The organism is Brevundimonas sp. Leaf280 (genome assembly GCF_001422455.1).
Lineage (GTDB): Bacteria > Pseudomonadota > Alphaproteobacteria > Caulobacterales > Caulobacteraceae > Brevundimonas.
Genome location: NZ_LMNC01000004.1, coordinates 113617 through 169050, shown reverse-complemented (window position 1 = coordinate 169050; position 55434 = coordinate 113617). Strand labels below are relative to the sequence as shown.

55 protein-coding genes and 1 tRNA gene (2 of these 56 cut by a window edge) are annotated in these 55434 nt (G+C 67.2%); 22 read left to right on the top strand and 34 right to left on the bottom strand.

The features are described from left to right. The 3 genes in view from ASF31_RS09010 to ASF31_RS09000 are tightly spaced (at most 24 nt apart) and all read right to left on the bottom strand, a layout consistent with a single transcriptional unit that may run on beyond the window. Positions 1 to 539, bottom strand: partial view of a Smr/MutS family protein gene (locus tag ASF31_RS09010; RefSeq protein WP_055754341.1) — the 5' portion only. 43 nt of this gene lie to the left of the window's left edge; 539 of the gene's 582 nt are visible here — the first part of the coding sequence; it begins with the start codon at positions 537 to 539; the stop codon falls past the left edge of the window. Further along, positions 536 to 775, bottom strand: a complete 240-nt coding sequence (locus ASF31_RS09005) for a helix-turn-helix transcriptional regulator (RefSeq protein WP_017504942.1) — start codon at positions 773 to 775, stop codon at positions 536 to 538. The genes ASF31_RS09010 and ASF31_RS09005 overlap by 4 nt, the downstream gene beginning before the upstream one ends. 24 nt (positions 776 to 799) lie before the next feature. Further along, positions 800 to 1405 carry a DUF2975 domain-containing protein gene (locus ASF31_RS09000; RefSeq protein WP_055754340.1) on the bottom strand — a complete coding sequence of 202 codons (606 nt, stop codon included), beginning with the start codon at positions 1403 to 1405 and terminating at the stop codon, positions 800 to 802. Between the two features lie 453 nt (positions 1406 to 1858). Between ASF31_RS09000 and rdgB the strand changes: the two genes are divergently transcribed. Both rdgB and hemW read left to right on the top strand, forming a co-directional pair. Then, complete coding sequence (gene rdgB, locus ASF31_RS08995; RefSeq protein WP_055754339.1) at positions 1859 to 2461, top strand: RdgB/HAM1 family non-canonical purine NTP pyrophosphatase; 603 nt, start codon at positions 1859 to 1861, stop codon at positions 2459 to 2461. Beyond that, a complete protein-coding gene (gene hemW / locus ASF31_RS08990; protein ID WP_055754338.1) occupies positions 2454 to 3614 on the top strand; it encodes a radical SAM family heme chaperone HemW in 1161 nt (386 codons plus the stop codon). The genes rdgB and hemW overlap by 8 nt, the downstream gene beginning before the upstream one ends. Here the strand turns inward: hemW and ASF31_RS08985 are convergent. Beyond that, positions 3611 to 5266: a GNAT family N-acetyltransferase gene (locus ASF31_RS08985; protein WP_055754337.1), complete on the bottom strand. Its 1656-nt coding sequence runs from the start codon at positions 5264 to 5266 to the stop codon at positions 3611 to 3613. The two genes, hemW and ASF31_RS08985, sit on opposite strands and share 4 nt — an antisense overlap. 153 nt (positions 5267 to 5419) lie before the next feature. Here ASF31_RS08985 and ASF31_RS08980 point away from each other — a divergent pair, with 153 nt between their 5' ends. Continuing rightward, positions 5420 to 5911 (top strand): hypothetical protein, encoded by a 492-nt coding sequence (locus ASF31_RS08980; protein ID WP_055754336.1) that lies wholly within the window; start codon positions 5420 to 5422, stop codon positions 5909 to 5911. Positions 5912 to 6054: 143 nt separating this feature from the next. Here the strand turns inward: ASF31_RS08980 and ASF31_RS08975 are convergent, their stop codons facing one another. Then, a complete protein-coding gene (locus tag ASF31_RS08975) occupies positions 6055 to 6309 on the bottom strand; it encodes a GlsB/YeaQ/YmgE family stress response membrane protein (RefSeq protein ID WP_055754335.1) in 255 nt (84 codons plus the stop codon). A 188-nt stretch (positions 6310 to 6497) separates the two neighbouring features. Here ASF31_RS08975 and ASF31_RS08970 point away from each other — a divergent pair, with 188 nt between their 5' ends. The 3 genes from ASF31_RS08970 to ASF31_RS08960 all read left to right on the top strand — a co-directional run bounded on the left by ASF31_RS08970 (position 6498) and on the right by ASF31_RS08960 (position 8379). After that, positions 6498 to 6878, top strand: a complete 381-nt coding sequence (locus ASF31_RS08970) for a helix-turn-helix domain-containing protein (protein ID WP_055754334.1) — start codon at positions 6498 to 6500, stop codon at positions 6876 to 6878. Positions 6879 to 6948: 70 nt separating this feature from the next. Then, positions 6949 to 7734, top strand: coding sequence for a histidinol-phosphatase (gene hisN / locus ASF31_RS08965; protein WP_055754333.1), 786 nt, complete (start codon positions 6949 to 6951; stop codon positions 7732 to 7734). 75 nt (positions 7735 to 7809) lie between these two features. Beyond that, positions 7810 to 8379, top strand: coding sequence for a hypothetical protein (locus ASF31_RS08960; RefSeq protein ID WP_055754332.1), 570 nt, complete (start codon positions 7810 to 7812; stop codon positions 8377 to 8379). A 4-nt stretch (positions 8380 to 8383) separates the two neighbouring features. Here ASF31_RS08960 and ASF31_RS08955 read toward each other — a convergent pair whose 3' ends face one another. From ASF31_RS08955 to ASF31_RS08945, 3 genes are all read right to left on the bottom strand, one after another. Then, positions 8384 to 9418: an alpha/beta fold hydrolase gene (locus ASF31_RS08955; RefSeq protein ID WP_055754331.1), complete on the bottom strand. Its 1035-nt coding sequence runs from the start codon at positions 9416 to 9418 to the stop codon at positions 8384 to 8386. Continuing rightward, a complete protein-coding gene (locus ASF31_RS08950; RefSeq protein ID WP_055754330.1) occupies positions 9415 to 10335 on the bottom strand; it encodes a class I SAM-dependent methyltransferase in 921 nt (306 codons plus the stop codon). Before ASF31_RS08950 ends, ASF31_RS08955 begins: the two co-directional genes overlap by 4 nt. Positions 10336 to 10430: 95 nt before the next feature. Further along, positions 10431 to 11237 carry a class I SAM-dependent methyltransferase gene (locus tag ASF31_RS08945; protein WP_055754470.1) on the bottom strand — a complete coding sequence of 269 codons (807 nt, stop codon included), beginning with the start codon at positions 11235 to 11237 and terminating at the stop codon, positions 10431 to 10433. Between the two features lie 271 nt (positions 11238 to 11508). Here ASF31_RS08945 and ASF31_RS08940 point away from each other — a divergent pair, with 271 nt between their 5' ends. Beyond that, positions 11509 to 11988, top strand: coding sequence for an Hsp20 family protein (locus ASF31_RS08940; protein WP_055754469.1), 480 nt, complete (start codon positions 11509 to 11511; stop codon positions 11986 to 11988). 48 nt (positions 11989 to 12036) lie between these two features. On the opposite strand, the gene ASF31_RS08935 is transcribed toward ASF31_RS08940, so the two are convergent. Together ASF31_RS08935 and ASF31_RS08930 are read right to left on the bottom strand one after the other, a co-directional pair. Further along, complete coding sequence (locus tag ASF31_RS08935; RefSeq protein WP_055754329.1) at positions 12037 to 12513, bottom strand: RNA pyrophosphohydrolase; 477 nt, start codon at positions 12511 to 12513, stop codon at positions 12037 to 12039. After that, positions 12513 to 13703, bottom strand: coding sequence for a divergent polysaccharide deacetylase family protein (locus tag ASF31_RS08930; RefSeq protein ID WP_055754328.1), 1191 nt, complete (start codon positions 13701 to 13703; stop codon positions 12513 to 12515). The genes ASF31_RS08935 and ASF31_RS08930 overlap by 1 nt, the downstream gene beginning before the upstream one ends. A gap of 202 nt (positions 13704 to 13905) precedes the next feature. On the opposite strand from ASF31_RS08930, the gene ppc reads away from it, so the two are divergent. Continuing rightward, entirely contained in the window at positions 13906 to 16605 is a 2700-nt protein-coding gene (gene ppc, locus ASF31_RS08925) for a phosphoenolpyruvate carboxylase (protein WP_082465095.1), read from the top strand. On the opposite strand, the gene ASF31_RS08920 is transcribed toward ppc, so the two are convergent. Continuing rightward, a complete protein-coding gene (locus tag ASF31_RS08920; RefSeq protein ID WP_055754327.1) occupies positions 16606 to 17571 on the bottom strand; it encodes a magnesium and cobalt transport protein CorA in 966 nt (321 codons plus the stop codon). It abuts the gene before it with no gap. Positions 17572 to 17785: 214 nt separating this feature from the next. On the opposite strand from ASF31_RS08920, the gene ASF31_RS08915 reads away from it, so the two are divergent. Further along, complete coding sequence (locus tag ASF31_RS08915; protein WP_055754326.1) at positions 17786 to 18073, top strand: UrcA family protein; 288 nt, start codon at positions 17786 to 17788, stop codon at positions 18071 to 18073. Between the two features lie 101 nt (positions 18074 to 18174). Here the strand turns inward: ASF31_RS08915 and ASF31_RS08910 are convergent, their stop codons facing one another. Continuing rightward, positions 18175 to 20361 (bottom strand): M3 family metallopeptidase, encoded by a 2187-nt coding sequence (locus tag ASF31_RS08910; RefSeq protein ID WP_055754325.1) that lies wholly within the window; start codon positions 20359 to 20361, stop codon positions 18175 to 18177. Positions 20362 to 20490: 129 nt separating this feature from the next. Between ASF31_RS08910 and ASF31_RS08905 the strand changes: the two genes are divergently transcribed. Then, complete coding sequence (locus ASF31_RS08905; protein ID WP_055754324.1) at positions 20491 to 21348, top strand: glutamate racemase; 858 nt, start codon at positions 20491 to 20493, stop codon at positions 21346 to 21348. A gap of 4 nt (positions 21349 to 21352) precedes the next feature. Here ASF31_RS08905 and ASF31_RS08900 read toward each other — a convergent pair whose 3' ends face one another. The 5 genes from ASF31_RS08900 to argH form a co-directional block, all read right to left on the bottom strand. Continuing rightward, a complete protein-coding gene (locus ASF31_RS08900) occupies positions 21353 to 22342 on the bottom strand; it encodes a cation diffusion facilitator family transporter (protein WP_055754323.1) in 990 nt (329 codons plus the stop codon). 78 nt (positions 22343 to 22420) lie between these two features. Next, positions 22421 to 23077, bottom strand: coding sequence for a hypothetical protein (locus ASF31_RS08895; RefSeq protein ID WP_055754322.1), 657 nt, complete (start codon positions 23075 to 23077; stop codon positions 22421 to 22423). A gap of 49 nt (positions 23078 to 23126) precedes the next feature. After that, entirely contained in the window at positions 23127 to 24401 is a 1275-nt protein-coding gene (lysA, locus tag ASF31_RS08890; RefSeq protein WP_055754321.1) for a diaminopimelate decarboxylase, read from the bottom strand. A 1-nt stretch (position 24402) separates the two neighbouring features. After that, entirely contained in the window at positions 24403 to 24633 is a 231-nt protein-coding gene (locus ASF31_RS08885) for a hypothetical protein (RefSeq protein ID WP_055754320.1), read from the bottom strand. Then, a complete protein-coding gene (gene argH, locus ASF31_RS08880; RefSeq protein WP_369814636.1) occupies positions 24630 to 26069 on the bottom strand; it encodes an argininosuccinate lyase in 1440 nt (479 codons plus the stop codon). Before argH ends, ASF31_RS08885 begins: the two co-directional genes overlap by 4 nt. On the opposite strand from argH, the gene ASF31_RS08875 reads away from it, so the two are divergent. Next, the gene (locus tag ASF31_RS08875; RefSeq protein ID WP_055754318.1) at positions 26068 to 26733 is read left to right on the top strand and encodes a TlpA disulfide reductase family protein; all 666 of its coding nucleotides are present in this window, start codon (positions 26068 to 26070) and stop codon (positions 26731 to 26733) included. The two genes, argH and ASF31_RS08875, sit on opposite strands and share 2 nt — an antisense overlap. 7 nt (positions 26734 to 26740) lie before the next feature. On the opposite strand, the gene ASF31_RS08870 is transcribed toward ASF31_RS08875, so the two are convergent. Both ASF31_RS08870 and ASF31_RS08865 read right to left on the bottom strand, forming a co-directional pair. Beyond that, positions 26741 to 27052 carry a hypothetical protein gene (locus ASF31_RS08870; RefSeq protein WP_055754317.1) on the bottom strand — a complete coding sequence of 104 codons (312 nt, stop codon included), beginning with the start codon at positions 27050 to 27052 and terminating at the stop codon, positions 26741 to 26743. 75 nt (positions 27053 to 27127) lie between these two features. After that, a tRNA-Met gene (locus ASF31_RS08865) sits at positions 27128 to 27204 on the bottom strand. Between the two features lie 188 nt (positions 27205 to 27392). Here ASF31_RS08865 and ASF31_RS08860 point away from each other — a divergent pair. The 4 genes from ASF31_RS08860 to ASF31_RS08845 all read left to right on the top strand — a co-directional run bounded on the left by ASF31_RS08860 (position 27393) and on the right by ASF31_RS08845 (position 32521). After that, positions 27393 to 28628: a PQQ-dependent sugar dehydrogenase gene (locus tag ASF31_RS08860; RefSeq protein WP_055754316.1), complete on the top strand. Its 1236-nt coding sequence runs from the start codon at positions 27393 to 27395 to the stop codon at positions 28626 to 28628. A gap of 57 nt (positions 28629 to 28685) precedes the next feature. Further along, positions 28686 to 28907 (top strand): hypothetical protein, encoded by a 222-nt coding sequence (locus tag ASF31_RS08855; RefSeq protein WP_055754315.1) that lies wholly within the window; start codon positions 28686 to 28688, stop codon positions 28905 to 28907. 204 nt (positions 28908 to 29111) lie between these two features. After that, complete coding sequence (locus ASF31_RS08850) at positions 29112 to 30317, top strand: acetyl-CoA C-acetyltransferase (RefSeq protein ID WP_055754314.1); 1206 nt, start codon at positions 29112 to 29114, stop codon at positions 30315 to 30317. 11 nt (positions 30318 to 30328) lie between these two features. Then, on the top strand, positions 30329 to 32521 hold the full coding sequence (locus ASF31_RS08845) for a 3-hydroxyacyl-CoA dehydrogenase NAD-binding domain-containing protein (RefSeq protein WP_055754313.1): 2193 nt from the start codon (positions 30329 to 30331) through the stop codon (positions 32519 to 32521). A gap of 408 nt (positions 32522 to 32929) precedes the next feature. Here ASF31_RS08845 and recA read toward each other — a convergent pair whose 3' ends face one another. The 7 genes from recA to ASF31_RS08810 form a co-directional block, all read right to left on the bottom strand. Continuing rightward, positions 32930 to 34012, bottom strand: a complete 1083-nt coding sequence (recA, locus tag ASF31_RS08840) for a recombinase RecA (protein ID WP_055754312.1) — start codon at positions 34010 to 34012, stop codon at positions 32930 to 32932. Positions 34013 to 34181: 169 nt separating this feature from the next. Beyond that, complete coding sequence (locus ASF31_RS08835) at positions 34182 to 35822, bottom strand: MHYT domain-containing protein (protein WP_055754311.1); 1641 nt, start codon at positions 35820 to 35822, stop codon at positions 34182 to 34184. A 79-nt stretch (positions 35823 to 35901) separates the two neighbouring features. Then, the gene (locus ASF31_RS08830; RefSeq protein ID WP_055754310.1) at positions 35902 to 37752 is read right to left on the bottom strand and encodes a M20/M25/M40 family metallo-hydrolase; all 1851 of its coding nucleotides are present in this window, start codon (positions 37750 to 37752) and stop codon (positions 35902 to 35904) included. A 67-nt stretch (positions 37753 to 37819) separates the two neighbouring features. Beyond that, entirely contained in the window at positions 37820 to 38770 is a 951-nt protein-coding gene (locus ASF31_RS08825; protein ID WP_055754309.1) for a right-handed parallel beta-helix repeat-containing protein, read from the bottom strand. Further along, positions 38770 to 39567: a PA-phosphatase gene (locus tag ASF31_RS08820; protein ID WP_055754308.1), complete on the bottom strand. Its 798-nt coding sequence runs from the start codon at positions 39565 to 39567 to the stop codon at positions 38770 to 38772. Before ASF31_RS08820 ends, ASF31_RS08825 begins: the two co-directional genes overlap by 1 nt. Continuing rightward, entirely contained in the window at positions 39564 to 40061 is a 498-nt protein-coding gene (locus tag ASF31_RS08815; RefSeq protein ID WP_055754307.1) for a hypothetical protein, read from the bottom strand. The genes ASF31_RS08820 and ASF31_RS08815 overlap by 4 nt, the downstream gene beginning before the upstream one ends. Positions 40062 to 40136: 75 nt before the next feature. Continuing rightward, positions 40137 to 40415: a hypothetical protein gene (locus tag ASF31_RS08810; RefSeq protein ID WP_055754306.1), complete on the bottom strand. Its 279-nt coding sequence runs from the start codon at positions 40413 to 40415 to the stop codon at positions 40137 to 40139. A gap of 102 nt (positions 40416 to 40517) precedes the next feature. Here ASF31_RS08810 and ASF31_RS08805 point away from each other — a divergent pair, with 102 nt between their 5' ends. Then, the gene (locus tag ASF31_RS08805; protein ID WP_055754305.1) at positions 40518 to 41504 is read left to right on the top strand and encodes an LLM class flavin-dependent oxidoreductase; all 987 of its coding nucleotides are present in this window, start codon (positions 40518 to 40520) and stop codon (positions 41502 to 41504) included. 4 nt (positions 41505 to 41508) lie between these two features. Here the strand turns inward: ASF31_RS08805 and ASF31_RS08800 are convergent, their stop codons facing one another. After that, entirely contained in the window at positions 41509 to 42852 is a 1344-nt protein-coding gene (locus tag ASF31_RS08800; protein WP_235551294.1) for an HlyD family type I secretion periplasmic adaptor subunit, read from the bottom strand. Further along, a complete protein-coding gene (locus tag ASF31_RS08795) occupies positions 42849 to 44600 on the bottom strand; it encodes a type I secretion system permease/ATPase (RefSeq protein WP_055754304.1) in 1752 nt (583 codons plus the stop codon). Before ASF31_RS08795 ends, ASF31_RS08800 begins: the two co-directional genes overlap by 4 nt. A 78-nt stretch (positions 44601 to 44678) precedes the next feature. On the opposite strand from ASF31_RS08795, the gene ASF31_RS08790 reads away from it, so the two are divergent. Continuing rightward, positions 44679 to 45143, top strand: coding sequence for an AprI/Inh family metalloprotease inhibitor (locus tag ASF31_RS08790; protein ID WP_082465093.1), 465 nt, complete (start codon positions 44679 to 44681; stop codon positions 45141 to 45143). On the opposite strand, the gene ASF31_RS08785 is transcribed toward ASF31_RS08790, so the two are convergent. Further along, on the bottom strand, positions 45113 to 46111 hold the full coding sequence (locus tag ASF31_RS08785; RefSeq protein ID WP_055754302.1) for an alpha/beta fold hydrolase: 999 nt from the start codon (positions 46109 to 46111) through the stop codon (positions 45113 to 45115). The genes ASF31_RS08790 and ASF31_RS08785 overlap by 31 nt on opposite strands. A 47-nt stretch (positions 46112 to 46158) precedes the next feature. On the opposite strand from ASF31_RS08785, the gene ASF31_RS08780 reads away from it, so the two are divergent. Further along, positions 46159 to 46995 carry an aldo/keto reductase gene (locus ASF31_RS08780; RefSeq protein WP_055754301.1) on the top strand — a complete coding sequence of 279 codons (837 nt, stop codon included), beginning with the start codon at positions 46159 to 46161 and terminating at the stop codon, positions 46993 to 46995. Here ASF31_RS08780 and ASF31_RS08775 read toward each other — a convergent pair. Then, positions 46992 to 47393: an HIT domain-containing protein gene (locus ASF31_RS08775; protein WP_369814637.1), complete on the bottom strand. Its 402-nt coding sequence runs from the start codon at positions 47391 to 47393 to the stop codon at positions 46992 to 46994. The two genes, ASF31_RS08780 and ASF31_RS08775, sit on opposite strands and share 4 nt — an antisense overlap. After that, a complete protein-coding gene (locus tag ASF31_RS08770; RefSeq protein ID WP_055754299.1) occupies positions 47390 to 48298 on the bottom strand; it encodes an SIMPL domain-containing protein in 909 nt (302 codons plus the stop codon). Before ASF31_RS08770 ends, ASF31_RS08775 begins: the two co-directional genes overlap by 4 nt. A 139-nt stretch (positions 48299 to 48437) precedes the next feature. Here ASF31_RS08770 and mdh point away from each other — a divergent pair, with 139 nt between their 5' ends. Further along, complete coding sequence (gene mdh, locus ASF31_RS08765; RefSeq protein ID WP_055754298.1) at positions 48438 to 49400, top strand: malate dehydrogenase; 963 nt, start codon at positions 48438 to 48440, stop codon at positions 49398 to 49400. An 85-nt stretch (positions 49401 to 49485) separates the two neighbouring features. Here the strand turns inward: mdh and ASF31_RS08760 are convergent, their stop codons facing one another. Continuing rightward, on the bottom strand, positions 49486 to 49998 hold the full coding sequence (locus tag ASF31_RS08760) for a YbjN domain-containing protein (RefSeq protein ID WP_082465092.1): 513 nt from the start codon (positions 49996 to 49998) through the stop codon (positions 49486 to 49488). 35 nt (positions 49999 to 50033) lie between these two features. Continuing rightward, positions 50034 to 51125, bottom strand: a complete 1092-nt coding sequence (gene zapE / locus ASF31_RS08755; protein ID WP_055754296.1) for a cell division protein ZapE — start codon at positions 51123 to 51125, stop codon at positions 50034 to 50036. A gap of 143 nt (positions 51126 to 51268) precedes the next feature. Between zapE and ASF31_RS08750 the strand changes: the two genes are divergently transcribed. From ASF31_RS08750 to ASF31_RS08740, 3 genes are read left to right on the top strand one after another with little or no spacing between them, the layout of a single operon-like run. Next, a complete protein-coding gene (locus ASF31_RS08750; RefSeq protein ID WP_055754295.1) occupies positions 51269 to 52315 on the top strand; it encodes an aspartate-semialdehyde dehydrogenase in 1047 nt (348 codons plus the stop codon). A gap of 15 nt (positions 52316 to 52330) precedes the next feature. Continuing rightward, on the top strand, positions 52331 to 53257 hold the full coding sequence (rarD, locus tag ASF31_RS08745; protein WP_055754294.1) for an EamA family transporter RarD: 927 nt from the start codon (positions 52331 to 52333) through the stop codon (positions 53255 to 53257). 25 nt (positions 53258 to 53282) lie between these two features. Beyond that, complete coding sequence (locus ASF31_RS08740) at positions 53283 to 54797, top strand: DHA2 family efflux MFS transporter permease subunit (RefSeq protein ID WP_055754293.1); 1515 nt, start codon at positions 53283 to 53285, stop codon at positions 54795 to 54797. On the opposite strand, the gene ASF31_RS08735 is transcribed toward ASF31_RS08740, so the two are convergent. Then, on the bottom strand, positions 54782 to 55434 hold the 3' portion of the coding sequence (locus ASF31_RS08735) for a serine hydrolase domain-containing protein (protein WP_055754292.1). Its footprint extends 481 nt past the window's final position; only the last 653 of its 1134 coding nucleotides appear in the window; its start codon lies beyond the right edge, outside the window; it ends in the stop codon at positions 54782 to 54784. The genes ASF31_RS08740 and ASF31_RS08735 overlap by 16 nt on opposite strands.

The following is a 55434-nucleotide window of genomic DNA, read 5'->3' as shown; positions in this document are numbered from 1 at the left end:
CCGTGCTTCTGGTGGGCGATGGTGAAGCCCGACACCACGCCGCGCAGTGCGGGCGAATGCATCCATTCCGCAAAGGCCGAGCGGATCACCCCGCCGCCCATCCGACCCTGTCCGGTGATGACCAGCACCGCCCGCATTCCGCGCGCCTGGCAGGATGTCAGGAAGCCTCGAAGCTGATCCTCAGCCTCGAACCGGCCAAAGCCATGCAGGTCGATGCGCGCCTCGATCGGATCGCGTTCGCGCGACAGCCGCTGTTTGCGGCGCGGCTCCAGATCCTCGGGCGCGGGCTTGGGCTTGTTCGGCGAGGGTCGCTTTTCCGCCGGTGGCGCGACAGCGGTGCGTTTGGGAGACGCCTTGACCAGGGGGCGCGGGCGCTCGATCGGCGTCACCACGATCTCGGGCGGCGTTTCGGCGCCGGGCGTAACGCGGGCGGCCTTGCGCGTCCTCGGCGTCACGACCGATCCGGCCACGCGGGTCCAGATGCGACGGTCTTCGGGCGTCAGTCCGTTTTCGTCACGGCTCGGGCCCTTTCGCCTCATGCCTCGCCGTCGTCCTCGATGGTGTCGCCGGGCCCTGGCTCGTGCGCCAGCAGATCGCCGGGCTGGCAGTCCAGCTCGCGGCACAGGGCGTCCAGGGTGGAGAACCGAACCGCGCGCGCCTTGCCCGTCTTCAGGATCGACAGGTTCGCCACCGTCACCCCGACCCGGTCGGCGAGTTCGGTCAACGACATGCGGCGTTCCACGAGGACGCGGTCGAGCTGGACGCGGATGGCCATGCGCAAATCCTACTTCGAAACGGCTCAGATCGTCAGTTCGGATTCGCGACGCAGGCGCGCGCCCTCGCGGAACACCTCCGCCAGCACGAAGACGATGAGCACGGAAAAGATGGGGGTCAGCAGTTCGCCGAAGCCCTGTGGATCCATGACGCCGGGCGCCAGCCGCTTGGCGACGAAGCCTTGAGCCACCCAGACGCCGCCGGTCACGACCGCCAGGGTCAGGCCGATCTGGCGCAGACGGCGCACGTTATCGGGCTGGAACGGGTCGCCCATGGTCAGGGTGCGGATGATGCGGCGCAGGCTGCGCAAGATCAGCATGAACCCGCCGAAGTAAGCGGTCGCGGCGCCCAAGCCGAACAGCAGCAGGGTGCGCGTCAGCGGCAGTTGCTTGCCGCCGGAATCCCCGCTGACGGTGATGTTCACATTGTCCAGGGGAATGAAGATCGCGGCGATGACCAGCAGCAGCAAAATGCCGGTGATCAGCCAGAGAAGGATATAGGCGACGTCCAGAACTACTTTCAGCACGCTGGACACCGAACCCGGACCGAGCGCCTTGATCGGCGCGCCCAGCCAGTTCGGAACGCTTGCCTCGCCTCGCTTCAGCGGATTTGGCGGCAGGGGCAGGCGCATGGTCTTTTTGATCTCAAGCCGGGCAAGGCGGGGCGATGGCCACGCGGGGTCCGGCGAACCCGCGCGCGGCTCTATACATCGCGGTCTTCATGCAGGTCGTCAAAGCTCCAGTGATCGAAAAGCGAGGGATCAAAGGGCTTGGAACAGGGTAACGACCAGGGCGGTGGGCAGGGCGGCGATCAGAACGGTGCTGACAAAAGCAGCGCCGACCTTGTCGAGCCACATCGAGGTGTTCATCGTATGCATTGTGGTTCTCCGTCTTTCGTGTTTGGGCGATTATCGCCGTTTGGATTTATTAGCCGCATGATCGTTCCCGGTTTTCCGGAAGTCCTGAACGCTGCGGCCTCGTTCCTGACGATCAATAGATAGGCCGTGCGGGCGGAAAAGGCACGTTACATATCGTTTAACGATATTAAACTTTGGCAATAGACTGTTTCAGGAGCGTGATCGACGATGAATCTCAAGCTTATCAAAGGGATGCGGATCGTCGTGGCGACGCATAACGCCGGCAAGGTTCCCGAAATCTCGGCGCTGCTCGGCGGAAATTACGAACTCGTCACCGCCGGCCAGCTGAACCTGCCCGAACCCGACGAAACGGAGAGCACCTTCACCGGCAACGCCATGCTGAAGGCGCGTCACGCGGCTGAGCTGTCAGGAGAGGTTTCGCTGGCCGACGATTCCGGCCTGTCGGTCGCGGCGCTGGATGGCGCGCCGGGCATCTTCTCTGCGCGCTGGGCCGGGCCGGGCAAGGATTTCGCCGTCGCCATGAAGAAGGTCGAGGAGCGGCTGGAAGAGATCGGCGCGACGGACCGCACCGCCTGGTTCACCTCGGCCCTGGCGATCGCCTGGCCGGACGGCCCGTGCGTCGTGGTCCAGGGCGAGGTTCACGGCCAGCTGACCTTCCCCCCACGCGGCGATCGCGGGTTCGGCTACGACCCGCTTTTCATTCCGAGTGGCGGCGATCAGACCTTTGGCGAGATGGAGCCGGCGGCCAAGGACGCCATCAGCCACCGCACCGTCGCCTTCGCCAAGCTGAGAGCCGCCCTGATTGACTGATCCGCTTGATCCGGGATCGGACGTCGGCCTCTACGTCCACTGGCCCTATTGCGCGCGCATCTGCCCCTACTGCGACTTCAACGTCGTGCGCGATCGCGGGCGCACCGAGGAACAGGCCGGGCTGGTCGAGGCGATCCTGGCGGATCTGCACGCCCAGAGAGATCTGACAGGCCCGCGACGGCTGGCCTCGATCTTCTTTGGAGGCGGCACGCCGTCGCTGATGGCGCCCGACGCCGTCGCGCGGATCGTGGCGGCGGCCCGCAACATGTTCCCGCCCACCGGTGACATCGAGATCACGCTGGAGGCCAATCCCACGGACGCCGAGGCCGGCCGGTTCGCGGCCCTGGCCGACGCCGGGATCAACCGCCTGTCGATGGGGGTTCAGGCGCTGGACGACGCCGCCCTGCGTTTTTTGGGTCGCGACCATTCGGCGGCCGAGGCCCTGCGCGCGGTCGATCTGGCCCGCCGCGCCTTCGACCGTCTGTCCATCGACCTGATCTACGCCCGACCGGACCAGACGCCGCAGGCCTGGGCCGCCGAACTGAAGGCGGCGCTGGCGCTCGGGTTCGAACACGTCTCGCCCTATCAACTGACCATAGAGCCGACGACCGCCTTTGGCCGGGCCTTCGTACGCGGAACCCTGACCCCACCCGACGAGGACCGGGCCGCCTCACTCTACGAAACCACCCAGGATGTCCTCTCGGCCACCGGCTTCGAAGCCTATGAGGTGTCCAACCACGCCCGCGGTCCCGCCGCCCGCTCGTCGCACAATCTGCATGTCTGGCGCGGCGGCGACTATCTGGGCCTTGGCCCCGGCGCCCACGGCCGGCTGACGCTGGACGGCGTCAGGACCGCCACCGTCGCCCACCGCCGCATCGCCGACTATGTGGCGGGCGTCTTAGGCCTCACGCCCTGGTCCGAGCGCGACGCCCAGACCCTGTCCGACGCCGCCGAAGAACGGCTGCTGCTGGCCCTTCGCACCACCGAAGGCGCGCCTGTCGCCCTGCTGTCGGCGCTCGGCCTGTCTCCCGAACTCGCGCCGGTCGCGGACCTGATCGCCGACGGGTTCCTGATGCTGAAGGCCGAGCGACTGATCGCCACCGAGCGCGGCCGCCCGGTGCTGGACGGCGTGCTGAAGGCGCTGCTGACCTAGGCCTTCTTCAGCCCCAGCATTCCCAGCCAGCCGCCGCTGGTCAGCAAAGCCACGTCCAGCAGGGCCAGCGGCAGCGGCGTCGAAACCGGCGCGGCGATGAAGCGCGAGCGCCAGTCCGGGCCGAACTTGGCCTTGTAGCTGCGCAGACCCTGGAAGCCGTAGAGCGCCCCGCCCTCTTCGAACACCAGGGCGCCGACACGGGCGAAGACCGGCGCGATGCGACGATCCTCCAGCCCAGCCAGCGGCGCCATGCCCAGGTCGAAGCTGGCCAGGCCTTCCGCCTTGGCCCACTGGGCGCAGCGAATGAACAGATAGTCCATCACCCCATGCGGCGCGTCCGGCCGATGGCGCATCAGATCCACCGCCGCTTCGTCCGGCGAGGTCAGCAGATTGGCGAAGGCGACGATGCGGCCGCCCTCCTTGACCACCGCCAGCGGCGTCAGGTCCAGATAGTCGACGTCGAAGCGCCCCAAGGAGAAGGATTTCTCCGAGCCCTCATGCATGGCCAGCCAGGCGTCCGAAATCTGGCGCAGCTCGTCCGCTATCGCTGCGGCCGAACCGGGCGGAAGAACCTCGAACGAGGAGCCCTCACGCTCGGCGCGATTGATGGCTGTGCGAAGGTTCTGCTTGCCCTTGCCCTCGATGGAGAAGCGGTGGGCGTCGATCACGGCCGTCTCGCCGACCTTGCGCACCGCCAGCCCCATGGTCGCAAGATCGCCCAGCACCTCTTCGCTGACCGAATAGAAGACCGCCGCCCCACCATAACTGTCGGCCATCTCGGCGAAGGACCACAGCAACTCCAGCCGTTCGCTCTTGAGCCCTGCCGGTTCGCCCATGGCGATCCAGCGCCGCCCCCGCACGCGATAGGCCAGGAAGCTGGAACCCGACGGGCTGAACATCAGCGCCTTGTCGCCCAGCATGGCCAGCCAGGCCTCGGGCGTGGCCGTATCAGCCGTCTGCAACGCCTGGAGCGCGCGATCGATGTCGGCCTTGTTGGCCGGTCCGTGACTGTGGGCGCCCGGCGAGCTCAGCAGCGAGCGCCCGGCCACCACCAGCGTCAGGATCGCCAGAACCAGCCCGGCCCGCAGGAAGCCGGACGCCTGGCGATCACTGAGGAAGCGCCACCACAGCTCGTCATTATAGGCCACGTCGCGATAGGCGAAGAAGCCCAGCCACAGCATGGCCGCCACCACCGCCGTCAACAGCAACAGCCAGCTCGGCCGCAGCGGCTCGCTGAGCCGCGAGCGTCGGTTGAAGGCCGTACGGCACGGCGCCAGGAGCGCGGCGACGACCAGCAGATCCGTCGCCTGTTCCCAATCCAGCCCCTTCAGCACCGAAAACACCGCCCCGGCCGCCAGGACCAGCAGGGCGGCCCAATAGGCGCCGCGCCGACGCCGCCATAGACCCGCCGACAAGAGCAGAAGCAGGAAACCGGCGATGCTGCCGACAAAGTGCGACAGGTCGATCAGGATCGGAGAGACGACGCCCGTCAGCTGGCGCAGTCGACTGTCGAACTCGGGCGTCACCGCAGAGGCCAGCATCAGCGCGCCTGCGCCGAAGGCCAGCACCGCAAAGATCTGGGGCGTCAGTTCGAAGGCCAGACCCGCCAGTCGGCGGATCAGACCGGATGTGTGCCGGGGGCGGCTGGACAAGCGTGGCCTCTCGAATCGCGGATCGCCCGAACATAGACCAAGAATCGTCCAACCGGGGCGCTGCCAAGGTCATTTCGGGGCATACGAAACAATCCGTAACAGAGCGAGTATATAGGGGTGCGGGCGTCGGGCCCGTGCAACTGGGGATGACCCATGACCATCAAGACCGCTCTTCTGGCTGGCGCCGCCGCCGCCTTCATGACCGCCGCGCCGGCTCTGGCGCAAGAAACGACGCCCGCTCCCGCCGCCGCGCCTGCCGCCGCTGCGTCCTCGCAGCAATCGCTGTCGCTGAATCCCGGATCGAGCGTTTCCGGTCCTGATGGCGAGCTGGGCAAGCTTGAGGGCGTTCAGAACAATGCCGAAGGCAAGCAGGAACTCACCGTTCGCGGCGCCGACGGCCAACTTCGCGCCGTGCCGCTGAGCGGCATCCGCCAGGAAGGAACCGGCGTCGTGGTGGCCTACACCAAGGCCGAGTTTGACGCCGCCGCTCCGATCGCCGGCGCCCCGGCGGCCCCCGCCGCTGATCCGGCCGCCGCCCCTGCGCCGACTGCGGAACCCGCCGCCGAGCCGACCGATCCGGCGACCACCGAACCGGCGACCCCGGCTCAGGACAGCGCCACGCCGGCTCCGACCGAGCCTCAATAAGACTGCCTTCCAAAGCTGAATGATAAAGGGCGGTCGGGTTTCCCGGCCGCCCTTTCGTCTGTCCGCACCCCAGCGGCGACAGTGGCGCAGCAAAAAGGGCGGCTCGTGAGAGCCGCCCTTTTCCTTGTAGACCTACTGTCGGATCAAGCGCGACGCTTGACCAGTCCCAGAAGGAACAGCAGCAGACAGGCGCCCAGGAACGCCACGATCAGGGTGACGAAGTTGAAGCCGCCAACCGGCGTGCCGAAGATGTTGTTCGAGATGAAGCCGCCGAGCAGAGCGCCGATGACGCCGACGATCAGGTTCGTCAGCAGGCCGTGATTGCGACCCATGACCTTTTCAGCCAGCCAGCCGGCGACGATGCCGATGACGAGCCAACCAATGATTCCGAGACCCATGCTGTGGTTCCTTCCTTTAAAAGCCAAGCTGTTGCAGTAAATGCGGCTCGGGCCATACGGTTGCGTCATCGTTCAAAGCTTGCCGCAATAAGGTCGAATTCGCCTCTGGCGCGATCCGGCACGGCGATTGCCGTGATCGACGTGTGTCGTCCCGCATCGGGACAGACGTTGAGACGAGGATCACCGTCATGGCCGACGACATCGACCTTCATCTGGGCCGCCGCCTGCGCCGCCGTCGCCGCCTGCTGGGCCTGACCCAGCAGCAGTTGGCCGTCCAGGTCGGCATCCGCTTTCAGCAGATCCAGAAGTACGAATGCGGCGCCAACCGCATCTCCGCCGCGCGCCTGTGGCAGTTGGCGGAGGCGCTGGAAACGCCCGTCGCCTATTTCTACGATGGCTTGGCCGAGGCGATGGAGGCCGACGCGCCGACGCCCAAGGGCGGCGAAGTCTTCTCGCGCAAGGAAACGCTGGATCTGATCCAGGCCTATTATCAGTTGGACGAACGGCCCCGCCGGCGTTTGCTGGACCTGGCCAAGTCCCTGCATGCGGGCGACGCAGCCGCCGCCTGATCTGCGCGTCTCCCCGATCTGCACGTCTCAAGGGGCGCCCATGCCGGCGAAAGCGCGGTAAGGGAACCCCATGACCGAACACGAAGCCTTCGCCATCGAACTGGCGCGCGAAGCCGCGCGCGTGACCCTGCCCTTCTTCCGCTCGGACATCGGGCATGAGGACAAGGGCGGCGCGGCCGGCTTCGATCCCGTCACAGAGGCCGACAAACAGGCCGAGGCCGCCATCCGCCGCCTGATCGCCGCCCGCTATCCCGACCACGGCGTCATCGGCGAGGAGTATGGCGAGGATCGGCCGGACGCCGAGCACGTCTGGGTGCTGGATCCCATCGACGGCACGCGCGCCTTCATCTCGGGCCTGCCGCTGTGGACCACGCTGATCGCCCTGCGCACGTGCGGAAAGCCGATCGTCGGTGTCATCGCCCAGCCCTATCTGGATGAAATCTTCATCGGCGGCCCGTCCGGCGCGCGCCTGTTGCGCGGCGATGTCGAGACGCCGCTAGCCGTGCGGTCCTGCGAGACGCTGACCGAAGCCGTCATCTCGACGACGGACCCCGACATCTTCAACGGCGCCGAACTGGGCGCCTGGACCCAGGTGCGTGCGACCGCCCGCTTGGCGCGCCTGGGCTGCGACGCCTACGCCTACGCCATGGTGGCGGCGGGCAAGATGGATCTGGTCGCCGAGACCAGCCTGAAGCCCTGGGACTGGTCCGCCCTTGTGCCCGTCATCGAGGCGGCGGGCGGCAAGGTCGTCAACTGGCGCGGCGCAGCGCCGGACGACAGGGGCCAGGTCCTCGCCGTCGGCGACGCGCGCCTGATCGACCAGGCGCTGGTGACGCTGAAACGTGCGGCCGCCTAACGCTCTCACCTGGCGCATATTGACGCAGGTCGAGAGACGGCGTCAGGGTGCGAACGGTTGAGGGGACGGATTTCGATGACTGGACAGTCCAAATTGGTTGTCGGCGTCGACGTGCCCTGGGTCACGAGCTGGAGCGGCGAAGAGATTACGGGCGCCGCGCCGTGCCGAACCGTCGGCGGCCGTCTCGCCCTGATGCAGGCCAGCGCACCCGGCGCCGGCAAGCCGCAATATTCGAAGAACCATCTGGTCCGACAGCGCCTCACCGTCGCGCGCATGCTGTGTCCGATGTGCGGCGAGCCGACCCAGGAGAGCGATCGCTGGACCCAGATCGCCGCGCGACGATGCGCCGGACAGCTCAGGGCGCGCGGCGGTCAGGTTCGCGCGGACATCGCCGACGACCGGGTCATGATCGACGCCGGCTCGATCGCGCCCCTGCACCGCCGCTGCGTCGACCGCTCGATGAAATACTGCCCGCACCTGCGCGCCAGCGACGACGTGATGGTCATGCGCTTCCCGCGCGAGTGGATCGTTCTGCCCCTGCTGATCAAGGCCGAGACCGGCCCCGGCGTCGCCGTCGCCTTCCTGCAGCTATGCGGCGTCACCCAGACGATCGACCGACGCTGGCGCGCCGAAACCGCCGCCTGAACGATCAGCCCGCCGTCACGTCCGCCGTCCTCGCCGACGGATCGGTGAGCGCGTCCGCCGCAGGCGCGACCAGATCGGCCATGGCGTCGAATTCGTTCAGGAAGACCGCGCGCAGGTCGTCGGCCTCCATGATGACCTCGTGCTTGGCGCCGGCGACCTCGACGTAGCGGCCGCGCGGGACGCGTTTGGCGGCCCATTGGTTGGTTTGTTTCCAGACCACGTCGTCGGCGCTGGCCTGGACGATCACGACCGGCGCCTTGACCGCCTTCAGGGCCTTGGGCTTTAGCGCGCGCTCGCCGGCGTCCAGCGCAAAGGCCAGCCAGCCATAGGTGGGACCCCCGATGGCCAGGTGCGGGCAGGCGTACAGCTGCTGACGCCACATCTCATAGCGGGTCTCGTCCGAGGTCAGGGCGTCTTCGGCGAAGTTGTGATCGAACGGATCGTCGGGGTCGCCCAGGATATAGTCGCCGGCCTGGCCATGGCGGATGTTCCAGCGCACCACCAGCTTGACCGACCACATCGACCGTTTGCCGGTCTTGATGCGCAGCATGGGGCTGGACAACACCGCGCCGGCGAACCGGTCCTCGCCGCTTTCCAGCGTCAGCAGGTTCAGGCACGCGCCCATCGAGTGACCGACCATGAGCCACGGCTTGGGGCACTGGTCCTCATAGGCGTTCAGCAGGCGGTTGTAGTCGTCCAGAAACTCCTCGACCGCACGGGCGTGACCCTTCAGCCGGTCGGGCAGCAGACGGGCCGACAGCCCCTGGCCGCGCCAGTCGTGGGTCAGCACGCACCAACCGCGCGCCAGGAAGTTGCCGATCACCTCATAGTATTTCTCGATCGGCTCGGTGCGGCCGGGGCTGAGCACCACGGTGCCGCGCACCTTGTCCGCAGCGAGATGCGACGGCTTCCACAGCCCCGCGCGCAGGCGCATTCCGCCTGCGCCGCGAAACCAGTCGCCCTTTCCGCCGGGCGGCGGGGCGGCGCCGGGAACCCCCATCAGCGGGGCGTTGGCGGCGAAGGCTTGAGCGCGGTTCACTCGGGCTTCCTGAACTTCAAGGTCATGCGATCGCTCTCCCCGATCGCGTCGTATCTGGATCGGTCGAAAGCGGGGTCCGCCGGTTCGCCGCGCGGCGCCGTCAGGCGCGTGGGCGCCAGGGTGTCGACGCCGAACGGGTGATCCTTGGTGTCTTCCGGATTGGCGTTGATCTCGGACGCCTCGACGAAGACGAAGCCCGCCTCAGCCGCCAACTGGCGCACAAAGGCTTCCTGCACATAACCGTTGGCCGCGACCGGGTCCTGATCCTGCGCAGGGGCTAGCCGGTGCTGTTCGATGCCCAGGATACCGCCGGGGCGCAGGGCGGCGAAGGCGTCGGCGAAGGCCTTTTCCGCAATGCCCGCCGCCATCCAGCCATGCAGGGTTCGCATGAACAGGCACATCTCTGCCGTACCCGCTGCGGTCACCGGGCCGGACCCCGCGCCGAAGACCGAAAACTGCGGCTCGCCATAAAGCTTCTTGTCGCTGGAGAACCGCGTGCGGAACGCGGTGTTCAGCACGGCTTGGGCCGGATCGGCGGTCGGTCCTTCTGGGAACAGGGCGGCGACATAGGTTCCCGCCCCCTTGGCCAGATAGGGGGCCAGGATTTCGGTGTACCAGCCGCTGCCGGGCCAGAACTCCACCACCGTCATCTTGGGTTGGAGCCCGAAGAACCGCAGCGTCTCCATCGGGTGACGGAAGGCGTCGCGCGCCTTGTCCTGGGCCGAGCGCCACGACCCCTCGACCGCCCATTCCAGCGAGCCTTCCGGCGGCCCTGCGGGTGTGGGCGGCGCGGCGGGCGCCTTTGCGGCCTCGTCCTTGCGCCCGCAAGCCGCCACGCCGGTCAGCCCCAGCGCCGCAGCGCCGCTCAGCAGAAACCGACGCGACAATCCGCTCGCGCTCGCCAGACGATCAGCCATTCAAAACCTCCGCAGGACGCCGGGACCCGCGTCCGACGCACCCTGACGCCTTGGGCTTAATCGGGTTCGCAGGTCCGGTCAAAACGCAAGACGGCCTATTCGGGCTTGCGGAAACGCAAGGTCATCCGATCGCTCTCGCCGATGGCGTCGAAGGCGGCGCGTTCCTCGGGCGTCAGGGTGCGGCCGGACGGATCGTTGCGCGCGGCCGACTGGCGGATGGGCGGCAGGGTCCAGACGCCGAATGGATGATCGTGATCGTCCTTGGGATTGGCGTTCAGCTCGCTGCGCGCCTCCAGCACGAAGCCGGCGTTTCGCGCCTCATGGATCACATAGCTTTCGGGCACATAGCCGGTGGAGGCGACATCGGCCACGTTCAGCCCTTCCGCGCTGCGGTGCTGCTCGACCGCCAGCACGCCGCCGGGCTTCAAGGCCTTGAAGAAGGCCTGCAGATACGGCTGGGTCCGGTCGTTACGCGACCAGTTGTGGAAGGCGCGAGCCACCAGAATGAAGTCGGCGGTTCCGTCCGCCACGCCCATGCTTTCCAGCGGGCGATTGACCGGCACATAACGCCCGCCGGTCGCCGCCGCATAGGGTTCAAGGATGTGCCGCCACCAGCTGGCGCCGCCCGGCTCGATCTCCACCACCGTCATGCCTGGCGTCAGACCCCAGAAGGTCAGGGATTCATACGGATGACGATAGACGTCGCGCGCCCGGTCGGCGGCGGGCCGGGTCTCGGCGGCGATGGCGGTCTGCAAGGCCGTGTCGTCGGAGAAGGTCGGCATGGCGCTGGACAGGGCCGAGCGCGGCGGTGTCCACGCGCCCTGGGTCTGGGGCGACTGTTGGGCCAGGGCGGGGGCGGCGGACAGCAGGACGGCGACGAGGCCGTAGACGGCAGGGCGCATGATCGAGGGCTCCAGGTTCAGGTCGTTCTCCATAGGCAGGCGGGCCGCCCGCGCAAATGAACTTCGCGAGACACAGGCGGATTTGACGCAAGCAAAATCGTCGCGGCGACGCCCTTGACGCCGTTTCGTCGGTTCCCATCTTTGCTCTCGAGGACGCCGATTTCGGGTTCTCCAGACTGACGGCGCCGGTTTCGGGTCGTCGATCTGATCTCCCACCGTCCGGGCCAAAACGCCGGGCGGCTCAACCTTGCTGATCCTCAGGAGGATGCTGATGCGTACCTATGATTTTACCCCGCTGTACCGTTCGGCCGTCGGCTTCGACCGTCTGGCCAGTCTGCTGGAAAACGCCTCGCGCGCGACCAGCCAGGACACGGGTTATCCCCCCTACAACATCGAAACCACGGGCGAGAACGCTTATCGCATCGAGATCGCCGTCGCCGGCTTCAGCCCCGACGAGCTGAACATCGAGGTGAAGGAAAACCTGCTCACCGTGACCGGCCGCAAGACCGCCAACGATGATACGGCGACGCAGAAAACCTATCTGCATCGCGGTCTGGCCGAGCGCGATTTCGAGCGCCGGTTCCAGCTGGCCGACTATGTCGTCGTTAACGACGCCAACCTGGTCAACGGCCTGCTCTCGATCTCGCTGAAGCGCGAACTGCCCGAGGCGCTGAAGCCCCGCCGTATCGAAATCGGCGCCGGCCAGCCGCTGATCGAAGGCCAGGCCGAGAAGAAGGCCGAAGCGGCCTAAGCCGTTTCACGGCGAACTATGAAAGGGCGGCGTTCGCGCCGCCCTTTTTTATGCCGCCAAGTGCGAAAAGGCGGCGACGACCCGTTCATAGGCCGGGCGTTTGAACGGCACGATCAGGTCGCAGGCGTCCGAGAGCGGCCCCCAACGCCAGGCGTCGAACTCGACCTCGTCGTCGGCCGCCAGATCGATCTCGGCTTCGTCGCCGGTGAAGCGGAAGGCGAACCACTGCTGCTTCTGACCCTTGAAACCGCGCCAGGCCTTGGCGTTGTTCATGGCTTCGGGCGGGAAGTCGTACAGGATCCAGTCGTCCGTCCGCGCCAGCAGTTCGATCGAGGTGACGCCGGTCTCCTCATGCAGTTCGCGGCGGGCGGCCGCTTCCAGATCCTCGCCCGCATCGACGCCGCCTTGCGGGAACTGCCAGTTATGCGGGCCGGGCGTAGCGTGCCGCTGGCCGTACCAGACCAGGCCCTCGCGGTTGAACAGCACGACCCCGACATTGGGCCGATAGGCGTCGAGATCGGACACTAGCGCCCCGGCCGCATCGACATGGACGAGGCCGGCGCCAGTTGCAGGCCGCGCTGTTCCAGGCCGGCGGTCCAGCGGGCGGCGGCCTCGACCGTCACCGGATAGCTGAAGCCGGCCCCCAGGGCCGAACCGCGCAGCTTGGCCTGGGCTTCCAGACCATTCAGGGCGGCGACGATGGCGGCGGGCGACTGGGTCCGGTCGATGACGCGATCCGCGCTGGCCCGCGCCCAAGCGCCCGGTCGACGCTGGAACGAGCCGTCGTCCAGGAAGGCGACGCCACGCTGGCGCAGGACGCTCAGGAAGGCGTTCATGCCCGTGTCCGAGCCGGCGAACCGGTCGCCCAGATAGTTGGTCACGCCGAAATAGCCGGTGGCGCGGCTCAGCAGCCAGTCCATCTTGGCGGTCACGTCGTCGGCGCCGCCGTCGGCCAGCAGCGTATAGGGGCCGGGGTCGTTGTCGGGATAGCCGGTCGGCTCCATCGGCATTTCCAGCATGACCTCATGGCCCTGCGCGCGCGCCTGGTCGATCCAGCCCTGCAGATTGTCGGCGTAGGGCACGAAGCTGAGCGTGACCTCCGGCGGCAGGCGTTCGATCGCCGCGCGGGTGGTGACGGCGTTCAGGCCGAGACCGCCGACGATCAGCGACACGCGCGGCTTGCCGTTCGGACGGAACGGGCGAGCATAGGCCTGGGCCGGCACGCGGCCGTCGGGCGCGATCATCGGCAGGGGACCGTTGGATCCGGGCTGCGACAGGCCGGCGATGGGGGCCTTGGCCAACGGAGAGGCGGCGTGGACCGGCGCCGTGATGGGTGCGCCCTGACCCGAGACGCTGCCGCCGTCCGGCAGGGTGATGACGGCGTCGCCGCCTGCGGCCGGATCAGCGCCGCCCGCCAGATTTTGATAAAGCCCCATCGCGCCCATGGAGAAGGCTTCGAAGCCCGTCGGCGCCGGCGCTGGCGCTGCGGCCGCCTCGCGTTCCAGCGCGACATGGGCCGAGGGTGTTCCCGCCTTGGGATCACCCAGCACCGTCAAAAATAGGGCGCTGGTGCTGAGCAGCAGCAAGCCTGCCAGACCCGCCGCGACCGGCGGCTTCTTCAGGGCGTCGACGACAGGTTTCAGGCTCGGGCCGTCCTTGGCGCGCGGGGCGGTCCCGGCGGTGGCGGCGAGTGCGGATTGGCGTTTGGCGAACATGGGCAAGAGTGGAACCGATCTGGAATCCTACGCCCGCATCATCGGGCGCCGTCGGTTAAGAAACCCTAACGGGCGGTTCACCATGATCGACGCGGTGATTTCTGGGAGCGGCTGTCACGGATCGTGCGTTGACGCGGGCGACTTCGCCCTTCCAGATGCCGACCTCCCCGCGCCGACCCCAAGCCGTCCCAGGATATTTGAGATGATGAGTCCCGCCGCCGACGACGCCCTGCGTGACGAGGTCCGACTGCTCGGCGGCATTCTGGGCGACATCATCCGCGACGAGGGCGGTCAGGCCCTGTTCGACCATGTCGAGGCGGTGCGACAGGCTTCGATCGCCTATCACCGCGACCCGGCCTCGCACCCCGCCAAGCGGCTGGAGAAGCTGCTGACCGCCATGTCGGTGGATCAGGCGGCCGGTCTGGCGCACGGCTTTGCCCTATTCTCTCTGCTGGCCAATATCGCCGAGGACCGCTCGACCCGCCGCCGCGCCCAGAGCCAGGCCGAGGCCGGCGCCCGGCCCGACACTCCGGAAGGCGCGCTGAAGCGTCTGGCCGATCAAGGCGTGGACCGCGAGGCCGTGCGCGCCCTGCTGGATCAGTCGCTGATCTCGCCCGTCCTGACCGCCCACCCGTCCGAGGTCCGGCGCAAGAGCGTCATCGACCGCATCGCCGCCATCACCGACCTGCTGGACGCCTGCGACAAGGCCGGCGACGCCTGCTCCCTAGACGCTATCGCCGAACCGCTGCGCCGCCAGATCGTCATCCTGTGGGCCACGCGTCTGGTCCGCACACAGGGCCTGGTGGTGCAGGACGAGATCGACACCGTCGTCTCCTTCCTGGACCGCATCTTCCTGCACGTCGCGCCCAAGCAGTTGTCGGCCTGGCGGCGTTTGCTGGAGGCGCCCGAGCTGAAGCCCTTCATGCGCGTCGGCACCTGGGTCGGCGGCGACCGCGACGGCAATCCGAACGTGGACGCCACTGTGATGGCCGCCGCCTTCCGCACCCAGGCGCGGGCCGTGCTGACCTTCTATCTGGACGAGGTGCACGCCTTGGGCGCCGAACTCAGCCTCGCCGCCGAACTGGCGCAGGTGTCGCCCGAGCTTCAGGCTCTGGCCGACGCCGCCCATGATCCGTCGCCCCACCGCGCGGACGAACCCTATCGCCGCGCCCTGACCGGCGTTTATGCCCGCCTCGCCGCCACGCACGAGAAGCTGGGCGACGCCCCCCCGCCCCGTCGCCCCGCGGTCAAGGCCGAACCCTATCCGGGGCCCGACGCCTTCGAAGCCGATCTGAAGACGCTTCACGACAGCCTGGTGTCGCACCACGGCGGCGTCTTCGCCGACGACCGGCTCAGCGATCTGATCACGGCGGTCGAGGTGTTTGGCTTCCACATGGCGACCTTGGACATGCGCCAGAACGCCGACGTCCATGAACGTGTTGTCGCCGACCTGCTGAAGGTCGCGGGCGTCGAACTCAACTATCTGGCGCTGGACGAAGAAGGCCGCCTGAAGGTGCTGGCCGCCGAACTGGCCTCGTCGCGCCTGCTGTTCAGCCCCTATGCCGACTATGAGCCGGAAACGCTGAAGGAACGCGCCATCCTTCAGGCCGCCGCGACAGCGCTCGCCGCCTTCGGCCCGCAGGCCATCCGCACCCATATCGTGTCCAAGACCGACGCGGCCTCGGACCTGCTGGAAGTCTATCTGCTGCTCAAGGAGGTCGGTCTCTACCGATCCGAAGACCCCGCCGCCTGCCCCATCCAGGCCGCGCCTCTGTTCGAGACTATCGAAGACCTTCGCGCCGCGCGCCCCACCCTGGAGCGGCTGCTGCAGGAGCCCTCCGCCCTCGCCGTCGCCAAGGCGCGAGGCGTGCAGGAGGTGATGATCGGCTATTCGGATTCGAACAAGGACGGCTCCTACCTGACCTCGGGCTGGGAGTTGCACGAGGCTTCGCGCGCCTTGGTCGAGGTGACGCAGAAGCACGGGCTGAAGCTGCAACTGTTCCATGGGCGCGGCGGCACGGTCGGGCGCGGCGGCGGTTCGTCCTTCGCCGGCGTCCTGGCCCAGCCCGAAGGCACGGTCCAGGGCCGCATCCGCACCACCGAACAGGGCGAGGTGATCGCCAACAAATACGGCGAGCCGGAGATCGCGCTTCGCAATCTGGACGCCCTGACTTGCGGCGCCATGCTGGCCTCACTGGGCAAGGGGACGGATCACGCCTTCACCGCCGAACACGGCGCGACCCTGTCGGACCTGTCGGCCCGGTCGATGGCCGCCTATCGCAAGCTGGTCTATGAAACCGACGGCTTCGTCGACTACTACCGCGCCGCCACCCCCATCGCCGAGATCGCCGATTTGAAGATCGGCTCGCGCCCGTCGTCGCGCACCGCCTCGACGCAGATCGAGGATTTGCGGGCCATTCCCTGGGTGTTCAGCTGGTCGCAGAGCCGGGTCATGCTGCCCGGCTGGTTCGGCTTTGGCTCGGCGGTCCAGGGCAAGGACATGGGCGAGCTGAAGGCGATGGCCGAGGCCTGGCCCTTCTTCAAGACCCTGATCCAGAACATGGAGATGGTCATGGCCAAGTCCGACATGACCATCGCCCGCCGGTACGCCACCCTGGTCCCCGATGCGTCACTGGCGTCGCGCATCTATGGCGAAATCCGCGAGGAGTGGCAGCGCACCCACGACGCCATCCTGGCCATCACCGGCCATGACGCCCTGCTGGGCGGCCAGCCCGAGCTGGACCGGCTCATCCGGCTGCGCATGCCCTATGTCGAGCCGCTGAACCACGTCCAGATCGAACTGATCCGCCGCCGCCGCGCAGGCGACGACGACCCCCGCGTCCGCGAGGGCATCCTTCTGGCCATCAACGGCGTGGCGGCAGGCCTGCGAAACAGCGGCTGACTACAGCCACTTCGTCCGTTTGAACGTCATATACAGCGCCGCGCAGATGGCCGCGATCACGCCCAAGACCGCATAGTATCCGTACTCCCAGTGCAGCTCGGGCATGTGCTCGAAGTTCATGCCGTAGATGCCGGCGATAGCGGTCGGCACGGCCAGGATGGCGGCCCACGCGGCCAGCTTGCGCGTGATCAGGCCCTGACGTTGCTGCTCCAGCAGATTGGCGACTTCGAAGACCGACGACAGGATGTCGTTCAAGCCCCCCAACCGGCTGTTCACCCGCCGCACGTGATCGCCGACGTCGCGGAAATAGGGCCGAACGTCCGGATCGATACAGGGCAGGTCCAGCGACTGGAGCCGTCCCAGCACCTCTTCCATTGGCCCCAGGATGCGCCGGAACTTCAGCAGCTCGCGGCGAAGGGTGAAGAGCCGGCGGATTTCCAGGCGCGACAGGAAGGCGTCCAGCGTCCGCTGCTCCATCTCCAGAACGCTGTCCTCGACATCGTCCACGATGGGGGCATAGGCGTCGACGATGAAGTCCAGAATGCCGTGCAGGACGAAGTCGGGACCCTTCTTAAGCTGCAGGGGCGAGGCTTCCAGCTGTGTGCGCAAATGGTTGTGGGCGCGGGCCGAGCCGTGACGGATGCTGACCACATGGTCGTCGCCGACGAAGACGTGCGTTTCGCCATAGGCCAGCCGGTCATCGATCTTCATGGCCGTGCGCGCCACTACGAACAGTTCGCGGCCATAGACCTCGACCTTGGGCATCTGGTGCGCCGCCAGGGCGTCCTCGACCGCCAGCGGATGCAGCTTGAACCGTTCCACCAAGACGTCGATCTCGGCGTCCGTCGGATCGTACAGCCCCACCCAGACGAACTCGCCCGGCTCCAGCGCCAACCCCTCGGGCGTAAGCGGCGCCTCTCGCACGCGCTGGCCGTCGCGATAAACGTAGGAGGCGACGACGGTCATGAAATCTCCAGCAGATGCCTGCCCTGACTTAGAGGGTGAGAAGTCTCAGTAGAAGCATCGGATGCGCAGACGGTTCGATCCTGACCGAAATGTCATGACGTCGAATTATTCAAGCGGCGCCATTCGGCCGTAGAAGCTTCGCCGTTTCGATCGGATCCAGCTTCACCGTTAGCCACCCCGGACAACAAGGGGTTGGAAAACGGAACTCAGGATCATGCTCAAAATCGTCTCTATCACGGCCGCCGCGGTCCTCTCGGCCGGTTCAGCAAACGCCGCGCAGTTCGAAGCCCACATCCCCTATGGCGATCTCGATCTGTCGACCCGACATGGAGCGGCTGCATTCGACGCACGCGTCAACGGCGCCGCAGATCGCTTTTGCCGTAGTGTCCGATCGATTGAGCGCCCGGTCTGTCGCAATAGTTTCCGGCAGGAAGCGTTGTCTCTGTTGCCCGACCATCGCCGAGCCGAATATGCGCGCGGGCGCTTCGCCTTCGACGCTTGAAACGCAAGACGCCGCCGGACAGATCGTCCGGCGGCGTCCGACTTATAGATAGGCGGCTTTGACCAAGGCCTTATCCGTCCCGAAGAACGGAATGCCCTTGATCAGGAAACCGGGAAGCCCCGGACCTTCAGCAGGGCCGCCACGTCCGGGTCGCGACCGCGGAAGGCGCGATAGGCTTCGGCGCGATCGGTGGTGTTGCCCGGCGCCAGCATGATCGACTTGAAGCGGCCGGCGATGTCTGGATTGAACACGTCGCCCGACTCTTCGAAATAGGCCCAGGTGTCGGCGTCCATCGTCTCGGACCACAGATAGCTGTAATAGCCCGCCGAATAGGCGTCTGACGTGAACAGGTGATTGAACTGCGGCAGGCGGTGCCGCATCACGATCTCCCTGGGCATGCCGATCCGCGCCAGGCTGGCCTTTTCGAACGCGTCGATGTCGGTCGGCGGCACGGCCTGGGTGTGCAGGTCCATGTCCACGATGGCCGAGGACAGATAGCTGACGGTCGCATAGCCCTGGTTGAACGTGGCGGCGGCCTCGATCTTGTTGACCAGTTCGGCCGGCATGGCCGCGCCCGTCTGATAGTGCTTCAGATAGCCGTCCAGGATCGGGCGGCTCAGCACCCAGTGCTCGTGCACCTGCGACGGATATTCGACGAAGTCGCGCGGCGTATTGCCGTACGACGGATAGGTCACCACCGACGACAGATAATGCAGGGCGTGGCCGAATTCGTGGAACAGGGTCTCGGCGTCGTCCAGCGAGATCAGCACGGGCTCGCCCGGCTCCGGCTTGGTGAAGTTGTTGTTGTTCGACGCCAGAATGACCTTGGCGCCGTCCAGCTGCGAGAACGACCGATAGGTGGTCATCCAGGCGCCCGAACGCTTGCCCGGACGGGCGTAGTCGTCGGTGTAGTACAAGCCGATCAGGCGGCCATCGCGGCTCTTGTCATAGACCTCATAGGCCTCGACGTCCGGCTCGAAGGTCGGCACCGATCCCGTGGGCAGCTTCTTGAACTGGAAGCCGTAAAGGCGCTCGGCCATGGCGAAGGAGCCGGCGCGGACCGCGTTCAGCTCGAAGTAGGGCTTCAGCTGGTTCTGATCCAGGTCGTACTTGGCCTTGCGCACCTTCTCGGCGAAGTAGAGGTAGTCCCACGGCTCGATGTCGAAGCCGGCGATCGCCTTCATGTCGGCGACTTCCTCGGCGACGCGGGCCTTGGCCGGCGCCCAGACGCGATCCATCAGGGCCTGAGCATTGGCCGGGGTCTTGGCCATCGTGTCCTGCATGCGCAGTTCGGCGTGGTTGCGATAGCCCAAGAGCTTGGCGCGCTGGTCGCGCAGCTTCACGATCTCGGCGATGGTCGAGTTGGTGTCGTTGGCGTCGCCGTTGTCGCCGCGATTGACGAACTTCTTCCAGACCTGCTCGCGCAGGGCCCGGTCGTCAGCGAAGGTCAGGAAGGGATCGACCGCCGAACGCGTGTTCAGGATCGCCCAGCCCTGCAGGTTGCGGCTGCGCGCCGCGCCGCCGGCGGCGGCCTTGTTCGAGGCCGGCAGGCCCGCCACACCGGCTTCGTTCGGGATCAGGGTCCAGGAATTCTCATCAGCGACGACCTTCTGGCCGAAGCGGGTGAAGGCGTTGGACAGGGCGGTGTTGATCCGGCCGAGTTCGGCCTTGCCGGCCGCGTCCAGATTGGCGCCCGAACGGATGAAGGCATCGCGGCGACGCTCGGCCAGACGCTTCTGCTGGGCGCTGAGGCCCGCCGCGTCCGCGGTGTCGGCGACGGTCTTGACCCGCTGGAACAGCTTCTCGTTGAAGGTGATCTCGTCCGAAGCAGCGGACAGCAACGGTGACAGTTCGGTGTCGACCGCGTCATAAGCTTCGCCGCCGATATTGGACGTCATCACGCCATAGACATTGGACGCCCGGTCCAGCGGCTCGCCGGCCAGCTCCAGCGCCGCCATGGTGTTGGCGAACGTCGGGGCCTCGGGGTTGTTGGCGATTGCGGCGATGTCGGCGCGTTGCAGTTCGATGCCTTCCAGCATGGCTTCGCGCAGCTTGGCCGGCGTCACCTTGTCGAAGGGCGGAACGCCATCATACTTCCCAGTCCAGGCCTGCAGCAGCTCGGCGCGCGGCGTCTGGCTGGGCAGGACGGCGCGGGCGATGCGCGCTTCCTCGGCGACGCTGGCGGCGGACGGCGCCGCAGCGGACCCGCCCGAGGTCGCGCCTGTGGAAGCGCAGGCCGACAGGGCCATCAGGCTGCCGCCCGCGATGAGAAGCTGGCGTCTATGCATGGAATGCTCCGAAACAAGATCATGGTTGTGATACACTTAGGCGCACGGATCGCGCCCGTCACCTGACGCGGGGATAAACTTGTCGCCAATCCGGTTGGATACGTCGTCGCACTGTTCTAAAGCCGGGCCATGGCTATTGGCGTTTTCGACTCCGGCGTGGGCGGCCTGACCGTCCACCGCGAACTGACCCGACGCTTCCCCCAGCGGGACTTCGTCTATTTAGCCGACCAGGCCCACGCCCCCTATGGCGGGCGCGGCGGCGAAGACATCGTCGAACTGACGAAAATCGGCTGCGAGCGGCTGTTCGACGCCGGCGCCTCCGTCGTCGTCCTGGCCTGCAACACCGCCAGCGCCATTGCGCTTCGCCGTCTGCAACAGACTTGGCTGCCGGGTCTGCGCGAGCGTCTTGGCCGCCCGGTCAATATCCTCGGCATCATCGTCCCGACCATCGAGGCGGCGACGGGCAAGCCCTGGAGCTTCGAGGCCGAGCGCCCGCAGGAAGGCGAAAAGGTCGCCTCCATCGACATCACCGGCGTCTTCTGCACCGCCGCCACGGCCATAAGCCGCGTCTATGAGATCGAGATCGACAAGCGGCGCGAGGACATCGCCGTCTTTTCCGAGCCCTGCCCCGGCCTGGCGGGTCTGATCGAGCTGGGTGCGCCGCCGGAGGAGCTGAAGGTGGTGATCGACGACCACGTCGATGCGCTGCGTCGCCGCATCGGCCGCCACCCGGACAAGGCCATCCTGGGCTGCACCCACTATGAGATCGTCGCCGAACTGTTCGCCCAGGCCCTGCCGGCCGGCACCGTTCTGATCGAACAGCCGACGGCGGTGGCGGATGCGCTGGAGCGCTATTTCAAGGCGCACCCGGAATACGATCTGGGCGACAGCGGGCGCCGCGACTTCTTGACCACCGGCCAGGCCGGGCCGCAGTCGGAACTGGTGTCCCAATTCTGGGGCGCGCCGGTGACGTTCGAACAGGCCTAAGGGTTCAGCAGCCCGGGCAATCCGGCAGCGGCTCGGTCTCCAGCTGCAATGTCGTATGGCCGATGGCGTAGCGCTTCGCCACGGCCTGGGCCTCGCAGATCAGGGCCGCCGTGTCCGCGCGGTCGTGGACCAGATGGGCGGTCAGGGCCGTCTCGGTCGTCGACAGTCCCCAAACGTGCAGATCATGCACGGCTCGCACGCCCGGCAGGCCGACCAGCGCCTGCTCCAGAGCCGCCACGTCCACGCCCGTCGGGGCGCCGTCCATGGCCAGATTGACCGAGTCCTTCAGTAGGCCCCAGGTCGACCACAGGATCACGACCACGATCGCCAGGCTAACCAGCGGATCGACGACCGACCAGCCGGTCATCATGATCAGCCCGCCCGCCAGCACCACGCCCAGCGACACGCCCGCGTCGGCCATCATGTGCAGATAGGCGCCGCGCGCATTCAGGTCGTGCTGCGACTTCATGAACAGCAGCGCGGTGCCCAGGTTGATGACGAACCCGATGCCGGCGACCGCCATGATGACGCCCGAGCCGACCGGCGCAGGCTCGTTGAATCGCCGCACGGCCTCGAACGCGATGGCCCCGCAGGCGAAGATCAGCAGCAGCGCATTGCCCAGCGCCGCCAGGACCGTCGCCTTGCCAAACCCATAGGTCCGCCGACCGCCCGCCGCCCCATGTGCGCCGCGTCGCGCCAGCCAAGCTGCACCGCCCGCCATGGCCAGGCCCAGCACGTCCGACAGATTGTGCCCGGCGTCGGCCAACAGGGCGGTAGAATCCGCGATCAGCCCCGCGCCGAACTCGCACGCCACGAACAGCAGATTGACCACCAGTCCGACGGCATAGCGCCAGTCGCCGGTGTCCACTGGGCCGTGGCTATGACCGCCGTGGCCGTGGTTGTGTCCGTGGTGACTGTGAGAATGCCCATGGCCGTGATCCGCATGATCGTGGTCATGCCGGTGGCTGGGGCTGTGGTCGTGCGCGGCGTTCATGGCTCGCCTATACGCCCTCTGGCGAAACAGCCAAGCCGCTACATGATAACGCATTGAATGTTATTATGTAATATCGCTTCAGTGTTGGTGCATGGCGACAACGAGGCCGAGAGCGATCAAGGCCACGCCAAGCACCGCCCCCTCATATCGCGCCCATCGCTCCAGCCGCAGGATCGAGGCGCCGGCGCTGGCCAGGGCCGTGAAGACCGCCATGCCGGCGATCGTCCCCGCCGCGAACACCACCGTCAGCAGCGCCAGGGCGCCAAGCCCCGCCGAGGCCGAAGACAGATAGATGGGCAGCAGCACTTCGCCCGGCGAAACCGCCATCATGGCGACCAGACCCAGGAAGGCGGCCTTGTCCGACACGGCCGGCTCGGGCGTCTCGACCGCGGGACCACCGGCCATGGCCGGGCGCTTTAGGGTCGCACGCGCCAGATAGAAGGCGCCGAACAGGAACAGCAGCACCGCCGCCAGGTGGGGCAGCACGCCCTCAATCCACTGATCCAGCGCCAGACCCGCCGCCACGATCAGACCACCGACCACCGCCGTCGTGGCGATATGGGCCAGACCCGCCGCCATCACCGCCATCAGGATCCGCGACGGTCGCCAGCCTTGCGCCCGCCCAACCAGGGTGAAGGGAAGCCAGTGGGTCGGCAGGGCCGCATGCAGAAAGGCCGCAACAAAGCCGCCGCCCAGCAGGGAAAGCATGACGGACTGTTCGGGACCGGGGGACATGACCGGCCCTATAGCGTGTTACTTTATAACGGTCGAGAAGAATCGGCAGTCAAAGCCAATCGGCGAACGGCTCGCGGTCCAGCATCTCTTCATAGGTCGGGCGTGGCCGGATCACGGCCCACTGATCGCCATCCACCAGCACCTCCGGGATCAAGGGCCGGCTGTTGTATTCGCTGGACATCACCGCGCCGTAAGCCCCCGCACCGGTGAAGACGATCAGGTCCTCGGCCTCCAGCGGCGGCAGCGCGCGGTCACGCGCGAAGGTGTCGCCCGTCTCGCACACCGGCCCGACCACGTCATAGGCCGTCGCCCCGCCCTCGCGCGGATTGACCGGCTGGATGTCGTGGAAGGCGTCGTACAGGGCCGGCCGCATCAGGTCGTTCATCGCCGCGTCCAGCACCAAAAAGCGCCGTCCGTCCGAGCGTTCGTTGACCTGGATCACCTGGCTGAGCAACACCCCGGCGTTGGCGGCCAACAGGCGACCCGGCTCGAACGCCGCCTCGACGTCCAGTCCGTTCAGAACCCGCGCCGCCATGGCGACATAGTCGGCCGGTGACGGCGGTTCGGTCCCGCCTGAATAGGGCACGCCCAGCCCGCCGCCCAGGTCCAGCCGGGTCACGGCATGACCCTGGTCCCGCAAGTCGCGCGTCATCTGGGCCAGCACGGTGAAGGCGGATTCCAGCGGCGCCAGATCGGTGATCTGGCTGCCGATATGGCACGCCAGCCCGACGGGCGTGACATGGGGCGAGGCCGAGGCGCGGGCGTAAAGCTCCATCGCCTCCTCGACCGGCACGCCGAACTTGTCGCCCTTGCCGCCCGTGGTGATCTTTGCGTGGCCGCCCGCGCCCACGTTCGGATTGACCCGGACGGCGATGGCCGGCGACGCATCCATCATGGCTGCAACGGCGATCAGCCGATCCAGCTCGGCGCCGGATTCGACGTTGATCTGACGCACGCCGACGCTGATGGCGAAGGCCATTTCCACATCGGTCTTGCCGACGCCGGAGAAGATGATCCGATCGGACGGCACGCCGGCGGCCAAGGCGCGGCGGATTTCGCCCTCGGAGACGGTGTCCGCGCCGGACCCCAGTTTCGCCAGGGTCGCCAACACCGAAAGGTTGGAGTTGGCCTTGACCGCAAAGGCGATCAGGGCCTCGCCCAGAGCGTCTCGATGCGCATCGGCGGCGGCGCGCAGCAGGCCGTAATGCCGCTTCAGGGTCGCGGTCGAATAGACATAGGCCGGTGTGCCGACCTCGTCCGCGATCAGCTCCAGCGGCACGCCCTCGGCATGGAGGGCGCCGTCCTTCAGGTCGAAATGGTGCAACTTACCGCGGGTCGTTCTGGGCGGCGCCGGCGCCGATCGGGTCGGACGGGCCGCCGTCGATCGGCACGCTGCTGGAGGGACGGTTCATGGTCGCCGGCTCGGGCAGCCCCGGCGCGCGGCTGCTGCGCGGCGCACGCTCGGTCTCGCGCACCGGCGATTCCAGATCGGCCATCCGGCCGCAGGCGGAGGTCAGAAGCGCGAGCGCGCCCGCGAGGATCAGAGATTTTTTCACAGGCGGGCTCTCCAGTCGGCGATGCGCGCACGGACCTGTTCCGGCGCGGTTCCCCCATAGCTTTGGCGGCTTTGGCACGAAGCCTCGGCGGTCAGCACCTTGTAAACCGCTTCGGTGATCCCCGGCTCCAGTTTCTGCATTTCTTCCAGCGGCAGTTGCGACAGATCCACGCCCAGCCCCTCCGCCCGTTTGACCGCCGCGCCGGTCACGTGGTGCGCCTTCCTGAACGGCAGGTTCAGTTCACGCACCAGCCAGTCGGCCAAATCCGTCGCGGTGGAAAAGCCTGCGCCCGCCGCCTGGGCCATCCGCTCGGTATTCGGTTGCAGCGCCGACACCATTGCCGTCATGGCGACCAGGGCCAGGTCCAGGGCGTCGAACGCCTCAAACACCGGCGGCTTGTCCTCCTGCATATCCTTAGAATAGGCCAGCGGCAGGCCCTTCATCACCGTGGACAGGGCGACCAGAGACCCCATGATCCGCCCGGTCTTGGCCCGCACCAGTTCGGCGGCATCCGGATTGCGCTTCTGCGGCATGATCGACGAGCCGGTGGTCAGGTCGTCGGGCAGGCTGGCGAAACCGAACATCGGCGTCATCCAGACCACGATCTCCTCAGCCAAGCGCGACAGATGCCCGGCCGTGATCGAGGCGGCGGCCAGGCTTTCCAGCGCGAAGTCGCGGTCCGACACGGCGTCCAGGCTGTTGGCCATCGGCCTATCGAAACCCAGATCCGCCGCCGTCGCCTGGCGATCGATGGGAAAGGGCGAACCGGCCAGGGCCGCCGCCCCCAGCGGGCTTTCATTCATCCGCGTGCGAGCGTCGGCGAAACGTCCGGCATCACGGCCAAACATCTCGACATAGGCCATCAGATGGTGACCCAGGGTCACCGGCTGGGCGGTCTGCAGATGAGTGAAACCGGGCATCAGGTCGCCCGCATGCTGCTCGGCGCGCGTCAGCAGCGCAGCCTGCAAGGCCTTCAACTGCGCGACCGAGCGATCGCAGGCGTCGCGCACCCACAGGCGGAAATCGACGGCGACCTGATCGTTGCGGCTGCGCGCCGTGTGCAGCCGACCCGACGGCTCGCCGATCAGTTCATTGAGGCGCGCCTCCACATTCATGTGGATGTCCTCGAACTGGTCGCGGAACGGGAAGGTCCCGGCCTCGATCTCGGACTGGATGACCTCCAGCCCGCCCAGGATCGCGTCCGCATCGGCCTGCGCGATGATGCCCTGCTTGGCCAGCATGCGGCAGTGGGCTCGCGATCCGGCCAGATCCTGACGCCACAGGCGCTGATCCACGCCGATGGAGACGTTGATCGCCTGCATGATCTCGGCGGGGCGCGACGAAAAGCGTCCGCCCCACATGTCTTGACCCGCGGGCTTCACCGGCGCAGTCGAACCGCCGGATGGATTGGCGTCGGAAGAAGGTGTTTCGGTCATGAGCGGCTCAAGAAAGGCGATCTGGGCGGTCGTCGGCGCGGTCGTCGTCGTCAGCACCATCGCCGGCGCCGGCGGCATGGCGATGTCGCTATACGCCAATCATCGCCAGAAGGCGCAAGTCGAACAGACCACAACCGCCGCTGCGGCGCCAAAAAGCGACTTGGCGCGCTTCGCGGTCGGATCCCTGGCCGCGCTGTCGACCCCGGCCGAGTCAAACCCGGCGCCCGAATACGCGTTCCGCGATCGCACGGGCACAGCCGTCCGCTTCTCGGCCTTCCAGGGCAAGGTCGTAGTCGTCAACCTTTGGGCGATGTGGTGCGCACCCTGCAAGGCGGAAATGCCCACGCTTCAGGCGCTGGCGAAGGCCTATGAGACGAACGAGGATCTGGTCGTCCTGCCGATCAACGTAGACGCCACGCCCGACGCCGCAGCCGAGGCGAAACGTTTCTTGGCCGACCACGCGCCCCTGCCGTTTTACAGTGACGCCAAATTCCAGCTGCCGTTCGAGTTTCCCGGCAAGGGCGCCATGCCGCAGACCATTATCTTGGATCGTCAGGGCCGCATCCGCGCTGTCATGAAGGGCGAGGCGGACTGGTCCAGCCAAGAAGCCCACGCCCTGATCGATGCGATCCTGGCGGAAGGCGGCGCGCCGCCTCCCGCCTGATCGACTTTTAGTTGTTATTGGCCGGCACGCGCTGGTCGGTCGCGGGATTGATCGCGCCAGGCTTGCCCTCGGCCGCAGCCTCGGCCTGTTCGGTTTCCAGCTTGTCGGCGACCTTGCCGGCGCCGCTCTCGACCGCCTGCGCCGCCTTCATCGCGCCGCCTTCGATCACTTCTCCGGCCTGAGACGCGACATCGGCCGTCTTGTCGGCCGCAGCCTCGGCATGCGCCTCGGTCTTTTCCTGCTCGGCCTGGGTGCAGGCGGCAGCACCCAGCGTCATTGCGGCGACGGCCGCCATCAGGGCTTTAGTTCGGATCGTCACGACGAAACTCCGGTCAAGGTTGAAATGTCGACCGGAAAACGCAGCACAACGGCGCAGGTTGCAGCGGGAATGAGGTGGTGACTGGAGGCGGGATCGAACCGCCGACCTGTGGGTTATGAATCCACCGCTCTAACCATCTGAGCTACCCAGTCCCGGGCCCTGCGCGAGGCCGGGGCCAGCGCGAAAGAGGCGTGCCTATATCGCCGTCGGGCGCGCGGTTCAAGTCGTCTCGGACCAGAACCTGCGGCGATAGAGCGCAAGACGCCCTGCCACAGGAACGGTAACGCTGGCCCCGCCGTTTCCTAGCGACCGCCCACAGCCCAGCCGGAGCTCGCCCTTCATGCGCCTGATCGTCGCCGCCGCCTCGACATCCCTGCTCGTTCTCGCCGCCGCCTGTGGCGCAAATAGCGAAAGCGCCGGTGCTGCGCCTCAGGCCGGGGCCCCGCTGGAAACCCGTCCGGCGAACAATCCCGATCAGCAACCGGCCTTCGCTGGCCAGACCCGCGCGCCGGGCGTCAAGACCGAAGAGGCCATGACCCATACGGTGGTCGCCTCGGACCTTGTCTACCCCTGGGGTCTGGCGGCCCTGCCCGACGATCGCTGGCTGGTGACTGAAAAGCCGGGTCGTCTGCGCATCATCACCGCCCAGGGCCAGGTCAGCGAACCGGTCGCGGGCCTGCCCGCCGTCGATGCGCGCGGTCAAGGCGGCCTGCTGGATGTGATCGTCGGACCGAGCTTCGCGCAGGATCGCATGATCTATTGGAGCTATGCCGAACCGCGCGAGGGCGGCAACGCCACCTCGGTCGCGCGTGGGCGTCTGTCAGACGACGGATCGCGCGTCGAGAAGGTCCAGGTCATCTTCCGCGCCCTGCCCGTCTATGACGGCGACAAGCATTTCGGGTCGTCCCTGGCCTTCGCGCCGGATGGCAAGTTGTTCATCACACTGGGCGAACGCTCGGACAAGCCGATGCGGCCCCAGGCGCAGGATCTGGGCTCGCACATGGGCAAGACCATCCGCATCAACGCCGACGGCACAGTCCCGCAGGACAACCCCTTCGTCGGCCGCGCCGGCGCCCTGCCGGAAATCTGGAGCCTGGGACACCGCAACGTTCAGGGCGTCGCCGTTCAGCCAGGGACGGGCGCGATCTGGACCATTGAACACGGCACGCGCGGCGGCGACGAGGTCAATCTGGACAAGGCCGGCGCCAACTACGGCTGGCCGGATGCGGCCTACGGCGTCGAATATGCGGGCGGTCAGATCAACAGCGGCGCGACGCAAAAGGATGGCACCGAACAGCCCGTCTACTACTGGGATCCAGTCATCGCGCCGGGCGGCGCGACCTTCTATCAGGGCGCCATGTTCCCCGGCTGGGACGGAAACCTGCTGGTCGCAGGCCTGAAGGAAAAACACATTGCGCGTCTGGTCATCCAGAATGACCGGGTGGTTGGCGAAGAGCGCCTGCTGACAGACCTAGGCGAACGCATCCGCGACGTGGCGGTCGGCGCCGACGGGTCGATCTGGGCCATCACCGACGAGCAGAATGGCAAGCTGGTCAGGCTGTCGGCGACGCAGTAGTCTTTGAGGGCCGGGGGGCTATGCGGAGCGGTGACGCTCCAAAGGGAGCAGCGAAACATGCGTATCCTCATCCTTTCCGCCGCCGTTGTCCTGCCGCTGCTTTCGGGCTGCGGCACGATGGGCGCGACCAATAGCTATCAACAGGACCTGAACGCTCTGGAGGCCGCCTGCACGCGTGACCAAGGCATTTTGACGCCGACTGGCGTTCAGACCGGCCGTCCCCAGACCGAATACGCCTGCAAGATCACTGGCGGTGCCACCCGTATTCCGCCTCGCTGACAGCGGGCGCTCGGCCGGCGTTCCCACGCTCTCATACCTTCAGTCAGTCAAAGCATCCGCCGCAAGCGGCCGCGATCACGCGGCTTATTACTTGACGTTGACGTAAACGTAGGGTTCTTGGCGTCCACGCTTGGAACCGCCTTGTCCGTCGTGCCGCGACCTGCCGCACGTTGAGGATGAGCCCAAAGATGGAGACGCACTTCCATGGCTGACGCCTATATCTACGACGCCGTCCGTACGCCGCGCGGCAAGGGCAAGAAGGACGGCTCGCTGCACGAGATCACCGGCCTAAGCCTGGCGACCCAGGTGCTGGAAGCCCTGCGCGATCGCAACGACCTGGACACCTCCAAGGTCGATGACGTCATCCTGGGCTGCGTCACGCCCGTGGGCGAACTCGGCGCCGACATCGCGCGCACGGCCGTGCTCTCGGCCGGCTGGTCGCAATATACGGCGGGCGTCCAGATCAACCGCTTCTGCGCCTCGGGCCTGGAAGCCGTGAACATGGCGACGGCCAAGGTGAAGTCCGGCGAGGCCGATTTCGCCGTCGGCGGCGGCGTCGAGGTCATGAGCCGCGTGCCGATGGGTTCGGACATGGGCGCCTGGCCGACCGACCCCTCCTCGGCCTTCCCGACCTATTTCGTGCCGCAAGGTGTGTCGGCGGACATGATCGCCACCAAATACGGCTTCAGCCGCGACCACGTGGACGCCTATTCGGTCGAGAGCCACAAGCGCGCCGCCAAGGCCTGGGCCGAGGGCCGGTTCAAGAACTCGGTGATCGGCGTCAAGGACCAGCTGGGCCTGACCATCCTGGATCATGACGAGACGATTCGTCCAAATACGGACATGCAGGCTCTGGGCGGCCTGAACCCCTCCTTCGCCATGATGGGCGAACTGGCCTTCGACAGCGTGATCAACCAGCGCTACCCCGAGGTCGATCGTGTCAACCACGTCCACACCCCCGGCAACTCATCCGGCATCGTCGACGGTTCGGCCGGCGTCCTGATCGGCTCGCTGGAAGCCGGCCAGGCTCTGGGCCTGAAGCCGCGCGCCAAGATCCTGGGCGGCGCCTCGATCGGCTCGGAGCCGTCGATCATGCTGACCGGCCCGGAATATGTGACCCGCAAACTGCTGGGCAAGCTGGGCATGACGCCCGACGACATCGACGTATGGGAGCTGAACGAGGCCTTCGCCGCCGTCGTCCTGCGCTACATGCAGGCCCTGAACATCGACCACGCCAAGATGAATGTGAACGGCGGCGGCATCTCGATGGGCCACCCCCTGGGCGCCACCGGCGCCATGATCACCGGCATCGCCCTGGACGAGTTGGAACGCTCGAACAAGTCCACCGCCCTGATCACCCTGTGCATCGGCGGCGGCATGGGCACCGCCACCGTCATCGAACGCGTCTGAGGATCACACCCATGGAAAACTTCAAGATCGACGTCGACGCCGACGGCATCGCCCTGGTCACCTTCGACGTGCCGGGTCGTTCGATGAACACCCTGACCTCTTCGGTGATGAAGGAAATCCCCGAACTGGTCGAACGCATCAAGACCGACGACGCCATCAAGGGCGCCGTCATCACCTCGGGCAAGGCGTCGGGCTTCTGCGCCGGCGCGGACCTGGGCGACATGGCCGGCGGCGTGCTGTCGGGCGGCGGCGACCTGCAAAAGGCGTTCGACGCCGGCTGGAAGCTGAACGGCGCCTTCCGCGCGCTGGAGACCTCGGGCAAGCCGATCGCGGCCGCGATCAACGGCCTAGCTTTGGGCGGCGGGCTGGAGTTCACCCTGGCGGCCCACTACCGCGTGGTCGAGAACGACAACAAGATCCAGCTGGGCCTGCCCGAGATCAAGGTCGGCCTGTTCCCCGGCGGCGGCGGCACCCAGCGCCTGACCCGTCTGGTCGGTGTCCAGAACGCCATGATGGCGATGAGCGAGGGCAAGTCCTTCCGCCCGAACGACGCCAAGGGCGCCGGCATCGTCCATGAAGTTGTCGAAAAGGGCCAGTCGGTCGAGGCCGCCAAGGTCTGGATCAAGAACGGCGGCAAGGCCGTCCAGCCCTGGGACGAGAAGTCGTTCAAACTGCCCGGCGGCGGCCCCTATCACCCGGCCGGCATTCAGAACTTCATGGTCGGCAACGCCATGCTGCGCAAACAGTCCTACGGCAACTATCCGGCCGTGGTGAACCTGATGAAGGCCGTTTACGAGGGCGCCCAGGTGCCGATGGACGCGGCCCTGCGCATCGAGACCCGCTACTTCATCAAGACCCTGATGACGCCGCAGGCCCAGGCCATGATCCGCAGCCTGTTCCTGTCCAAGCAGGAGCTGGACAAGGGCGCCGTGCGCCCGGCGGGCGTGCCCAAGTCCGATCCGAAGAAGGTGACCGTCATCGGCGCCGGCATGATGGGCGCGGGCATCGCCTATGTGCAGGCGCTGGCCGGCATCGAAACCATCCTGATCGACCAGACCCAGGAAGCCGCCGACAAGGGCAAGGCCCATGTCGAGGAACTGCTGAAGAAGCGCCTGTCGCGCGGTCAGCTGACGCAGGAGAAATACGACGCCCTGCTGGGTTCGGTCACGGCGACGACCGACTATGAGCTGATCAAGGGTTCGGATCTGGTCGTCGAGGCGGTGTTCGAAAACCGCGAGATCAAGGCCGATGTGACCAAGCGCGCCGAGGCGCAACTGGCCGAGGGCGCCGTCTTCGGCTCCAACACCTCGACCCTGCCGATCACCGGCCTGGCCGAGGCCTCGGTGCGGCCCGAGGACTTCATCGGCATCCACTTCTTCTCGCCCGTCGACAAGATGATGCTGGTCGAGATCATCCTGGGCGAAAAGACGGGTCAGGCCGCCATCGCCAGGGCGCTGGACTATGTGCTGAAGATCAAGAAGACGCCGATCGTCGTGAACGACAGCCGCGGCTTCTACACCTCGCGCTGCTTCTCCACCTTCCTGATGGAGGGCATGGCGATGCTCGAAGAGGGCTACGGCCCGGCCCTGATCGACAATGTCGGTCGCATGACCGGCATGCCGCGCGGCCCGCTGGAGATGCACGACGACGTCGCCCTGGATCTGTCCTACAAGATCGCCAAACAGACGGCGCTGGATCTGGGCGACAAATACGTCCCGTCGGAAGGCGCCGACATCGTCGCCAAGATGGTCGAGGGCGGTCGCTTCGGCCGCAAGAACGGCAAGGGCTTCTACGACTATGACAGCAAGCCCAAGACGATCTGGAAGGGTCTGGGCGAACTGGCCCCCACCACCAAGGGCATCGACCAGCCGGAAGAGCCGACCGCCTTCGCTCAGATCGACGAACTGAAGACGCGCCTGCTGTATCGCCAGGCCGTCGAAGTGGCCCGTTGCTGGGAAGAGGGCGTCATCGACGACCCGCGCGAAGCCGATCTGGGCGCCATCCTGGGCTGGGGCTTCGCGCCCTGGACCGGCGGCCCGATCAGCATGATCGACGGCATCGGCCTGGCCAAGTTCGTCGAGACCGCCGACCGTCTGGCCGCGACCTATGGCGACCGCTTCAAAGTTCCGCAGCTGCTGCGCGACATGGCGGCGAAGAACGAGACCTTCTACGGCAAGTTCGCCCCGGAGAAGGCCGCCGCCTGATCGGTCGCGGACATCCACAGAAGACGGAACGGGCGGCCTTCGGGTCGCCCGTTTTCGTTTGGCGTTTGACTTTCGTCATCCTCCGGCACGCCAAGCGCGACCGGGGGGACCCAGCGGCTCCGGAGGCGATCTTTCCATCGCAGGATATCGGGGCATCGAGTCCGTGACAACTTCGCGCTCACGCGCGCCGCTGGGTTCCGGGTCTCCGCTACGCTTCGCCCGGAATGACGAAAGAAAGCTCAGCACCGCTCACAAAAGAAAAGACCCGCCCGACACGAGGTCGAGCGGGTCGCTCCGCCGCCCTTCGCGGGGTCGGTGGCGGGTCGCTAGGGGCGACGGAGTAGCGGTGAAAGACCGGACCGAGACCGGGACAGACTCTGACAGTCCGCCCAGCCTCGGAGGCCGGCGTCAGCCTTCCAGGTCCTGGCCTTCGTCCGGCTCGGGCGTGCCCAGCAGTTCGTCGGCGATCTTGTTGGTCGAGGCGCGCACGGCCTTTTCGATCGAGGCGGCGATGTCGGGATTCTGCTTCAAGAACTCGCGCACATTCTCGCGGCCCTGACCGATCCGGGTGGAGTCATAGCTGAACCAGCTGCCCGACTTCTCGATGATGCCGGCCTTGACGCCCAGGTCGATGACCTCGCCCAGTTTGGAGATGCCCTCGCCATACATGATGTCGAAGATGACCTCGCGGAACGGCGGGGCGACCTTGTTCTTGACCACCTTGACCCGGGTGGTGTTGCCGACCACCTCGTCGCGGTTCTTGATCGCGCCGGTGCGGCGGATGTCCAGACGCACCGAGGCGTAGAACTTCAGCGCATTGCCGCCCGTCGTCGTCTCGGGCGAGCCGTACATGACGCCGATCTTGTGGCGGATCTGGTTGATGAACAGCACGATGCATTTCGACTTGGAGATCGAAGCCGTCAGCTTGCGCAGCGCCTGGCTCATCAAACGCGCCTGAAGGCCCGGCAGGCTGTCGCCCATCTCGCCCTCGATCTCGGCGCGCGGCGTCAGGGCCGCGACGGAGTCGATGACCACGATGTCCACGGCGCCGGAACGCACCAGGGTATCAACGATCTCCAGCGCCTGTTCGCCCGTGTCGGGCTGCGACACCAGAAGATCGTCGAGATTGACGCCCAGCTTCTGGGCATAGACCGGGTCCAGCGCGTGTTCGGCATCGACGAAGGCGGCGACCCCGCCCTTCTTCTGCACTTCCGCGACGGTGTGCAGAGCCAGGGTCGTCTTGCCCGAAGATTCGGGACCGAACACCTCGATCACCCGCCCGACCGGCAGACCGCCGATGCCCAGCGCCATGTCCAGGCCCAGCGAGCCGGTCGAGACGCTGTCGATCTCGGCGACCACGCCCGCCTTGCCCAGTTTCATCACCGAGCCCTTGCCGAAGGCGCGATCAATCTGCGCGATCGCCGCCTCCAGGGCGCGTTGCTTGTCGCCGTCGTCCTTGCCCACCAATTTGAGTGCCGCCTGTGAAGCCATTGCCTTCGTCTCCCTTGCCATGATTCCCGTCATTCAGCTTGGGAGAGACCCGCCTGGACCCGCCCCCGTTTTGTGAGGCGGACTATGTGCATGGTTTGTTCTAGTTCACAAGATGTTCTCATCGATCAAAACGAGAACAGCCAAATCCTACGACCGTTTTTGACGCCGGCTAAAGCGGAAGGCGCAGGCTGAAGCTGGCACCCTCGGGGTCGTAAGTCATGACCGCCGAGCCGTGCAGCGAGCGGTTGATCGTCGAGTCGATCAGCACCGAACCGAAGCCCTTGCGCTGAGGCGGCGACACCGCCGGCCCACCACTTTCCACCCAATCCAGCAGCAGATGGCCTTCCGCCACGGACCAGTCGATCCGCACACAGCCCGAGGCGTTCGACAGGGCGCCGTATTTGGCGGCGTTCACCGCCAGTTCGTGAAAGACCATCCCCATCCCCAACGTCTGTTGCGCGTTCAGATCGACGGCCGGACCGGTCAGGCGGACCTGTTCCTCGGCATAGGGGGCCAGTTCCTGAGCCAGCATGGCGCGCAGATCGACATGCTCCCAGTTCGCAGCCGTCAGCAGGTTCTGAGTGTTGGACAGGGCCACGAGCCGCGCCTCGAAAAGGGCGGTGAAGGTGGCGACATCCGGCGTGCGCCGCGCCGTCTGGTGGGCGATGGACTGCACCGTGGCCAGTGTGTTTTTCACCCGGTGATTCAGTTCGTTGATCAGCAATCGCTGCAAGCGTTCGCTGTCGGCCAAGGCGGCGAAGGCCTCGCGGCGATCGGTGATGTCGGTGATGACGCCCGACATCTTGATCGGCCGGCCCGAACGACTGCGGATCAGGCGTCCGCGCAGATGGATCCACCGGCCAGAGGCCGGCAGACGCCATTCCTGATCGTATTCGCCCTCCCCCGCCAGGGCGCGCTCCAGCGCCTGACGATGCAACGGCAGATCCTCGGGCGACAGACGGTCGCCGACCTCGCTCGGGCCAAGGCGGCAGGACGGATCGATGGACAGGATTTCGCGCGCGCGGCCTGACATCATCGTCGTCTTCATCGGCAGGGTCGCTTCCCAGAAGCCGACGCCGCCGGCGTCCACGGCCGCCAGAACATTGGCCCGCTGATCGACGATCGAGGCGCCGAGCGCGAGAAACAGCAGCGTCACCGCCCCGGTCGTCACCGCGACCGCCAAGACGACCGGCGACGCCCCGCCCTCCACCGGCCCCGCGTCGGCGATCGGGGTCAGGATCAGGGCCGCCATGCCGATATGGTGCATAGAGACGATGGCCAGACCCAGGATCACGGCGGCGACCGCGCGCCAGGCCAGACCCCGCTCCTGACGGGCCGCGATCAGAGCGGCATAGGCGGCGGCGATCGCGACGATTACCGACAGGGCGACAAGCGCGGGCTGATAACTCAGGACAGCGTTCATCCGCATCGCCGCCATCCCGACATAGTGCATGGCGACGATGGATCCGCCCATAAGCAGGGCCGCCGGCGCCAGTCGCAAGGGGCTGGCCTGCGCCGTCCCCGCCGTCAGGAAGGCCGCGGACGTGCCGGCCGTCGCCAGCAGGAAGGAGACCAGCGTCAGGCCGGGATCATAGAAGACCGGGCCTTCGACTTCGAACCCCAGCATGGCGATGAAATGCATCGACCAGATGCTGACGCCCAGCGCCAGGGCCGCAACGCCCAGCCAACGCAACCGCGTTGCGCCGATCTGATCGCGGGTGCGATTGAACAGATCCAGCGCCGTCCACGCGCCTAGAATCGCGATCGCCAGCGACAGGACGGTGAAGGCATTGACGTGAAGGTGGTGCAAGCGCGCCGAAGCCCCAAGAAACAGCAGCGGTATGCTTAGCCCGATTTCATCGCTCGGACGACTGCGAAACGCATCCGGATCAAGCGACCAATCTGGCTCCCGCGGCGACCGCGACGGCCAGCGCCAGGCTGGCGGCGGCGAAGACCGGCAAGCCGCGATCCGCGCCGGGCGTCAGCGGGCGGATCAGCATCGCGATCATCAGGGCGATCGGCCCCACCGCGCCAGGCATGTCCATGCCGACCCCCAGGAAGACGCCATGCCCCTGAACCAGCAACCACCCGCCGACCACCGCCGTCGTTACGACGGCGGGTGCGAAGGACGCCCACGAGCCGAGACGGGCGCCGATCACCGCCGTCGATGCGGCGGCCAGGGCTGCGATCAGACCGGGCCACAGCAGCAGGAAGGCGGCTTCCGGCGCCGCCGCCTGCACCCCGCCGCCCAGGATCAGAACCAGGATGATCAAGCCCAGCCAGCCGCCCCAGACGGCGTCTGCGTCCTGCGCCCGCGGCCGCGCCAGGCTGAGCGCCAGAGCGATCACCGTCGCCCCCAGGACCGGCAGGCTGAAGCCGCCCAGCGCCGTTGCAATCGCGAATGCGGCCAGCATCACTCCAGCTACGCCCCATCGGCCCAGCAGGCGTCGCCCTGCGGTCAGCATCAAAACCAGGGCCAGCATGGACAGGGCCACGGCGATTTCGAGAACCGGCAGGCGGCGCAGCAAGGTGTAATAGAGGTCGGCCGAATCCACACGACGGCCGATCGGCCCGGCCAGGACGCGCACCGCCTGTCCCACCACCACCGCGCTGGCCAGCAGCCACAGGCCATCCGCCGCGCCGCGTACGACCGACATGGCTCTCAAGCCCGTCGCATGGCGCGCGCCCCAGGTGGCGAAGGCCGTCGCCAGCCCCCCCACGATGAGCAGCAGCCAGCCTGTCGCCGGCGAATGCTGCACGACGAACAGGCCGAAGACGTCGGCATAGACGGCGTTCTGCGTCGCCTGCGGCAGGGTCGGCGCCCGCAACAGGTCATCGGCCATCTCCAGCGCCTGAGAGCCGATATGCTGCACGCTGCCCTGATCCAGCGCCTGCGGCGTCGAGGACGGTGAATGGTACTGCGCCGGGCGCCCGATGAAGGCCAGGTTGATCCCCGCCAGCTTGCGATCCGCCGCCACGGTGAAGTCCGTGCCATTCGGCATCAGCCGATAGACGAAGATGGCCAGGGCGTTGCTGGACGGCCCGCCCGTCGCCCTCTGTGTCGCCTGGGCGTAACGGGCGATGGTCTGGGCGTTGCCGGGTCCGGTCTCGAACATCATGGCGCGCCCGCCGCCGCCCCGCGCCTCCAGATTGATGACCGCGCCGATGTTATCGCGCAGCGGATGCTCGCTGAAGAAGGCCCGCACCCCGTCCAGATTCAGCTCCTCGGCGTCAGTGAACAGGACCACCAGCGTCCGCTCGGCGCCGCTCCGCGCCTTGATCGCGCGTACGGCTTCCAGAATGGCGGCCACGCCGGTCGCATCGTCGGCGGCGCCGGGCGAGTTCGGCACGCTGTCGTAATGGGCCATCAGGGCGACGGCGGGCAGGCCGGGGTCACGCCCCGGCAGGACCCCGACGATATTGACGGCCTGAACGCCGCCCGCATTTCCACCCTCCCGCTCGATCCGCGCGACGGCGGCGGGCGACAGGGCGCCGGTCTCCAAGCTGGGCTGAAGGCCCAGCGCCGTCAGCCTTTGGACCAGATAGGTCTGAACCTGCCGATGCTCGGCCGAGCCGACCGGATGCGGCGCTCCTGCGATCCGGTTCACGTCCATCATGGCGCGCACGGCTGAGAACTGAACCGCAGGCGCCGAGGCGGGCAGGGGTTTGGGCGTCTGGGCGGTCAGCACCGCCAAGCCGAGGGCCGCCACAAGTGACGCCAGAAACAACACCCAACGCATATCCCCATCCCCTGATCGCTCTGTCCCGCAATCAGCCCCGAACCGCCGCTCTGCGCAAGGAGTCCGGTCAGCGCCGCACGATGTTCCGCGCAGTCAGATTGCCCGCGGCGCCGTCGCCGTCGTCCGCGCTGGACCCGAAGGGCCAGCCGCGATCGTCGCCGCAATAGCGTCGCCCGCCCTCGCGCGACCCGATCACCACCGCGCGCGGCCTCAGCCACCCCGCGCCGGTGAACAGATTGTCCGCAATCTGATTATAGGACGGTGTCTGGTGGCGGATCACGCCGTCCTCGCCGCAGTTGCGGTACAGAAACATCCCGCCCTTGCCGTGCAGCGCCAGCCGGTTGCCGACGATGCGGTTGGCGCCCGACCCGTCCACCGCGATCTGCTCGCGCCCGGTGCGGATATCGAAATCGTTGTCCTGGATCAGCGCGCCCGCGCTCTCGGCGTCCAGATAGACGGCGGTCGAGGTCGAACGCCCCGTAAAGCGGGACCGCGTCACCGTGGTGCGCGTCACTCCGGGTCCGACATACAGGGGAATGGTCCCCACGCCCTCGAACCGAACCCGGTCTAGGGTGATGCGGATCGGCGCAGCGGACTGGGCCGCTTGCGTGTGTCCGGCGGTGCGTGACGAGGCCAGCAGATCGCGCATCGATCCGCCCGCCCCCATGCCCCAGATCCGCACATTGCCGACTACGGTGCAGTTTCGGATCGTCACATCGACCGGCCGCGACCACCGATCGCCCTCGCGGCGAGACCAGACGGCGATGGTCGGGGCGGCGGTCGTCGCCGGGTCCGGCGCGCGGATGGTCCCGCCTCCGCAATCCAGTGACGCCCCTGAGCCTTCCGCGCCCTCGATCAGCACGCGGCGGCGGATATCGACGCCCGACAGGTCGGCTTGGCATGTCAGGCGATAGGGCTGCGTCGACGGCGTCGTCAGCGCCGCGACCTCTTGCGGCGTGCACGGCCGGTCGGCCGGCGCCTGAAAGGTCAGCAAGGCCAGGGCCAGCGCCGCCGTCATCAGCGCAGAGGGATCGCCAGGGCCGCGCGCTCGGCCGCGCAGCCGGGATTGGTCAGGCCGCTGCGGCGCGCGGCCGCCAGCTCCGCCCGCGCCGCCGCCATGTCCACCTGGAAGGCCGGGGTGGCGACGGCCTTGGCCGCAACATCCCGCCCGATCTGTTCTCCAACCGCGACATCGGTCGGATAGTGCATGGCGCAAATAACGCGGCTGACCCCGATCTCGTGGCCAATCCGGCGCACGCCCTCCGCGCGGTCCGGCTCCAGAGCCGCAAAGGCCTCTCCATAGGCGGTCGCGACCGCTGCGCTGCCGGACGGATAGGAGGCGCTGCGTCTCGCCGCCGGCGTCAGGGTCTGGCAGGCACGCCGGTTGGGATCGTCGCCGACCGGCCGCAGCCGCGCCTGGCGCGCCTTGACGCGTTCGGCCGCACTGTTCGCATCGTGGAAGATCCGCGCCATCACCCGGTCCAGCGTCGGCGTGTCGGCCGACCCCAGCCGGACACCCAAGGCGCAATCGAAATGTTGCAGGGCCAAGGGCGGACGCAATTCGGCATGGGCGGTCGCCAGCAGCCAACGATCGCCGTCCTCCAGCGCCACAAGCCGCGCCGAGGCCGCCTTGTCCGCCAGGTCCGCGACGGACCCGGGGGCTGGGGCTGGCGGAACCGCATCCGTCAGTTGGGCGATCGCTTCATCGCCCAGGAAGCCCGCCGTCGGTATCGCGCCGTCCGGATTGGGCGCGCCAGCGCATCCCACGGCCAGCAGGATCGCCGTCGCCGCACCCAGAGCGGCGACCCGTTTCACTGACCAGCGCTCCAGCCAAGCTGGACCGAGGTCTCGCCGGTCTCGGTCGGCGTGGCGACGACCTGCAGGGAGGCGCCGTTCACAGCGTCCGCCGCCGCGCCATAGGCGCGCGTGTCGCCTTGGTTCATTCCGGCGACGGAGCGCAGGCCCGCCTTCTCGGCGCGCTCGCGATAGAAGGCGACGACATCGTCCGGCGAGGCGGTGGTGGTGAAGGTGATCAGGCCGCCCGGCCCGGCCTCGCCGCCAGCGGCCAGCGGCTGCCCGTCCACCTGTGCGCCGGGATAAAGGACCGCAAAGGACGGCGCGCCGTCGGCGGCGGCGGGCGCAGCCCCCCCAACAACGGCGGGCGCTTCGACTGCTGGAGGCGTCGCATCGGCGACGGTCGGCGCCGACGCTTCGGGCGCAGTCTTGGCCTCGACCGGTTGGGCCGAGCGATCACATCCTGCGAGGCAAAACAGAACCACGACCGCAGAGGCCGCCAAGCGAAGCGTCATCGAGAGATCGTCCTTGGACCGAGAGGGTCAGAGCGCCACCGTGGCGCATGGTTGCGGCGGCGACAAGGCGCCCGCTCAGTCTGCGGCGTCGTCCTGGTCAGCCGCCCCTTTATCGGCCGAGCCTTCTTGGGCCAGACGCGCATTGATCTTGGCGGAATCGGGGTCGTCATCCGTGCCTGCTGCCGACCCGCCGCGCAGCGAGCCTGCCCGCGTGTCCGATCCCGAATCACTGCCGTCCAGCGCGTCGATCAGCGTATCCGCCTTGTGACCCAGATCCGGCTTTTCGCCCATGTCGGCGGCTTCGCTGGCGTCGTCGCAATCCGCTTCGGGCTTGGTGGGATCGGTGTCGGTCATGACGCAGTCTCCGTTCGTCGAGATGAGGTTAAAGCGCCTGATCCGGTTGCGGTTCCAGACCCTCGCCCTTGAACCCCGAGGGACAGACCCGATCTAGGCGTCATGATCCCGTTTTCAGTTCTCGACCTTTCCCCCATCGTCGAAGGCGGCGACGCCCGAAGCGGCCTGGACGAAACCCTGGCCCTGGCCCAGGCCGCCGACCGGCTCGGCTATGAGCGGTTCTGGCTGGCCGAACACCACAATATGCCCGGCATCGCCAGCGCCGCCACCGCCATTGTCATCGGCCATGTCGCGGCGGGGACCGAGCGCATCCGTGTCGGCTCCGGCGGCGTCATGCTGCCCAACCACGCGCCCCTGGTCGTCGCCGAACAGTTCGGCACGCTGGAGACCCTGTTCCCTGGCCGCATCGACCTCGGCCTGGGCCGCGCGCCCGGCACGGACGGCGCCACCGCCCGTGCGCTGCGGCGCTATTTCGAAGGCGCCGATCAGTTTCCGCGCGACGTCGTCGAACTGATCCAGTGGTTCGAACCGGCGTCTGAGAACCAGCCCGTCCGCGCCGTGCCCGGCGCCGGCCTGCGCGTGCCGATCTGGCTTCTGGGCTCCAGCCTGTTCAGCGCCCAGCTCGCCGGTCAGCTCGGCCTGCCCTACGCCTTCGCCAGCCATTTCGCGCCCGAACTGCTGCTGGAGGCCCTAGCCCTGTATCGCCGCGAGTTCATCCCCTCGGACCGCCTGGCCAAGCCCCACGCCATGGCCGCGATCAACGTTTTCGCAGCCGATACGGACGCCGAGGGCGTGCGCCTGTCCACGTCGATGCAGCAGAGCTTCGCCCGCCTCTCGACCGGCAAGCCGGGCAAGCTGCCGCCGCCCGTCGACGACATCACCACGATCCTGACGCCGCAGCAGATCGCGGGCGCCAAGGGCCGCCTGCTCTATTCCGCCATCGGCGGCCCGGAGACGATCAAACGCCAGCTTGCCGACTTCATCGCCCTGACCGGCGTGGACGAGCTGATGGTCACCGGCATGATGTTCGACAATACCGCCCGCATCCGCAGCCTGGAGATCGTGGCCGAGGTGCGTGACAGGCTTTAGGCCGCTATTGCTCGGAGCCTGATCGCCACAGGCTCTGCACAAGCGGTTCGACCAAATAAGTTAGAACGGTGCGCTTGCGGGTCAGCATCACGACCTGGACCGGCATACCTGCACGGATGTATCGCGCGGCTTGGCCCAGCTTCTCCAACTCTGCTTGGGGCACCACGATCTCGGCCCGATAGTGGCTTCGGCCGGTCTTTTCGTCCGTAAAGCTGTCGGCGGAAATGCGCGTGACCCGGCCGTGGACGATGGGTGGGTTGCGCTCTCGCAGGCCGGGGAATTTGACCTCCGTATCCAGACCGACGCGCAGATTGTCGATGTCGGCAGGATCGACCTGCGCCACAATGACCTGAGACGCCTCGTCGGGCACGACTTCCATCAGGGTCTGTCCCGGCTGGATGACCCCGCCGGGTGTAAACACGGACAGGCCGACGACTTGGCCGGTCGCGGGGCTGCGTATCTCGGCGCGCGCCAGTTGGTCGCGCAACTCGATCATCTTGGGACGCAGGTCATTGAGCTGGATTTCCACCTGTCTCAGCTGTTCAGCGACATCCTCGTTCAGCTTGGTGGACACGCCCAGCGTCTGAAGGCGAGCCTCGCCGATCTGTTCGCGCGTTCGTGCGACCTGCGCCCGCAACGACCCCTGTTCGCCTTCAAGAGCCGCCGCCGTCCGTTCCAGCGCCCGGACACGCGTCAGCGGCGCATAGCCCTGCGCAGCCAAGGATCGCAGGCCTTCCAGTTCCTCAGCGATCAGGCGCTGTTGCGTGGCGTTAGCCTCGATCTGGCGCTGGTAGCCGTCCATCTGATCGCGAAGCTGGCTGATGCGTTGGTTCAACACCCCCGTCTCGGTCGAACGGCCCGCGCCGCGTGCTGCATACTGAAGCCGCTGAAGGCGCATGGCCTCGTCGGCCAACGCCTGGTCCTCGGGCGGCAGACCCGCGAACTCGGGCGGGATCGGCAGGGTCGGCAGCCGATCGCGTTCGGCGATGAGGCGGGACCGTTGGGCCAGGAGGGCGAACACCTGGCTGGCGGCGCCGCGTTCGCTGGCGGTCAACTCACCGGCGTTCAGCCTGACCAGCACCTGTCCGCGCCGCACCTTGTCCCCCTCGGCGACCATCAGAGCGCCGACCACCCCGCCGTCGCGATGCTGAACGGCCTGACGATTACCGGAAACGGAAACCTGACCCTGTGCAAAGGCGCCCGCATCCAGCGGCGCGAACGCGGCCCAGCCCAAAAAGCCGACGAAGAAGACGACGATGATGCCGATGCCGAGCATCAACTCCGGCCGGGGGGAATCGGGCGCATCGTCGGCGCTCTTGCGCATGAAGCTATCGATCAGGCTGCTCATGTCGCGGCGCCTCTTTGTGCAGACGCCGCAACGGGCATCGAGGGGCGACTGATCCGCGCCAGGATTTCGTCGCGCGGGCCCTCCATCTGAACGGCGCCGTCACGCATCATCAACAGGCGATCCACGCGGGCCAATACGCCGGCGCGGTGCGCCACGATGACCACCGCCGCGCCTCTGGCGGCGGCCTTCACGACCGCAACCATCAAGGCGCTCTCGCCTTCCTGATCCAGGTTCGAGTTGGGCTCGTCCAGCACCAGCAGGCTGGGGTCGCCATAAAGGGCGCGCGCCAATGCGATCCGCTGCGCCTGACCGGCGGAGACGCCAGACCCCAGCGGGCCAAGCACGGTGTCATAGCCCTTGGGCAGATGCAGGATCATGTCGTGCGCACCGGCCGCCATGGCGGCAGCGACCGCGCCTTGGTCGATGATAGCCTTTTCGACACCGACAGCGGCGGCGAACCGGGAGACGTTGTCACGGATCGAGCCCGCCATCAGACTGGGATTCTGCGGGAGGTATCCGATGAACTGAGCTAGGTCATCGCCGTCGCGGGCATCGTACTCGGCGCCGTCCAAGCGAATGATTCCGCTTGTGGGCCGCAGCGCACCGGCGATGACGCGCGCCAGTGTCGTCTTGCCCGACCCGCTGGGGCCGATCACGCCCAGGGTCTGTCCCGGCTCCAGCGCCAAGCTCACCCCCTTCAGCAATGGTTGCTCGATCTCAGGCAACCGCACTACGAGCCCCTCGACTTTCAGCCGACCCGCCGGCGGTGGCAGGGCCGTGCGCGGTCGTTCCTCTCCTTCCGTCTGGCCGAACAGATCGACCAGATTATTCCAACTCGCCCGCGCCTGGACCAGACCGGGCCAGGCCCCCACCAGAAGCTCGACCGGCGCGACGGCGCGGCTGAGCAGCACCGATGAGGCGATGATCGATCCTGGCGAAATCTGGCCTTTCACCACCAACAGGGCCGCCAAGCCCAAGGCGGCGGATTGTAGAACCAGCCGAACGAACTTGATCGCGCCGGAGTATTTTCCACCGGCCAGCTGCGCTTCAGACTGTTGAGCGACGGCGTTGCGGCGCTGCTCGATTTGTCCTGCGATGCTGGCTTTCCTCATGCCCAGGGCGCGCACGACCTCGGACTGGGCAGCCACGCTTTCCTGCGCAGCATAGGCCGCCGTGCTGGACTGGATGGCCTTTGACAATCTGGAGCGACTGTCGCGTTCGTTCAGCCAGGCCAGAATGAAGAGGACGATGCCCCCGACCAGGGTCAGCACACCGATCCAGGGGTGCAGGAGGAAGCAGCACGCCAGATAAAGCGGCGTCCAGGGCGCGTCGAAAAGGGCCAGGGCGCCTGAACCCGACACGGCGCCTCGGACATTGTCGAACTCTCGCAGCGCCTGAGTATTAGGCGCCTTGCTCTGAAGGTTGACGACCCGCGACAGGATACGCGTGGACAAAAGCCGGTCCAGCCGCAGCCCGGCCCTCAGCAACAGACGCGCCCGCAGCCAGTCGAGCGCCGCCAGACAGGCCAGGGCGAAGACCGCGACCGCCGTCATCAGCGTCAGGGTCGTCAAACCGCCGGTCGGCACGACGCGATCGTAGACCTGCATCATGTAAAGGGTCGGCGTCAGATAGAGGAAGTTGATCAGGGCGCTGAACACGGCCGCCCAAACGAAGTGAACCCGACACGCCCTGAAGGCCTCGATCAACGGTCCCGCGCCGGGACGTTCTGGAAGCAGTGACTTCAACACGACGGGCTTTCGGCTCCATGTCCAACACGGCGACGCAAACCGTGACGACAACCATAGACATGACATAATGGCGTAGCGATGGTTGATGTCCAACTGTCCGATCGTCCAGCGAAACGCATGGGGTTGCGCGCGATGAGATTGAAGTCCTTGCCGAACTTGGTCGCAGTCGTTGCTCTCGCAACAGTCGTTGGATTGATTACGGGCGCGTGCAGCGCAAAGGAGGCCGCGATGTCCGAGGCGAATTCGCTGACGATCCAGGATGTCTTTGGGCATTATCAGCTTGTCGGACCCGATCTGCCGACGACCTGCCGTCTGACGCTCGATCCGGTTTCGAACGCTGGTCAGCTGCCGATTCTGGCTAGCCGATGCGGGTCGGCGAACCTGTCGTCGGCCAAACACTGGCGTGTGACGAGAGAAGGTTTCGATCTCCTGGCAAAGGGGGACGCCGTGCTGATCGGCTTTCGCCGGATCGACGTCGATCGTTTCGAAGGCCGCGACGCCTCTGGACAAGTCTACAGGCTGGAACGCGCCCCCATGGCCTGAACCTCGGCCAGAAAGTCCAGCAGCAGGCGGTTGATCTCGTCCGCCCGTTCCTGCTGGATCCAGTGTCCCGCGCCCGGCACGACGACGGATCGGATCAGGTTCGGCGCCCAGTCCTTCAGGCCCGCCTCATGCCCACCGGCGTAGTGGCGGACCGGGTCGTCCTCGCCGACGATGAACAGGGCGGGCGGGGTGATCTTCTGGTCCTGCACGAAGGCCGTCAGCGACCAGTTCAGGTCCATCGCCCGATACCAGTTCAGGGGTCCTTCGAACCCACCGACTGAGAAGGCCTGCACATATTCGTCGAAATGATCCGCGCGCATCCATGGCGGCAGGGTCGCCTCGTCGGCGATGGTGTCCAGCAGGGCCACGCCCTCGGGCATGAAGCCGGTCGATCTGCGATCGGCGGGGGTCGCGCCGTCGTAGGCGTAGAACAGTTTCCTCAGCGCCATCGCCGGATCGGCGTCCAGCGCGCGGTGCGCGTCCGGCGCCTGGAATCGGCTGATATAGAGGTCGCCCATCCCGGCCCGTTTGGAGATGGCGGCCATGGCGGCGGTGGGCGGTCCCTTGGGTCGGCGCGGCTGGAACGGCACCGACAGGCCCGCCACCGCCGTGAACAGATCCGGCCGCAACAGCGCGCAATGCCAGGCCACCGGCGCGCCCCAGTCATGGCCGACGACGAAGCAAGACGCCTTGCCCAGCGCGCGGACCAGATCGACCATGTCGCCGACCAGGTGCAGAATGGAGTAGGCCTCAATCCCCTCCGGCTTGTCCGTCCCGCCATAGCCCCGCATGTCCGGGGCGACGACATGATAGCCCGCCTGCGAGATCGCCTCGACCTGGGCGCGCCAGCTAATCCCCAGTTCGGGAAAGCCGTGGATCAGCAGGACCAGCGGCGCGTTGTCATCCTCGAACCCGGCCTCCAGAACCTGTTGGACCAGACCGTCGGTCTTGATATGCCGGGTTCGCATCGCTTCCTCCGACGGCGTCTTCGCCGCTCATTATCGTCAGGACGGACATGACCCGCCTCGTCACCTTTGCGGACGGTACGACCGTTCCCGCCCTTGGCCAAGGCACCTGGGAGCTGGGCGACGACCCGGCCTGGCGCGATGAGGAGCAGCAGGCTCTGGCGCGCGGCATCGACCTGGGCATGACCCTGATCGACACGGCTGAACTCTATGGCGACGGTCGCTCGGAACGTCTGGTGGGCGAGGTCATCGCCGGACGCCGCGACGAGGTCTTTCTGGTCTCCAAGGTCCGGCCCGAGAATGCGTCGGAGATGAAGATGATGCTGGCCTGCGAGAAGTCGCTGGAACGGCTCGGCGTTGAGCGGCTGGACCTCTACTTACTGCACTGGGAAGGCCACGTGCCCTTAGAAGAGACCGTCGAGGCCTTCCGCGATCTGGTCGACGAAGGGATGATCGCCCGCTGGGGCGTGTCGAACCTGGATCTGCGCGCCATGGAGCAGCTGATGGAGATCGAGGGGGGCGAGGACTGCGCCGCCAACCAGCTGCTCTACAATCTCGCCTCGCGCGGGGTGGAGTTCGACCTCTTCCCGTGGATGCAGGCGCGCGACATGCCGATGATGGCCTATTCGCCGCTTGGGCGAGGCGAACTGCTGGAGCAGCCCCTGATCCGCGACATCGCCAATCGCCATTCCGCCAGCCCGGCCCAGGTGGCGCTGGCCGCCGTCCTGCGCCACGACGGCGTCATCGCCATCCCCAAAGCCAGTTCCGTCGAACACGTCGAGGCCAACGCCGACGCGCTGGACATCCAGTTCGACCTGGAGGATCTGGAACGGCTGGATGCAGCCTTCCCGCCCCCGAAACACGCCGTGCCGCTGGATATCATCTAGCTTCCGGCGACGATCGCCAGCCGCCGCGCCCGCTCATCGTCTGTATACGGAATAACTGGCCCGCGACCCCAGACCGGATCGGGCCACAGACCGTCGTCGCGGCGGCGGCCGACCACATGGACATGCAGTTGCGCCGTCACATTGCCGATGGCGCCGACGTTCAGCTTTTCGACCGAACCCAGCCGGCGCACCAGCGCCCCGGCCCGCACCGTCTCCTCCATCAACACGGCCCGCTGTTTGACGGTCAGATCCTCCAGCTCCAGCGCCCCTTCGACGCGCGGGATCAGGATCAGCCAGGGAAAGCGGGCGTCGTCCTGAAGCCGCACATGGCACAGCGGCCATTCGGCAGCGGCCACCGATCCTGCCTCGAAGGCCGGAGCGACCTCGAACCCCATCAGTTCAATCCGTAAATGACGCAGGCGCTGTCGAATAAGGTCTGCAACGGCGGCTGCAGCGCCAGTCGCGCCGCCTCGATCTGGGCCTCGCTCGGCCCCCCGTCGCTCGGCGGAGGCGGCGGCGGCGGCGGCGCGGGCGGTGGCGGCGGCGGGGCCGAACCATTGGCCCTGATCCGCGAACCCGTCACAACGACGTCGTCTACCGTCGTCGCCTGTCCACCCCCGGCGGCGTAGGAGGGCCATCCTGCGAGTACATCGGTTTGGCAGACTCGGCCCGTCGGATCGATAATCTTAACCCCGCCCAGAGCGGCGCCAGCATTGGCCGCCGCCGCCTCGGCGCGACGTCTGGCGTCCTTAATCGCCTCGGCCTGAAGATTGGCCTTCCAAATATTGTCGGGCTCGAGCCTGAAGGACACACGGCCGATCGCGGTCGGGCGCGCGGCGACGATCGTCGCGTAGACCCGTTCGATCAGGGCTACGTCCCGAACCGTCACGGCGACGGAGGCGTCGGCCTGATAGCGGGCCACGCGGTCGGCGCGGGTGTTGTCGCGCATCACCCCGTTTTCGTCGCGATACTGGTCATACAGCGGCTGGGTGGCGACGCTGGTCTCGACCCGGACCTTGTCCGCGCCATAGGCCGACAGCGCCCGGCTGAGCGCTCGGACCTGTTCAGCGGCGGCGCGCGACGCCTCCGTCACGCTGCGATCCACCGATTGAAAACTGGCGGTGACGGAGGCGCGGTTGGCCGGAATTTCCACCCGCACCTGACCGACCGAGGCGATGACCGGATCGCGCATCCACCAAGGTGCGGGAATATAGCGGTCGCCGATCGTCGCAGGCGGCGTCTGGGCCAGCACAGGCGTGGCGACCGACGCCAGCAGCAAGGCGAAAGCGAATGAACGGCGCATCGAAATCCTCCGGTTGTCGCCGGACCTTCGCAAGCCTGACCAAGGCCGTAAAGCGAGGTTCTTGCGACAGCCGCGCGAGGGGTCTAGACCGCCCGCACGATTAATCCCCATTTCGCACACGCAATAAACGGAGACATCCATGGCTCGCGCGAAGATCGCCCTTATCGGCGCCGGCATGATCGGCGGAACCCTGGCCCACGTGGCCGCGCGCGAAGCCCTGGGCGACGTGATCCTGTTCGACATCGCCGAAGGCACCCCGCAGGGCAAGGCGCTGGACATCGCCGAGGCCACCGCCGTCTTCGGCTCGGACGTGGCCCTGAAGGGCGCGAACGACTATGCCGACATCGCGGGCGCCGACGTCTGCATCGTCACCGCCGGCGTGCCGCGCAAGCCGGGCATGAGCCGCGACGACCTGATCGGCATCAACCTGAAGGTCATGAAGGCCGTCGGCGAGGGCATCAAGGCCCACGCCCCCAACGCCTTCGTCATCTGCATCACCAACCCGCTCGACGCCATGGTCTGGGCCCTGCAGAAGTTCTCGGGCCTGCCCAAGGAGAAGGTCGTCGGCATGGCCGGCGTGCTCGATTCCGCGCGCTTCGCCTATTTCCTGGCTGAAAAGACCGGCGTCTCGGTTCAGGACATCCACGCCTGGACCCTGGGCGGTCACGGCGACGATATGGTGCCGATGGTGCGCCACTCGACCATCGGCGGCCTGCCCCTGCCGGACGCCGTCAAGGCCGGCTTCCTGTCGCAGGACGAGTTGGACGCCATCGTCGATCGCACCCGCAAGGGCGGCGGCGAGATCGTGGCCCTGCTGAAAACCGGCTCTGCCTTCTACGCGCCCGCTGAATCGGCCATCGCCATGGCCAAGTCCTACCTGCTGGACCAGAAGCGCGTCCTGCCTTGCGCCGTCTGGCTGTCGGGCGAATACGGCCTGTCGGACCTCTACGTCGGCGTCCCGGCCCTGATCGGCGCCAACGGCGTCGAAAAGGTGATCGAGTTCACCACCAACGACGAAGAAAAGGCGATGTTCGAAAAGTCCGTCGCCTCGGTCCAAGGCCTGCTGCAAGCCTGCAAGGACATCGATTCCTCGCTGGCGTAAGCCACGCGACGATCGAATGACGAAGGGCCTGCGGAGCGATCCGCAGGCCCTTTTTCTTTTCCCTCCTCCCGTTGGGAGAGAAACATCATTGCGGCGGGACGTAGCCCATGCCTGTCGCAAACTTGGGCAGCAGTTGCAGCCAGACCGTCAGCGGGTCCGCCAGTTGCGCCACGCCTTCGCCCGACAGTACGACGATATCGTACTGCACCGTCGCCGTCGGCGTTTGGGCCGCAGTATGGAAGGCTTTCAGATAGCGGTTGTCGCGGTTCCAGGCGTTCACCTTGTCCAGCGTCGCCCCGGCCCCGGGCACAACGGCGCTGAACTGAACCTCGCCGCAGCCCGACGCTTCGCAGCCGTAGAAGAAGACCGCCCAGGTCAGGCCCGCATTGGTCACGGTGAAGAAGGTCAGGCCGTTCTCGGTCTGCACAGGCCCGACCCGCCCGCCCAGCCCGGTAATCCAGGTCCCGACCTCGGCCGGCGTCAGACCGCGACTGGCCGTCGCCGCAGCCGTCTGGGCGAGCGCGCCCCCGGCTGTCATCGGCGAAACTGTTAAGGCCAGAGCGGCAAGTGGGGCGGCGGCGATGGCGAGGCGGCGCATGGAAACACTCCGAAGGTCAGGCCCTACCCTAGCCGTCAGTCGCGGACGTGCGCCAGCCAGTCCTTGCTCTGCATTTCGTTGAAGCGCGACACGGTGCGCTCAAACTCGAACACCCCCACCCCTTCGGTATAGAGCGCCTCGGGCTTGGCCGCCGCCAGCACAATCAGCTTGGTCTTGGCCTCATAGAGGGCGTCCACCAGGGTCACCAGACGCCGCGCCTCATGGTGGTTGGCCGAGCTCAGGATCGGCACGTCCTCCAGGAACAGGGTGTGGAACCGCTGGGCGATGGCCAGATAGTCCTGCGGCCCCAGAGGCCTGGCGCACAGCTCCGCAAACGTCGCCCGCGCCATCGACCCCACGGTGCGCTCCACCACCACATCGCGGCCCAGCACGGTCAGGTGCGCCGGTTCTTCCGGCTCGCCCCCCTTCAGCTCGCGCCATAACGCCTCGAAAGCCGCGCGGTCGTCCGGCGTGTGCCAGACCTGGGCCGAGGTCATCCGGTCCAGCCGCCAGTCGCGCGCCCCGGCCGTCTCGACCACCACGCAGCGCCCGCGGATAATGTCGATGAAGGGCAGGAAGAGCTGGCGGTTGATGCCGTTCTTGTAGAGCTCCTCCGGCGCGCGGTTCGAGGTGATGGCCAGCACCACTCGATCCTCGAACAGGGCTTCGAACAGCCGGCCCAGGATCATGGCGTCAGCGATGTCGGTGACCTGCAGTTCGTCGAAACACAGCAGCCGGGCTTCCGACGCGATCAGCTTCGCGATCGGCGGGATGGGGTCGTCGCCCTTATGCGTGCCGAACACGGCCTTGCGGGTCTTCGCATCCCCTTCGCGCCACTGTTTCACCAGGTCGTGGATGCGGGCCATGAAGGCGTGAAAGTGCGCGCGCGTCTTTCGCGGCTCGGGCGTCGCCGAATAGAACAGGTCCATCAGCATCGACTTGCCGCGTCCCGGCGGGCCGTAGAGATAAATGCCCCGCACCTCCGGCGCCTTGCCGAACAGGCCGCGTTTGGCCAGATCGACCTCCAACCGCTCCAGCGCGGTGATCACGCTTTCCTGCGCCGGATCGGGCGTCAGCACGCCCTCTTCCACGCGGATGTCGTAGGCGTTGCGGATACGGGAGGTCATGGGAGGACTGCTTAAAGCCCGGCACAGTGAAAAGCGATTGCTTCGCGGCTGCGAACGCCTAAATGCACAGCACACACCAAACCGCGCTCAAGCAGCAAGGCTCCGCTGAGCCGAGCGGCAGCGCGTCCGAAGGACCAAGCATCATGGGTTATCGCGTCGCCATCGTCGGAGCCACGGGCAATGTGGGTCGCGAAATGCTGAACATCCTCGAGGAGCTGGAATTCCCCGTCGATGAAATCCACGCCATCGCCTCGCGCAAATCCAAGGGGGTCGAGGTCTCCTTCGGCGACAAGACCATCAAATGCCAGGACATCGAGCAGTTCGACTTCTCCAAGGTCGATATCGTCCTGATGTCCGCCGGCGGCGCGGTGTCCAAGGAATGGTCCGAGAAGATCGGCAAGGCCGGTCCTATCGTGATCGACAACTCCTCGGCCTTCCGCAAGGACCCCGACGTGCCGCTGATCGTGCCCGAGGTGAACCCTGACGCCATCAAGGACGCGACCAAGAAGAACATCATCGCCAACCCCAACTGCTCGACGATCCAGCTGGTGACCGCGCTGAAGCCGCTGCACGATGCGGCCAAGATCAAGCGGGTCGTGGTCTCGACCTATCAGTCGGTGTCTGGCGCCGGTAAGGAAGGCATGGACGAGCTGTGGAACCAGACCAAGGCCATCTACGGCCTGGGCGACGCCACGCCCAAGAAGTTCCCCAAACAGATCGCCTTCAACGTCATCCCCTACATCGGCTCCTTCCTCGAGGACGGCTCCACCGACGAGGAGAAGAAGATGTCGGATGAGACGCACAAGATGCTGGACCCCGACATCAAGGTCACCGTCACCTGCGTGCGCGTGCCCGTCTTCGTGGGCCACTCCGAGGCCGTGAACGTCCAGTTCGACCGCCCCATCGAACCCGACGAGGCCCGCGCCATCTTGCGCGAGGCGCCGGGCGTGCTGGTTATCGATAAGCAGGAGCACGACGGCTATATCACCCCCGTCGATGCGGCCAGCGAACACGCCGTCTATGTCAGCCGCATCCGCAAGGACACGACCGTCGAGAACGGCCTGAACCTTTGGGTCGTGTCCGACAACCTGCGCAAGGGCGCCGCCCTCAACGCGGTCCAGATCGCCCAGCTGCTGGACGAGACCGGCGTGATCAAGTCGTCGTCGGGATATCGTTCGATCACGGTCTAGGCGGTCTCAACCGTCATGAACGCCCACGCACCCCCTGCCGACGGCCGCGCCGTCGGCACGGCCGTCGCCTGCTACACCCTGTGGGGGCTGCTGCCGCTGCTCTTCATGGCGATGGCGGCGCACGGCTTCGGCGCGCCCGAAATCCTGGCGCACCGGGCGGTCTGGTCGGTCTTCGTTGCCGGCCTGGTCCTGCTGCTGGCTGGCCAGTGGGGCGAGGCGCGCGAGGTGCTGGCCACGCCGCGCACCCTGGCCTGGCTGGCCCTGTCGGCCCTGCTGATCGGCACGAACTGGAGCCTCTACGTCTACGCCACGACGCACCATGCGACGCTGGAGGCCAGCCTCGGCTACTATATCAATCCTTTGCTCAACATGGCGGCGGGGGCCGTGTTGTTCCGCGAGAAGATCGACCGCTGGAGCGCCGTCGCGATCGCCCTGGCCTTCGTCGGGGTCGTCATCCAGACCATCGCCCTGGGCCATGTGCCGATCATCGGCCTGACCCTGGCCGTCACCTTCTGCGCCTATGCAGTGATCCGAAAGCGCGTGCCCGCCTCGGCCCAGACCGGTCTGTTCGTGGAATGTCTCGTGCTGCTGCCCATCGGCGCGGTCTTTCTGGCCTGGTTGACCACCCACGGTCAGGCGGTCGGGTTCGCCTCGCCGTCCGGCCTGATCTGGGCGCTGGTGAACGGCCCGGCGACCGTGATCCCGCTGGCGCTGTTCGCCTGGTCGGCGCGGCGTCTGCCCCTGTCCACGGTCGGCTTCATCCAGTTTCTGGCCCCGACGCTGCAGTTCGCCTGCGGCGTCGCGACCGGTGAGCCGCTGACCCTGCTGCGGATCGTCTCCTTCGTCTTCATCTGGGCCGGCGCCGGCGTCTTCGCCCTGGCCGCCTTCAATCGCAGCCGCGCCGCACGCGAGGCGTTGAAGACCACGGCGGAACCGGCGTAGCCTTCGCCCACACGGAGGCGAGGCCATGACGACCGCCCAACCGGGCCCCTGCGAAGGCGGACAGGTCCACGCCGCCGCCGAACCGGCCCATCCGCTGTCGGCGGCGCGCAAGCGCTGGGTGCTGGCCGCGACGGTGCTGGGCTCCAGCCTGACCTTCATCGACGGCTCGGCCCTGGGCGTCGCCCTGCCCGCCGTGCAGCGGGATCTCGCGGCCGGCACGGCGGCGGTGCAGTGGGTGTCGAACGCCTATCTGCTGACCCTGGGCGCCCTGGTTTTGATCGGCGGCGCGGCCGGCGATCGGTTCGGTAGGCGGCTGGTCTTTCTGATCGGGGTCGCGATCTTCGCCCTGGCCTCCATCGGCTGCGCCCTCGCCCCCACCGTCCAGGCCCTGGTCGCCGGCCGGGCGATCCAGGGGATCGGCGCGGCCCTGCTGACTCCCGGCGCCCTGGCGGTGATCGGCGCGACCTTCCCGCCCGAGGAGCGCGGCAAGGCCTTTGGAACCTGGGCCGGGTTCGGGGCCCTGACCGGCATGGTCGGCCCGCTGATCGGGGGATGGCTGGCCGACGCCGCCGACTGGCGCGCCATTTTCTGGATCAACGTCCCGCTGGCGATCCTGACCGCCCTCGTGACCCTGGCCGCCACGCCCGAGAGCCGCGATCCCGACGCGCGCGGTCTGGACGGTCTAGGCGCGGTTCTGGCCGTCGCCGGACTGGGCGCCCTGACCTGGGCCCTGACCGCCGCGCCCGATCTGGGGTTCGCATCGCCCGTCATCCTGGCCGGACTGGTCGTGGGCGCGGCGTTGCTGGCCGCCTTCGTCTGGGCCGAGGCGCGCCAGTCCCACCCGATGATGCCGCTCGGCCTGTTTTCGTCTTCGGTGTTCAGCGGGATCAATCTGCTGACCCTGCTGCTCTATTTCGCCCTGGGCGGGGCGATGTTCTTCCTGCCCTTCGATCTGATCCGGGTTCACGGCTGGAGCGCGACCGAGGCCGGCGCCGCCATGCTGCCCTTCGCCGCCGTCATGGGCCTGTTCTCTGGTGTGGCGGGACGCGTCGCCGATCGGTTCGGCGCGCGTCTGTCGCTCAGCCTCGGGCCGGCCCTGGCGGGGATCGGACTGGCCCTTCTCGCTGTGCCTGCGCCGGGCGCGGGCTATGTCGACGGACCTCTGGCGGGGATGACGGTGCTGGCGATCGGCATGACCCTGGCGGTCGGGCCGCTGACGGCGACGGTGATGGGGGCCGTCAAGGCGGGTCACACGGGCGTGGCCTCGGGCGTCAACAATGCGGTGGCGCGCGTGGCAAGCCTTCTGGCTGTCGCCCTCCTGGGCCTCGTGCTGTCTGCGGTCTTCGCCGGGGTCGCCAACCTGCCTGACGCCCGCGCACAGCTGGCCCAGGTCATGTCGGGCGGCGAGATCACACCCGTCGCCCGCGACGCCTTCCATGCGGCGTTTCGGGCCGTGATCCTGACCTGCGTCGGCTGCGCGGGCTTAGCCGGCCTGATCGGTCTGTTGACCGCGCCCGGCCCGGTTCAGAAGGCGGCGTAAAGCGCGTCCAGCAACCGCTTGGGCCGAGGGTCGCCGATCAGGTGCGGCGACTGGCGCGTCATGACATAGGCTGCGGACAGCTTCCGCGACGGATCGGCCATGGCCATGGACCCGCCCCAGCCATAATGGCCGAAGGCTTCGTTGGGCCCGAAGACCTTCAGCCCGTCATTGCGCATCAGACCGGCCGCCCAGCTGATCGTATAGGGCAGCACCTTGTCCGGCCCATGGATGCGCTCGCGCGTCAGCTGATCCAGCGTTCCCGCCGACAGCACCGACCGGCCGTCCAGCACGCCGCCATTGGCGACCACGCCCAGCATCTTCGCCAGCCCCAGGGCCGTGCCGTGCAGATTGGCCGAAGGGATTTCCATCTCGCGCCAGGCCGCCGAACCGCGCCCGCCCGGCGCCGAGCCACGATCCAGGAAGGCCGCCTGTTTGATCGGATCGATGGCCCCCAGGCTAGGCGCCGCTGTGGGTTTGCGCATCTGCGCCACCCGTCCATGCTCGCTTTCGGGCAGGCCGATCCACAGGTCCAGCTCCGGGAAGTCCTGGCGCAGCGCCTGGCCCATCGTCCGTCCAGTCGCGCGGCGATAGACTTCATTGGCCAGATAGCCGACGGTGATCGGGTGATAGCCCGAGG

Bases quoted from the DNA above. Each gene is read 5' to 3' on its own strand.
- ASF31_RS09005 (WP_017504942.1), bottom strand. From the start codon at position 775: ATGGCCATCCGCGTCCAGCTCGACCGCGTCCTCGTGGAACGCCGCATG.
- ASF31_RS09000 (WP_055754340.1), bottom strand. From the start codon at position 1,405: ATGCGCCTGCCCCTGCCGCCAAATCCGCTGAAGCGAGGCGAGGCAAGC.
- rdgB (WP_055754339.1), top strand. From the start codon at position 1,859: ATGAATCTCAAGCTTATCAAAGGGATGCGGATCGTCGTGGCGACGCAT.
- ASF31_RS08980 (WP_055754336.1), top strand. From the start codon at position 5,420: ATGACCATCAAGACCGCTCTTCTGGCTGGCGCCGCCGCCGCCTTCATG.
- ASF31_RS08975 (WP_055754335.1), bottom strand. From the start codon at position 6,309: ATGGGTCTCGGAATCATTGGTTGGCTCGTCATCGGCATCGTCGCCGGC.
- ASF31_RS08970 (WP_055754334.1), top strand. From the start codon at position 6,498: ATGGCCGACGACATCGACCTTCATCTGGGCCGCCGCCTGCGCCGCCGT.
- hisN (WP_055754333.1), top strand. From the start codon at position 6,949: ATGACCGAACACGAAGCCTTCGCCATCGAACTGGCGCGCGAAGCCGCG.
- ASF31_RS08960 (WP_055754332.1), top strand. From the start codon at position 7,810: ATGACTGGACAGTCCAAATTGGTTGTCGGCGTCGACGTGCCCTGGGTC.
- ASF31_RS08950 (WP_055754330.1), bottom strand. From the start codon at position 10,335: ATGGCTGATCGTCTGGCGAGCGCGAGCGGATTGTCGCGTCGGTTTCTG.
- ASF31_RS08945 (WP_055754470.1), bottom strand. From the start codon at position 11,237: ATGCGCCCTGCCGTCTACGGCCTCGTCGCCGTCCTGCTGTCCGCCGCC.
- ASF31_RS08940 (WP_055754469.1), top strand. From the start codon at position 11,509: ATGCGTACCTATGATTTTACCCCGCTGTACCGTTCGGCCGTCGGCTTC.
- ASF31_RS08930 (WP_055754328.1), bottom strand. From the start codon at position 13,703: ATGTTCGCCAAACGCCAATCCGCACTCGCCGCCACCGCCGGGACCGCC.
- ppc (WP_082465095.1), top strand. From the start codon at position 13,906: ATGATGAGTCCCGCCGCCGACGACGCCCTGCGTGACGAGGTCCGACTG.
- ASF31_RS08920 (WP_055754327.1), bottom strand. From the start codon at position 17,571: ATGACCGTCGTCGCCTCCTACGTTTATCGCGACGGCCAGCGCGTGCGA.
- ASF31_RS08915 (WP_055754326.1), top strand. From the start codon at position 17,786: ATGCTCAAAATCGTCTCTATCACGGCCGCCGCGGTCCTCTCGGCCGGT.
- ASF31_RS08910 (WP_055754325.1), bottom strand. From the start codon at position 20,361: ATGCATAGACGCCAGCTTCTCATCGCGGGCGGCAGCCTGATGGCCCTG.
- ASF31_RS08905 (WP_055754324.1), top strand. From the start codon at position 20,491: ATGGCTATTGGCGTTTTCGACTCCGGCGTGGGCGGCCTGACCGTCCAC.
- ASF31_RS08900 (WP_055754323.1), bottom strand. From the start codon at position 22,342: ATGAACGCCGCGCACGACCACAGCCCCAGCCACCGGCATGACCACGAT.
- ASF31_RS08895 (WP_055754322.1), bottom strand. From the start codon at position 23,077: ATGTCCCCCGGTCCCGAACAGTCCGTCATGCTTTCCCTGCTGGGCGGC.
- ASF31_RS08875 (WP_055754318.1), top strand. From the start codon at position 26,068: ATGAGCGGCTCAAGAAAGGCGATCTGGGCGGTCGTCGGCGCGGTCGTC.
- argH (WP_369814636.1), bottom strand. From the start codon at position 26,069: ATGACCGAAACACCTTCTTCCGACGCCAATCCATCCGGCGGTTCGACT.
- ASF31_RS08860 (WP_055754316.1), top strand. From the start codon at position 27,393: ATGCGCCTGATCGTCGCCGCCGCCTCGACATCCCTGCTCGTTCTCGCC.
- ASF31_RS08855 (WP_055754315.1), top strand. From the start codon at position 28,686: ATGCGTATCCTCATCCTTTCCGCCGCCGTTGTCCTGCCGCTGCTTTCG.
- ASF31_RS08850 (WP_055754314.1), top strand. From the start codon at position 29,112: ATGGCTGACGCCTATATCTACGACGCCGTCCGTACGCCGCGCGGCAAG.
- ASF31_RS08845 (WP_055754313.1), top strand. From the start codon at position 30,329: ATGGAAAACTTCAAGATCGACGTCGACGCCGACGGCATCGCCCTGGTC.
- recA (WP_055754312.1), bottom strand. From the start codon at position 34,012: ATGGCTTCACAGGCGGCACTCAAATTGGTGGGCAAGGACGACGGCGAC.
- ASF31_RS08830 (WP_055754310.1), bottom strand. From the start codon at position 37,752: ATGCGTTGGGTGTTGTTTCTGGCGTCACTTGTGGCGGCCCTCGGCTTG.
- ASF31_RS08825 (WP_055754309.1), bottom strand. From the start codon at position 38,770: ATGACGGCGGCGCTGGCCCTGGCCTTGCTGACCTTTCAGGCGCCGGCC.
- ASF31_RS08815 (WP_055754307.1), bottom strand. From the start codon at position 40,061: ATGACGCTTCGCTTGGCGGCCTCTGCGGTCGTGGTTCTGTTTTGCCTC.
- ASF31_RS08810 (WP_055754306.1), bottom strand. From the start codon at position 40,415: ATGACCGACACCGATCCCACCAAGCCCGAAGCGGATTGCGACGACGCC.
- ASF31_RS08805 (WP_055754305.1), top strand. From the start codon at position 40,518: ATGATCCCGTTTTCAGTTCTCGACCTTTCCCCCATCGTCGAAGGCGGC.
- ASF31_RS08800 (WP_235551294.1), bottom strand. From the start codon at position 42,852: ATGAGCAGCCTGATCGATAGCTTCATGCGCAAGAGCGCCGACGATGCG.
- ASF31_RS08790 (WP_082465093.1), top strand. From the start codon at position 44,679: ATGGTTGATGTCCAACTGTCCGATCGTCCAGCGAAACGCATGGGGTTG.
- ASF31_RS08785 (WP_055754302.1), bottom strand. From the start codon at position 46,111: ATGCGAACCCGGCATATCAAGACCGACGGTCTGGTCCAACAGGTTCTG.
- ASF31_RS08780 (WP_055754301.1), top strand. From the start codon at position 46,159: ATGACCCGCCTCGTCACCTTTGCGGACGGTACGACCGTTCCCGCCCTT.
- ASF31_RS08770 (WP_055754299.1), bottom strand. From the start codon at position 48,298: ATGCGCCGTTCATTCGCTTTCGCCTTGCTGCTGGCGTCGGTCGCCACG.
- mdh (WP_055754298.1), top strand. From the start codon at position 48,438: ATGGCTCGCGCGAAGATCGCCCTTATCGGCGCCGGCATGATCGGCGGA.
- ASF31_RS08760 (WP_082465092.1), bottom strand. From the start codon at position 49,998: ATGCGCCGCCTCGCCATCGCCGCCGCCCCACTTGCCGCTCTGGCCTTA.
- zapE (WP_055754296.1), bottom strand. From the start codon at position 51,125: ATGACCTCCCGTATCCGCAACGCCTACGACATCCGCGTGGAAGAGGGC.
- ASF31_RS08750 (WP_055754295.1), top strand. From the start codon at position 51,269: ATGGGTTATCGCGTCGCCATCGTCGGAGCCACGGGCAATGTGGGTCGC.
- rarD (WP_055754294.1), top strand. From the start codon at position 52,331: ATGAACGCCCACGCACCCCCTGCCGACGGCCGCGCCGTCGGCACGGCC.
- ASF31_RS08740 (WP_055754293.1), top strand. From the start codon at position 53,283: ATGACGACCGCCCAACCGGGCCCCTGCGAAGGCGGACAGGTCCACGCC.